The sequence below is a fragment of the Gilliamella sp. M0364 genome (assembly GCF_016100565.1).
GTDB classification, from domain to species: Bacteria; Pseudomonadota; Gammaproteobacteria; order Enterobacterales; family Orbaceae; genus Gilliamella; species Gilliamella apis.
In genome coordinates this window covers 1-57,671 of record NZ_JACFSF010000007.1, presented here as the reverse complement: position 1 = coordinate 57,671, position 57,671 = coordinate 1, and the positions used below count along the sequence as shown (strand labels likewise).

Annotated in this window: 52 protein-coding genes, 2 pseudogenes and 2 riboswitches (1 of these 56 running past the window's edge); of the genes and pseudogenes, 32 read left to right on the top strand and 22 right to left on the bottom strand. The window is 33.5% G+C overall.

Annotated features, from left to right (window positions below; translation table 11 throughout):
• Nucleotides 1–524, top strand: the final stretch of a protein-coding gene (uvrD, locus tag H3U96_RS08955; protein ID WP_086360840.1) for a DNA helicase II. It extends 1,696 nt beyond the left edge of the window; the window shows 524 of its 2,220 coding nt (coding positions 1,697–2,220); its start codon lies beyond the left edge, outside the window; its stop codon occupies nt 522–524.
• Nucleotides 525–584: 60 nt separating this feature from the next.
• Here the strand turns inward: uvrD and cyaY are convergent, their stop codons facing one another.
• The 6 genes from cyaY to H3U96_RS08925 all read right to left on the bottom strand — a co-directional run bounded on the left by cyaY (nt 585) and on the right by H3U96_RS08925 (nt 3,877).
• Complete coding sequence (cyaY, locus tag H3U96_RS08950; RefSeq protein ID WP_086360839.1) at nt 585–896, bottom strand: iron donor protein CyaY; 312 nt, start codon at nt 894–896, stop codon at nt 585–587.
• A gap of 102 nt (nt 897–998) precedes the next feature.
• Nucleotides 999–1,514 carry a surface-adhesin E family protein gene (locus tag H3U96_RS08945; protein WP_086357035.1) on the bottom strand — a complete coding sequence of 172 codons (516 nt, stop codon included), beginning with the start codon at nt 1,512–1,514 and terminating at the stop codon, nt 999–1,001.
• Nucleotides 1,515–2,312, bottom strand: a complete 798-nt coding sequence (locus tag H3U96_RS08940) for a hypothetical protein (protein WP_065614304.1) — start codon at nt 2,310–2,312, stop codon at nt 1,515–1,517.
• Between the two features lie 76 nt (nt 2,313–2,388).
• Nucleotides 2,389–3,018, bottom strand: coding sequence for a thiamine diphosphokinase (locus tag H3U96_RS08935; RefSeq protein ID WP_165755090.1), 630 nt, complete (start codon nt 3,016–3,018; stop codon nt 2,389–2,391).
• A 21-nt stretch (nt 3,019–3,039) separates the two neighbouring features.
• Nucleotides 3,040–3,501 (bottom strand): ribosomal protein S18-alanine N-acetyltransferase, encoded by a 462-nt coding sequence (gene rimI, locus H3U96_RS08930; RefSeq protein ID WP_065578006.1) that lies wholly within the window; start codon nt 3,499–3,501, stop codon nt 3,040–3,042.
• Nucleotides 3,476–3,877 (bottom strand): DNA polymerase III subunit psi, encoded by a 402-nt coding sequence (locus H3U96_RS08925; RefSeq protein WP_034901402.1) that lies wholly within the window; start codon nt 3,875–3,877, stop codon nt 3,476–3,478. Before H3U96_RS08925 ends, rimI begins: the two co-directional genes overlap by 26 nt.
• 86 nt (nt 3,878–3,963) lie before the next feature.
• On the opposite strand from H3U96_RS08925, the gene rsmC reads away from it, so the two are divergent.
• A complete protein-coding gene (rsmC, locus tag H3U96_RS08920; protein ID WP_065614300.1) occupies nt 3,964–5,004 on the top strand; it encodes a 16S rRNA (guanine(1207)-N(2))-methyltransferase RsmC in 1,041 nt (346 codons plus the stop codon).
• A gap of 45 nt (nt 5,005–5,049) precedes the next feature.
• On the opposite strand, the gene hemN is transcribed toward rsmC, so the two are convergent.
• Complete coding sequence (gene hemN, locus H3U96_RS08915; protein WP_086360837.1) at nt 5,050–6,447, bottom strand: oxygen-independent coproporphyrinogen III oxidase; 1,398 nt, start codon at nt 6,445–6,447, stop codon at nt 5,050–5,052.
• Between the two features lie 223 nt (nt 6,448–6,670).
• Entirely contained in the window at nt 6,671–7,171 is a 501-nt protein-coding gene (gene yihI / locus H3U96_RS08910; protein ID WP_086360836.1) for a Der GTPase-activating protein YihI, read from the bottom strand.
• A gap of 166 nt (nt 7,172–7,337) precedes the next feature.
• Here yihI and coaA point away from each other — a divergent pair, with 166 nt between their 5' ends.
• The 8 genes from coaA to ndk all read left to right on the top strand — a co-directional run bounded on the left by coaA (nt 7,338) and on the right by ndk (nt 19,032).
• Nucleotides 7,338–8,273: a type I pantothenate kinase gene (gene coaA / locus H3U96_RS08905; protein WP_034901396.1), complete on the top strand. Its 936-nt coding sequence runs from the start codon at nt 7,338–7,340 to the stop codon at nt 8,271–8,273.
• Nucleotides 8,274–8,290: 17 nt separating this feature from the next.
• Nucleotides 8,291–8,746: a DUF1090 domain-containing protein gene (locus H3U96_RS08900; protein WP_034901394.1), complete on the top strand. Its 456-nt coding sequence runs from the start codon at nt 8,291–8,293 to the stop codon at nt 8,744–8,746.
• 156 nt (nt 8,747–8,902) lie between these two features.
• A riboswitch (PreQ1 riboswitch) is annotated at nt 8,903–8,947 on the top strand.
• Nucleotides 8,948–8,949: 2 nt separating this feature from the next.
• Nucleotides 8,950–9,423 (top strand): preQ(1) synthase, encoded by a 474-nt coding sequence (gene queF, locus H3U96_RS08895; RefSeq protein WP_086361174.1) that lies wholly within the window; start codon nt 8,950–8,952, stop codon nt 9,421–9,423.
• Nucleotides 9,424–9,446: 23 nt separating this feature from the next.
• Nucleotides 9,447–10,103: a 7-cyano-7-deazaguanine synthase QueC gene (gene queC, locus H3U96_RS08890; protein ID WP_198196362.1), complete on the top strand. Its 657-nt coding sequence runs from the start codon at nt 9,447–9,449 to the stop codon at nt 10,101–10,103.
• Nucleotides 10,104–10,147: 44 nt separating this feature from the next.
• Nucleotides 10,148–10,819 (top strand): 7-cyano-7-deazaguanine/7-aminomethyl-7-deazaguanine transporter, encoded by a 672-nt coding sequence (locus tag H3U96_RS08885; protein ID WP_065578001.1) that lies wholly within the window; start codon nt 10,148–10,150, stop codon nt 10,817–10,819.
• A gap of 253 nt (nt 10,820–11,072) precedes the next feature.
• Nucleotides 11,073–16,199: an alpha-2-macroglobulin gene (locus tag H3U96_RS08880; protein WP_198196360.1), complete on the top strand. Its 5,127-nt coding sequence runs from the start codon at nt 11,073–11,075 to the stop codon at nt 16,197–16,199.
• A gap of 97 nt (nt 16,200–16,296) precedes the next feature.
• Nucleotides 16,297–18,594: a penicillin-binding protein 1C gene (gene pbpC, locus H3U96_RS08875; RefSeq protein WP_198196358.1), complete on the top strand. Its 2,298-nt coding sequence runs from the start codon at nt 16,297–16,299 to the stop codon at nt 18,592–18,594.
• Between the two features lie 15 nt (nt 18,595–18,609).
• Nucleotides 18,610–19,032, top strand: coding sequence for a nucleoside-diphosphate kinase (ndk, locus tag H3U96_RS08870; protein ID WP_198196356.1), 423 nt, complete (start codon nt 18,610–18,612; stop codon nt 19,030–19,032).
• Between the two features lie 67 nt (nt 19,033–19,099).
• Here the strand turns inward: ndk and H3U96_RS08865 are convergent, their stop codons facing one another.
• Together H3U96_RS08865 and pdxA are read right to left on the bottom strand one after the other, a co-directional pair.
• Complete coding sequence (locus H3U96_RS08865; RefSeq protein WP_086357046.1) at nt 19,100–19,861, bottom strand: DeoR/GlpR family DNA-binding transcription regulator; 762 nt, start codon at nt 19,859–19,861, stop codon at nt 19,100–19,102.
• Nucleotides 19,862–19,906: 45 nt separating this feature from the next.
• Complete coding sequence (gene pdxA, locus H3U96_RS08860) at nt 19,907–20,887, bottom strand: 4-hydroxythreonine-4-phosphate dehydrogenase PdxA (protein WP_065577998.1); 981 nt, start codon at nt 20,885–20,887, stop codon at nt 19,907–19,909.
• A 265-nt stretch (nt 20,888–21,152) separates the two neighbouring features.
• On the opposite strand from pdxA, the gene H3U96_RS08855 reads away from it, so the two are divergent.
• The 8 genes from H3U96_RS08855 (at nt 21,153) to pmrB (ending at nt 28,312) form a co-directional block, all read left to right on the top strand.
• Complete coding sequence (locus H3U96_RS08855) at nt 21,153–22,115, top strand: 2-keto-3-deoxygluconate permease (protein ID WP_065614291.1); 963 nt, start codon at nt 21,153–21,155, stop codon at nt 22,113–22,115.
• A gap of 11 nt (nt 22,116–22,126) precedes the next feature.
• Nucleotides 22,127–23,335: a four-carbon acid sugar kinase family protein gene (locus H3U96_RS08850; RefSeq protein WP_198196354.1), complete on the top strand. Its 1,209-nt coding sequence runs from the start codon at nt 22,127–22,129 to the stop codon at nt 23,333–23,335.
• Between the two features lie 184 nt (nt 23,336–23,519).
• A complete protein-coding gene (locus H3U96_RS08845; protein WP_065577995.1) occupies nt 23,520–24,347 on the top strand; it encodes an ABC transporter substrate-binding protein in 828 nt (275 codons plus the stop codon).
• A 5-nt stretch (nt 24,348–24,352) separates the two neighbouring features.
• Nucleotides 24,353–25,078: an amino acid ABC transporter permease gene (locus tag H3U96_RS08840; protein WP_034901374.1), complete on the top strand. Its 726-nt coding sequence runs from the start codon at nt 24,353–24,355 to the stop codon at nt 25,076–25,078.
• 6 nt (nt 25,079–25,084) lie between these two features.
• Complete coding sequence (locus tag H3U96_RS08835) at nt 25,085–25,771, top strand: amino acid ABC transporter permease (RefSeq protein WP_065577994.1); 687 nt, start codon at nt 25,085–25,087, stop codon at nt 25,769–25,771.
• Nucleotides 25,772–25,893: 122 nt separating this feature from the next.
• Complete coding sequence (locus H3U96_RS11455) at nt 25,894–26,430, top strand: phosphatase PAP2 family protein (protein ID WP_065650878.1); 537 nt, start codon at nt 25,894–25,896, stop codon at nt 26,428–26,430.
• 89 nt (nt 26,431–26,519) lie between these two features.
• Nucleotides 26,520–27,182 (top strand): two-component system response regulator PmrA, encoded by a 663-nt coding sequence (gene pmrA / locus H3U96_RS08825; RefSeq protein ID WP_034901372.1) that lies wholly within the window; start codon nt 26,520–26,522, stop codon nt 27,180–27,182.
• A gap of 32 nt (nt 27,183–27,214) precedes the next feature.
• Nucleotides 27,215–28,312 (top strand): two-component system sensor histidine kinase PmrB, encoded by a 1,098-nt coding sequence (pmrB, locus tag H3U96_RS08820; protein ID WP_086361235.1) that lies wholly within the window; start codon nt 27,215–27,217, stop codon nt 28,310–28,312.
• Here pmrB and H3U96_RS08815 read toward each other — a convergent pair.
• On the bottom strand, nt 28,284–28,904 hold the full coding sequence (locus tag H3U96_RS08815) for a YrbL family protein (protein WP_065614287.1): 621 nt from the start codon (nt 28,902–28,904) through the stop codon (nt 28,284–28,286). The genes pmrB and H3U96_RS08815 overlap by 29 nt on opposite strands.
• Nucleotides 28,905–29,179: 275 nt before the next feature.
• Here H3U96_RS08815 and rplM point away from each other — a divergent pair, with 275 nt between their 5' ends.
• The 8 genes from rplM (at nt 29,180) to glnE (ending at nt 40,260) form a co-directional block, all read left to right on the top strand.
• Nucleotides 29,180–29,608: a 50S ribosomal protein L13 gene (rplM, locus tag H3U96_RS08810; RefSeq protein ID WP_034901369.1), complete on the top strand. Its 429-nt coding sequence runs from the start codon at nt 29,180–29,182 to the stop codon at nt 29,606–29,608.
• A gap of 11 nt (nt 29,609–29,619) precedes the next feature.
• A complete protein-coding gene (rpsI, locus tag H3U96_RS08805; protein WP_034901366.1) occupies nt 29,620–30,012 on the top strand; it encodes a 30S ribosomal protein S9 in 393 nt (130 codons plus the stop codon).
• Nucleotides 30,013–30,314: 302 nt separating this feature from the next.
• Nucleotides 30,315–30,947: a glutathione S-transferase N-terminal domain-containing protein gene (locus H3U96_RS08800; RefSeq protein WP_198196352.1), complete on the top strand. Its 633-nt coding sequence runs from the start codon at nt 30,315–30,317 to the stop codon at nt 30,945–30,947.
• 51 nt (nt 30,948–30,998) lie between these two features.
• Complete coding sequence (locus H3U96_RS08795; RefSeq protein WP_065650875.1) at nt 30,999–31,409, top strand: ClpXP protease specificity-enhancing factor; 411 nt, start codon at nt 30,999–31,001, stop codon at nt 31,407–31,409.
• A gap of 204 nt (nt 31,410–31,613) precedes the next feature.
• Nucleotides 31,614–33,479 (top strand): ABC transporter ATP-binding protein, encoded by a 1,866-nt coding sequence (locus H3U96_RS08790; protein ID WP_110453599.1) that lies wholly within the window; start codon nt 31,614–31,616, stop codon nt 33,477–33,479.
• Entirely contained in the window at nt 33,466–35,202 is a 1,737-nt protein-coding gene (locus H3U96_RS08785) for an ABC transporter ATP-binding protein (RefSeq protein ID WP_175046748.1), read from the top strand. The genes H3U96_RS08790 and H3U96_RS08785 overlap by 14 nt, the downstream gene beginning before the upstream one ends.
• Nucleotides 35,203–35,269: 67 nt before the next feature.
• On the top strand, nt 35,270–36,187 hold the full coding sequence (locus H3U96_RS08780; RefSeq protein ID WP_086360779.1) for an inorganic triphosphatase: 918 nt from the start codon (nt 35,270–35,272) through the stop codon (nt 36,185–36,187).
• 1,229 nt (nt 36,188–37,416) lie between these two features.
• Nucleotides 37,417–40,260, top strand: coding sequence for a bifunctional [glutamate--ammonia ligase]-adenylyl-L-tyrosine phosphorylase/[glutamate--ammonia-ligase] adenylyltransferase (glnE, locus tag H3U96_RS08775; protein ID WP_198196348.1), 2,844 nt, complete (start codon nt 37,417–37,419; stop codon nt 40,258–40,260).
• A gap of 120 nt (nt 40,261–40,380) precedes the next feature.
• On the opposite strand, the gene ttcA is transcribed toward glnE, so the two are convergent.
• Entirely contained in the window at nt 40,381–41,277 is an 897-nt protein-coding gene (gene ttcA / locus H3U96_RS08770; protein ID WP_034901359.1) for a tRNA 2-thiocytidine(32) synthetase TtcA, read from the bottom strand.
• A 14-nt stretch (nt 41,278–41,291) separates the two neighbouring features.
• A complete protein-coding gene (yeiP, locus tag H3U96_RS08765; protein WP_034884126.1) occupies nt 41,292–41,864 on the bottom strand; it encodes an elongation factor P-like protein YeiP in 573 nt (190 codons plus the stop codon).
• A 12-nt stretch (nt 41,865–41,876) separates the two neighbouring features.
• Between yeiP and H3U96_RS08760 the strand changes: the two genes are divergently transcribed.
• On the top strand, nt 41,877–42,242 hold the full coding sequence (locus tag H3U96_RS08760; protein ID WP_217331958.1) for a YkgJ family cysteine cluster protein: 366 nt from the start codon (nt 41,877–41,879) through the stop codon (nt 42,240–42,242).
• 178 nt (nt 42,243–42,420) lie between these two features.
• Nucleotides 42,421–43,887: an amino acid permease gene (locus tag H3U96_RS08755; protein ID WP_255545831.1), complete on the top strand. Its 1,467-nt coding sequence runs from the start codon at nt 42,421–42,423 to the stop codon at nt 43,885–43,887.
• A 127-nt stretch (nt 43,888–44,014) separates the two neighbouring features.
• Here the strand turns inward: H3U96_RS08755 and infA are convergent, their stop codons facing one another.
• The 6 genes and pseudogenes from infA to bamD form a co-directional block, all read right to left on the bottom strand.
• A complete protein-coding gene (gene infA / locus H3U96_RS08750; protein ID WP_025315083.1) occupies nt 44,015–44,233 on the bottom strand; it encodes a translation initiation factor IF-1 in 219 nt (72 codons plus the stop codon).
• Between the two features lie 235 nt (nt 44,234–44,468).
• Nucleotides 44,469–45,125 carry a nicotinate-nucleotide adenylyltransferase gene (gene nadD / locus H3U96_RS08745; RefSeq protein WP_034903002.1) on the bottom strand — a complete coding sequence of 219 codons (657 nt, stop codon included), beginning with the start codon at nt 45,123–45,125 and terminating at the stop codon, nt 44,469–44,471.
• Nucleotides 45,119–46,123 (bottom strand): DNA polymerase III subunit delta, encoded by a 1,005-nt coding sequence (holA, locus tag H3U96_RS08740; RefSeq protein WP_086354334.1) that lies wholly within the window; start codon nt 46,121–46,123, stop codon nt 45,119–45,121. The genes nadD and holA overlap by 7 nt, the downstream gene beginning before the upstream one ends.
• Before the next feature lie 9 nt (nt 46,124–46,132).
• Nucleotides 46,133–46,624 carry an LPS assembly lipoprotein LptE gene (gene lptE, locus H3U96_RS08735; protein ID WP_198196346.1) on the bottom strand — a complete coding sequence of 164 codons (492 nt, stop codon included), beginning with the start codon at nt 46,622–46,624 and terminating at the stop codon, nt 46,133–46,135.
• A gap of 38 nt (nt 46,625–46,662) precedes the next feature.
• The gene (leuS, locus tag H3U96_RS08730) at nt 46,663–49,245 is read right to left on the bottom strand and encodes a leucine--tRNA ligase (RefSeq protein ID WP_198196344.1); all 2,583 of its coding nucleotides are present in this window, start codon (nt 49,243–49,245) and stop codon (nt 46,663–46,665) included.
• A 255-nt stretch (nt 49,246–49,500) separates the two neighbouring features.
• Nucleotides 49,501–50,223: pseudogene (bamD, locus tag H3U96_RS08725) on the bottom strand (outer membrane protein assembly factor BamD); the annotation flags it as partial.
• Nucleotides 50,224–50,316: 93 nt separating this feature from the next.
• On the opposite strand from bamD, the gene rluD reads away from it, so the two are divergent.
• Together rluD and pgeF are read left to right on the top strand one after the other, a co-directional pair.
• A complete protein-coding gene (gene rluD, locus H3U96_RS08720) occupies nt 50,317–51,291 on the top strand; it encodes a 23S rRNA pseudouridine(1911/1915/1917) synthase RluD (RefSeq protein WP_086357058.1) in 975 nt (324 codons plus the stop codon).
• Nucleotides 51,292–51,299: 8 nt separating this feature from the next.
• Nucleotides 51,300–52,067 carry a peptidoglycan editing factor PgeF gene (gene pgeF, locus H3U96_RS08715; protein WP_086357064.1) on the top strand — a complete coding sequence of 256 codons (768 nt, stop codon included), beginning with the start codon at nt 51,300–51,302 and terminating at the stop codon, nt 52,065–52,067.
• Between the two features lie 205 nt (nt 52,068–52,272).
• Here pgeF and H3U96_RS08710 read toward each other — a convergent pair whose 3' ends face one another.
• Both H3U96_RS08710 and queD read right to left on the bottom strand, forming a co-directional pair.
• Nucleotides 52,273–52,887 carry a 7-carboxy-7-deazaguanine synthase QueE gene (locus H3U96_RS08710; protein ID WP_198196340.1) on the bottom strand — a complete coding sequence of 205 codons (615 nt, stop codon included), beginning with the start codon at nt 52,885–52,887 and terminating at the stop codon, nt 52,273–52,275.
• On the bottom strand, nt 52,884–53,312 hold the full coding sequence (queD, locus tag H3U96_RS08705; protein WP_034903021.1) for a 6-carboxytetrahydropterin synthase QueD: 429 nt from the start codon (nt 53,310–53,312) through the stop codon (nt 52,884–52,886). The genes H3U96_RS08710 and queD overlap by 4 nt, the downstream gene beginning before the upstream one ends.
• 3 nt (nt 53,313–53,315) lie before the next feature.
• Nucleotides 53,316–53,361: riboswitch (PreQ1 riboswitch) on the bottom strand.
• A gap of 274 nt (nt 53,362–53,635) precedes the next feature.
• Here queD and clpB point away from each other — a divergent pair.
• Nucleotides 53,636–56,206 carry an ATP-dependent chaperone ClpB gene (gene clpB, locus H3U96_RS08700; RefSeq protein ID WP_086354331.1) on the top strand — a complete coding sequence of 857 codons (2,571 nt, stop codon included), beginning with the start codon at nt 53,636–53,638 and terminating at the stop codon, nt 56,204–56,206.
• Between the two features lie 283 nt (nt 56,207–56,489).
• Here the strand turns inward: clpB and H3U96_RS08695 are convergent, their stop codons facing one another.
• Nucleotides 56,490–57,095: a hypothetical protein gene (locus H3U96_RS08695; protein ID WP_198196338.1), complete on the bottom strand. Its 606-nt coding sequence runs from the start codon at nt 57,093–57,095 to the stop codon at nt 56,490–56,492.
• A 246-nt stretch (nt 57,096–57,341) separates the two neighbouring features.
• Between H3U96_RS08695 and H3U96_RS08690 the strand changes: the two are divergent.
• Nucleotides 57,342–57,458: pseudogene (locus tag H3U96_RS08690) on the top strand (HAD hydrolase family protein); the annotation flags it as partial.
• Nucleotides 57,459–57,671: the final 213 nt, after the last annotated feature.

Genomic DNA, 57,671 nt, shown 5'->3' with positions numbered 1-57,671 from the left:
CGTTACATTCAGCGAAAGGTTTAGAGTTTGACAATGTCTTTATTGTTGGTTTAGAGGAAGGTCTTTTTCCTGCACTACGCTCTCAAGAACGAGAAAAAATGGAAGAAGAAAGACGCTTAGCTTATGTTGGTATTACCCGAGCTCGTAAGTTTTTAACTCTCTCTTTGTCTGAATTAAGGCGACTTTATGGCCGTGAGGAGCGTAATTTGCCATCACGTTTTTTAGCTGAATTACCAACTGAAAATTTGCAAGAAATCAATTCTCGAGCTAATTTAACATCATATAATAATGATTCTTCCAATAAAAATGAGCAGTTCTACCAAGATCGTAAAAAGTCATATATTAAGAAGAAAAAAGAAAGCGATGGATACACATTAGGTAGGAAAGTTAAGCATAATCGTTTTGGTGAAGGTACCATTGTTAATTTAGATGGTGAAGGTGAGCATAGACGAGTGCAAATTGCTTTCATTCATGAAGGGGTTAAATGGCTAGTAGTGAAGCTGGCAAATCTTACCTTAATGTAAATGATAGATTCTAAATAATTAAAGGATGCTAAGTTTTAGCTTAGTATCCTTTTTGGATTATTATTGCTCTGATTGCTCTTGTACTGATAAAGCAAATATCTCTTCAAATGGTTTATCTGTTCGATTACATATCCATTTGTCATCAATCAAATCAAAATGATAACCTTGCTTTTGTGTTGCTAACCAAACTTGAAAAAGTGGTTCTTGAGTATTAACGATAATTTTACTATTGTTTGGAAAACTAATGGTAATAACGTTGCCGTTAGTTTCATAATCGAGGTCTATATCATGTTCGTCAGCGTATTTATCTAGATATAATTCAATTTGATAAAAAAGTTGATCCGTTAATGCATGGAATTGCGTGATATTCATATTGATGTGATTACAATTTTGTAGTTAATAAATTGATATTAGCATAAAAAAAAATACTCTGCCACCGCTAGGTGGCGAGTGTAAAAACGAATGAAAATGGAACTAACTGTTTAATGGTAAGGAACAAGCAATAACCATTAATTTATGCTTTTCATCGCCTTTTTCTGCTCTCATCCATCGACTAGGAATATCAATAGTGTTTATCAATTTACCTTCGGCAAAATAGTTCTCGATAAGTTCAATTTTACCTTTTGCAATTTCTTTTTTATCACAATTAGCATAATAATTAATAACTACAGTGTGATATGGTGTTTTTACATTATCAATATTTTGAACTAATGCTGGAACATAATTAGAAACTTCTTTAAAAATACGAATTTTATTGTTATAAGGATGTAACTTTATAGAATTTTTATCAAGATAAGAATAACCAATAGTGTTGTCCTCATCAGTTTTAGATAGAGGTGTAAATTGAGCACCAATTTTAGGATTACTTAGCATTACCTGTACCTCTTTAGCTTGAGAGGCTAATTCAGCTTCAGTAAGTGGTTTCTTTTCTTCTGCATGAGTGATAGCGGTAAAAGAAAAGAGCATTAAAAATAAACATAATTTTTTCATTTAAATTTTATCTCCCTCTTTTGAGCTATTTTCAATTGGTTTATTTTGTTGAGTTTGAGACTGTTTTTCTTGAGCTTCTTTTTGTTCTTTTTCTTGTTGTTTTTTCAATTTATAAGCTTTAATCTTTTCTTGACGCACTTTATCCATTTGTTCATCAAGTGGTTTCATATCAGGGCGATCTTTATAAAGAATGTCTTTCTTAATATCTCCTTGAATAGAACAGAGTATACGGTTTTGATTATCAGTAAAAGTTTCTAAATAAAGAGATTTTTCAATGGTACCAAGTTTGGGGACAACACCATCAATCGAGTAGGGATTATCTTGCCATACTGGTGATTTTGCATTTCGATCATAAATTTTGGCATTGGCAATATAAACATTGTTATTATATTGTAACCATTTTAAATTATTAAGTGTTTTAGTAATTTCCTCTTGGCTATTATCGAAGATAAAGCCCCAATAGTAATATTGTCCCGATAAATTGGTTGGAATATAGATATTTTGATAGCCAGTTATCGTTAATCCGTGGTATTTAAGAGGTTTTTTGAAATTAACTTTATCTTTATTTTGTTGATAAATTGATTCTACAGGAATATAAGTAACATTATCTGTTGTTGTTAAATCAACATATTCGCTGAATAATTGTTTATTTTCAGCCAATTGTTCAAAAAAATGGTTATCACAAGCGAGAAAACTATCTACTATCTTATCTGTAATGCTTACGGTATCGTTCTGCGCCAGAGCCATGCAAGAAACGAAAGAAGAACAAACAAGCACAGTAAGTTTTTTTATTATCATAAAGCGGTTCCTTTCACCAAAATCACGCTAATTGTTTGTAATAGTATTGTAAAGTAATGTAAATATTTGTGTCAATCTAATTCAAATTATTTTGAACTAAAATTAGTAAGTCACCGTTTTTAAAAGAGATTTTTACTTTATCATTAATGGCTTTGTTACGTAAACTAATGCAGCCGCCAAGAACTAATGTTTGATCTTTTAAGGGGTATTCAAAGCCAGTTATAGTCAAATTAGTTACCGTCGACAATGGCATTAACGAAATAATATGATTTTTTACGTGGTCAATAATCTGATGATGATCAGCGAAGAAAAAATAGCAATAATTGTCATAAAACAACATTTTGAACTGATGATAGTATTGCATAGCTATAGACAAGTTACCTAAGAAATGATCACTAGCTCCACCTGATGCACCATATATTGTAAATTTTGTAACACCTTTACTATTTAAAAATAGTAATGCTTTTTCGAAATCAGGCTTAGATTGATCTGGAGTATGAATAATTTGTGTTTTTGACGGAATTGCCCTAGTTGAGTCAATGCTATCTAAATCTCCGATAATAAAATCAGGTTCAACGGCTGATTTAACTAAATAGCTATGATATGCACCATCAGTACAGGCAATATAAGTATAATCTTTTATATTACTAGGAATATCTTTTGGAGGTTCACCATTGACAAATAGTAGTGCTGTTTTTTGGGGCATGATTATTCCCATTAAATTAATTTATAGTGTTAATGTATAAGCCATAATAATTGCATCTTCTTGATGGCCATCAACAGTTGGATAATAATTTTTTCTGACTGTTATTTGATTAAAGCCAATTGAATGATATAACTCAATTGCTGGCGTGTTAGATTCTCTAACTTCTAACCATAGAGTTGAAATAACCTGTGGTGAGCTTATGGCTGTTAAATTATCAATTAAATGATTTAATAATGCTTTAGCTAATCGCTGTTGTCTATAGGCAGGATGTATTGCAATATTAAATAAAGTTGCTTCATCGGCAACTTGTTGGCAAATACAAAAGCCGACCAGTTTATTATCAACGGTTATTTTAAGATTAATATAACGTTCACCTTGATTTGAAAAAAAAGTTTCTTTAGACCAAGGGATAGGGTGGCATATGAGCTCTAACTCATAAGCTGCCGTTAAATCATGTTCATTCAGGATGGAAATTGTTTTCATATTCACATAACTGCTGCCAAAGTTTACGTTTTTGTTGTGGATCTTTCGCTAGCGAATCTAAATCACTGGTATTTATGGTTAAATTATTTTGCCATGGTTCATTGCTAAGCACATCTATAAACCATGTCACTATTTTCACTTCATCCGCCGAAATAATTAATTGCGAAGGGGTAAGAAATAATACTTGTTCTTCTGTTAAACGGATGGCTTTTAAAATATCGTAATATATTTTTTGTGTTGGTTTTTGTTTAGCAACGACAATTAAACGAATTTTTTCGTCTATATGAGTCGCAAGTTCTCCCTGGAATACGGTCGAATTGCGTAAAACATATTGAGTAATATTACATTGCTTAAGATACCAATCAGTTTGTGTCATTGTCAGATTACGGTTTTACTAGGGATTAAAGAAAGTTAATTGTATAATCTTCGCTTCAATTTATAAAGGTTTTTCATTGAGGCATTATGGCAACATCTGTTTTTACTCCAGCTAGCCAAGTACTTGAACGTCATCAGTCATTTTTTGATGATAAAAATATTCTTATTGCTGGTGATATTCAAGACAATTATCCTGCGATTATTGCAGCAAATATCGTCAAGATTCATTGTTCCCAATATCATACTTTTTTAAGCTTTAAAAATAGTAAACGAGCTAATAACACTATATTTTCGCTCTATCCTGATACATCTTTTTATAGTGATATAAATACCCTCATTTATTATTGGCCTAAAACCAAGAGTGAAGCACAATTTCAGTTATCATATTTATTGAACAATATGCCTAAAGATAGTGATATTTTTATCATTGGTGAAAATCGTTCTGGGGTAAAAAGTGTGGAAGGGCTGTTAAGTGACTTTGGTTCTATCCAAAAAATAGATAGTGCAAGACGATGTGGTTTATATCATTTTCGAGCTGATAGTCGTTTGGCTTTTGAAGTAAAAGACTGGTGGTTGAGTTATCACTTAACGATTGAAAATCAGGATATCGAAATTAAAAGCTTACCAGGTGTCTTCAGCCAGAAAGCCTTAGATGCAGGAAGTGAGCTGTTATTAAATGCACTTATGGATCATAGTGATATTATCAAAGGAAATATCCTTGATGTCGGTTGCGGCTCGGGCATATTATCAACAGTAATAGGTAAACTAAATCAAGATATAAGCTTAACATTAACTGATGTAAGTAGTGCTGCATTAGAATCAAGTAAAGAAACTTTAGCTGCTAATAACATTGTTGCACGTGTTATTGCTAGTGACGTGTTTTCAGATATAAGCGATAAATATCATTTAATTATCTCTAATCCACCTTTTCACGATGGCAAAGAAACAAGTTATACCGCAGTTAATAAGTTGATTAAGGAAGCAAAAAAACACTTAAAACTAAATGGTTATCTTTGTATTGTGGCAAATTCATTTTTACCATATCAATCGATCTTGGATGAAACATTTAAAAGTGTTGAAATTATTGCTCAAACGACTAAATTTAAGGTTTATTTAGCCAGTCATTAACATTTAAATCAGTATCATTAAATAGTCATGCGTGAATTTATTTAATTAAATCACGCGTGAAAACTGTTGTTGTCGCACCAATCGACGCATATAAATATCAAAACACATGCAAATATTACGAATTAAAAGCTGGCCTTTAGATTGAACATTGATGCTATCTTGATTAACGACAACTAATCCATCTTGTTCTAGTGGTGCAAGTAGTTTTAAATCTTCAGCAAAATAGTCATCAAATTGGATATGGTAATGTTGTTCAATCTGTTTTTTATCAAGCTGAAAATGGCAAATAAGTTGTTTAATAACATCTCGACGTATTTTATCATCACGATTTAAGGTAAATCCTTTCCATAAACCATGTCCTTTTTGTTCGACTTGATCTTGGTAACTTCTTAAATCTTTTTGGTTTTGGGCATAACTGTCTCCCAACATACTTATTGCTGATACACCAAGACCAAGTAAATCGGCATCTCCCTTAGTGGTATAACCTTGAAAGTTGCGATGTAACTTGTTTTGTTGTTGTGCGATAGCTAACTCATCAGTTGGTTTTGCAAAATGATCCATACCTATAAATTGGTAACCAGCGAGAGTCAATTTTTCAATACTGGTTTGTAAAATTTTCAATTTCTGACTTGCATTAGGTAAATCATTATCTTTGATCTTACGTTGGGCAGCAAATCGACTAGGTAAATGTGCGTAATTAAAAACACTTAATCTATCAGGCGAAATATCAATCACTTTATTTAATGTTTCGGTGAAACTTTCAACAGTTTGCTTAGGCAATCCGTAAATTAAATCTAGACTAATAGAACGAAAGTTATTTTTTCTTGCTTGGGTAATTAGTGAACGGATCAAATTTTCATCTTGCTCGCGATTAATTAAATTTTGAATTTCATGATTGAAATCTTGGATCCCCATACTTAACCGATTAAAGCCAACATTAGCTAGATGATCAATCGTTTGTGGACTTATTTCTCTTGGATCTATTTCAATGGATAGTTCGGCATCTTGAGCAAAGTTAAAGTGTTTTTTGATCGATGAGAGCAAGCGGCTAATTTCAGCATCAGTTAAAAAAGTAGGGGTGCCGCCCCCCCAATGCATTTGTGTTACAGTCCGGTTTTTAAATAATGCGGACTGTTTAGTAATCTCGATATCTAATACATCAAGGTATTTAGTGACTTTGTGGGTTTGTCGTGTAATCAGTTTGTTACAACCACAAAAGTAACAAAGTTTATGGCAAAACGGAATATGTACATACAGCGATAATGGTCGTTCAGGATAAAGGTTGGTCGCTAAAATGAAATCTTGTTCAGTAAACTGTTCGTTAAATTCAAGTGCTGTTGGATAAGAGGTATATCTTGGACCTGAATAGTTATATTTTTCAATTAACGCTTGATCCCATAACTGGGTTTGAATCACATTTTTATTTAATCCTGCGTTTGACATTGTCATTTCCATAACGTTTTGCTGTATTACGTTGTTTTGCTCTTATTTGTGTTTTTAATTTAATGTAATTAGTTTTTTTTAAATATAATAATGTGCAAATAAATAATCCTAAATATAAACCTAGCATAATCAATAGTAGCATGGTGGTATATGACTCTTTATCGTGGTTATTTTGTATATAAGATTATTGATGGTTTATAATGCATATTTAACTAAAACTAACTTAATTACGTTTAAGTAAACTGACGATATCTTCTTTGGTTTCTTCTTGCTCATCCTCGAAATCTTCATCTTCATAACCTAATATTTGCATAAGTTTGTCTATACGGTTTAGTTTATTATCAAGATAAGTTTGTTGCTCGTCAGTTAAGATTTTACCTTGCTCTACTAAATCTAGTAATTGATCCAGTTTAGTATCATTTTCAAGTTGTTCTAATTCTTGTTGTGGTATTAACTTGGCTTTAGTTATTTTGGGTTGATTAATTTTATCTATATTTTTAATAGATGAATTATCATCTATTACCAATGAAATTGGTTTTTTACTGCCAACACGAGGATCTTTTATTGTTTTAGTTGCTTTGTTATTTTGATTGTTATCTTGACCATTAAAACGTGAACCACTCGGTAAACCTTTATGTTTACGTTTGCGCTTTAACTCACGAGATTCTTCATTAATCTCTTGGCGGGTTTTTTTAGGTTTTTGTTTTGATTTATTTTTTAACATACAATCTCAATTTAATATCTGATTATTAACTCACTAAACGTATTTTACCAGTAAGTCATCAATATAGCTATGAGCATGAGATAATACCAATTTATGATTGTAAAAAAATAGATTTAGTATAATCTGAGCCAAATTATTTATATCAGCTAGCAATAGAGAATAAAATATGACAAATCATTTGAGCCCTTACATGCAATTTACCCGACAAGAATGGGCGAGCTTGCGTAATGCGGTACCAATGACTTTAACGCCAGAAGAATTGACTTCATTACAAGGTATTAATGAAGATTTATCCATGGATGAGGTAAGTGAAATTTACTTGCCTTTATCTCGATTACTCAATTATTATATAAGCAACAGTTTTAGCCGCCAGGCAGTGTTATCAAAATTTTTAGGGAAAAGTCAAAAAATACCTTATATTATTGGTATTGCAGGTAGTGTAGCTGTTGGTAAAAGCACTACCGCCCGTGTCCTACAAGCATTGTTGACTCGTTGGCCAGAGCATCGGAAAGTTGCATTGGTGACAACCGATGGTTTTTTATATCCTAACCGTTATCTTGAAGAACGTGGTATCATGAATAAAAAAGGATTTCCACAATCCTATGATATCAAAAAATTACTTAATTTTGTTGCTGATGTAAAGTCAGGACAAGCAGAAGTTAAGGCGCCCGTTTATTCTCATTTAGTTTACGATATTGTTGAAGATGAACATATTGTTGTTGATAGTCCAGATATTTTAATTCTTGAAGGATTAAATGTTTTACAAGGCACCATAAACTATACTCAAGCTAATAATCGTGTATTTGTTTCTGATTATGTCGATTTTTCGATCTATGTCGATGCACAATTACCGCTATTACACGATTGGTATGTTAACCGATTTTTAAAATTTAGAGCTGGGGCATTTAGTGATCCTAACTCTTACTTTAACCATTATTCAAAGCTTCCAGAGGAAGAGGCCGTGAATATTGCTAACCGCCTTTGGCGAGATATCAATGAATTAAATTTGATTGAAAATATCCTACCAACACGGGAACGAGCAAGTTTAATTTTAACCAAAGGTAAAGATCATAAAGTAGATTGTGTTCAATTAAGAAAATAAACTTAAGGGGAATCAATATGAAATCAGCAATAAGGTTATTAAGTAAGTTAAGCATTATCACTTTAGTTACTGCATTTTCGGTAAATAGTTATGCATCAAGCAATGACGAAAACCAAGGCTTAAATTGCGATGCTAAAAAGCAAGCAATTGAAACGAAAATAGAACAAGCCAAAAAAGCGAATAATACCAATGAAGTGACAGGTCTTGAAAAAGCGTTGCAAGAAGTTAATACCAATTGTACTGATGAAACCTTAGAACAAAAATATAAAAGATTAGTAGTTGAAAAAACTAAAGATGTTACAGATAAAACCAAAGAATTAGCTGAAAAAACCAAAGAGTATGCAAAAGATAAAGTTAATGCTCATCAAGATACAATCGATGCATTAAAAGCGAAATTAAATGATGCCGAAAAAGAATTAGCTGATGCTAAAGATAAACTTGCTGATTATTACAAACAATTGACCAGCAAATAAGTTATATTTGACTTAAAAAAGTGCTTTCCTCACACTTTTTACCTAAGTTCTCAATAAATAAGCACCATTGATCTAGTATTAATGGTGCTTTTTGTTAAGACACGCAACGTTGCTTAAACTGGACTTTTTTATTTAAAAAGAGTATGGTGGGCGCCTAATTACGTGGTTCGTGAACCTCCCACGCTAAAAAACTAAGGAAAAAAATGAGTAATATAACACTACTTGGCGATCAATCCGTTCGCTATCCTACTGACTATTGTCCAGAAATTTTAGAAAAATTCGATAATAAACATCCAGAAAATGATTATTTTGTAAAATTTAATTGTCCTGAATTTACCAGTCTTTGTCCGATAACAGGACAACCTGATTTTGCCACTATTTATATTTCGTATGTGCCAAATATTAAAATGGTTGAAAGTAAATCGCTTAAGCTTTACCTATTCAGCTTCCGCAATCATGGTGATTATCATGAAGATTGCATTAATATCATCATGAAAGATCTAATTAAATTGATGGATCCGAAATATATAGAAGTGTGGGGTAAATTTACTCCCCGAGGTGGAATATCTATCGATCCTTATGTTAATTATGGAAAAGCAGGTACTGATTGGCAACAAATAGCGTTGAATCGCTTGGCTAATCATGACCTTTATCCTGAAAAAATCGATAATCGTTAATTTTTCTACTGGATTCGTTAAAAATGCAAAATCGTAAAGTTCTTGTTATCTTTTCAGGTGGCCAAGATTCTACAACTTGTTTATTGCAGGCCATTGCTGATTATGGTCGTGAAAATGTCGAAACCATTAGTTTTCAATATGGTCAACGTCATGCAATTGAACTGGAAAAAGCTAAATGGATTGCTGAAGATCTTGGCGTTAAACAAACGGTGATCGATACTTCGGTGATTAAACAGACCACTAATAATGCTTTGATTGATGACTCGCAAGAAATTAAAGCAGCCAAAGATGGGGATTACCCGAATACTTTTGTTGACGGTCGTAATATGCTGTTTTTACTTCTAGCTGGATGTTATGCCAAACAACAAGATATTTGCGACATTATTATTGGTGTTTGTGAAACTGATTTTAGTGGCTATCCTGATTGTCGTGATATTTTTATTAAATCAATGAATGTATCGATGAATCTGGCTATGGATTATAACTTTAATCTTATTACACCGCTAATGTATCTCACTAAAGCTCAAACATGGGAGATGGCCGATAAGCTTGGTTATTTGGATTATGTCCGAAAATACACCCATACTTGTTATTATGGCGTTGATGGTGGTTGTGGTAAATGTCCTAGCTGTATTCTTCGCGAAAAAGGTTTAAACGAATATCTTAATCATTCAAATTAATTGTAACACTGGGTTCACTTACCCCATTAAAAAAGGAAAAATTTATGTATCTGAACACTAATTCAGAACAAACTAGCCAATTTACTCACGCACAACAAATGAAAGCCCTTGGTTGGCTTTCGTTTTTTCATATTTTGGTTATTGCTTCAAGCAATTATCTGGTACAAATCCCTTTTGATATTTTTGGTTTCCATACCACTTGGGGAGCGTTTACCTTTCCATTTATCTTTTTGACTACCGATTTAACTATTCGGGTCTTTGGCGCGAGTTTAGCGAGGAAGATTATTTTTGTGGTGATGATTCCCGCTTTACTATTTTCTTATTCTATCTCAGTACTGTTTTTTGAAACCCATTGGATGGGATTTTCCGCGTTAGCCGAGTTTAATAGCTTTGTTTTCCGGATTGCTTTAGCGAGTTTTGCCGCTTACTTAGTAGGTCAATTGATGGATATTACCGTGTTTAATTATTTACGTAAAAATAGAGCATGGTGGGTAGCGCCTTCAGCATCAGCAATATTAGGTAATGGTATTGATACCATCGTCTTTTTTGCGATCGCCTTTTATAAAACAAATGATGAATTTATGGCTACGCATTGGGTTGAAATTGCTACTATCGATTATAGCTTTAAAATTATTATCTGTGGATTATTCTTTTTACCGTTATACGGAATTATTTTAAACTTTATCTTAAAAAAATTGCTTATCAAATCTCAGTAACTTGACTTTAAGTTTACCTACAAGTTATTACTTATTCGCTAGTTAGAGTTTATTGACAATATAGTAAATTCTAACTGCCTATTTTTCTTTCTCAAAAAGGCCGTTCCTCAAAATTTTTAACAAAATTCATAACTTAATTATAAAAAAATTATAAATCTGATTAAAGAAGTTTTGCTAAACTTTGTCTGAAAGTGCATAATATTGATAAAAAAAGCAGTACATTCATTGTAACAGTAAGGGATTAGGTGAAATAATGAGATTGATAAAACACTTAGCGGTGTTAAGTTTATTTTTGATGCTATGCGCTTGTGATAATCAGAAAGATAAAACAGTAAATTCACTACAGGCTGATAAAACTGAGGTAGCAACAGATGTCATTAACAATAAAACCAATACTGTTGCAACAGAAACTTTAACTGAAGCTGAGGCTGGATCTCATAATGCCTTTAATCCAACGCCAGAATTAATTGAAAAGTACAAAGGAAAACAATTAACTGTCATTGATAGTTCTGAAGTTATTATTGATGGTTCAAGTACTTTAGTAGTGACTTTTTCGGTACCTCTTAATCCTAAGTTGAATTTTTCTAATTTACTCAGATTAGTTGATAGAAAAACAGGTAATGTTGATGGAGCATGGGAATTATCTGATAATGGTTTAGAGCTAAGACATCGTTATCTTCAACCAGATCGACAACTGGTTTTAACCATTGATAAATTATTATCAGCTATCAACGACAGTCATTTAGAATCTGTTTACCAAAAAGAAATTACGACTCAAGACCGCCAACCTACAGTAGGTTTTGCAAGTTCGGGTATATTACTACCAAGTAAATCTATGAGCGGATTACCTGTCACAACGCTGAATGTAAATAAAATTGATATTAACTTTTTTAAAATTAAACCAGAAAAATTATCTAAATTAGTGGATGATTTTGGTTTTATTGATTTGCTTTCAATTTGGCGTTCAAAAGAATTGACTAAATATGCTGATTTAGTTTATTCATCAAGATTCGATCTTCATCCAAAACCTAATGCACAAGAAACAGTTTTAGTAAACCTTGCTAATATTGCTGAACTTAATCAAGAAGGTGTTTATATTGCTGTGATGAATGAAGCAGGTATTTATAATGAATCGAATCCAGCAACTTTATTTTCAATTAGTAATATTGGTGTGTCAGTTCATCGTTATAAAAATGCTAAGATAGCAGTAATGACTCATGGTTTAGATAATGGTAAACCATTAGCAAATATTGATTTATCATTAATGTGTCGTAAAGATGAAAATAGTAAAAAATGTCATACAATTTCAGCAGTAACAGATCAAGATGGTTATGCTGAATTTAACCTAGGTAATAATTATGACTATTCGTTATTAACAGCCAGTGATGGCCAGCAAACTTCTTTTGTTAATATTGATCGTAATGCGCTTAATTTGACTGATTTCAATTTGTCCGGTAGTCCTTTTTATCAAAAACAATTGTTTGTTTTCGGACCTCGTGATCTTTATCGTCCGGAAGAAACCGTCTATTTTAATGCATTATTACGTGATGCTGATGGGCAATCATTACCAGATCAACCTATCATTGTTGATATTCTTTCTCCTGATAGTCGAGTGATTAAAAATTACCAATTAAAAAGTAATGCTGATTTAAATGGTTTATATCAGCAAACGTTTGATATTCCTTATGATGCCGCAACAGGTAAATGGGCAATTCGTTTTAATTTAGGCGATGATGATTATCGTTACTGGAACTTTAAAGTTGAAGAGTTTTTGCCTGAACGTATGGCAATGGAAATAAAAAGCACTACAAGCGGGGCGGTTCTTAATAACGAAGATATTAACTTTAATGTTAAAGGTTGGTATTTATATGGTGAACCAGCAATAGGTAACAGTTTAGAAGCTAATCTCTATTTAAAGACCGTCGATTCAGTTACTGGCCTAGCTGACTTCAAAATTGGAAAAGTGACAGACGAAAGCCTATATCGTGAGCTTGATTCTCTTGAAGTTGAGTTGGATGATGATGGTTTAACTCAAATTGAGGTTAGCAAAGATAATTGGTCTGGATTACAGTCTCCTGCTAAATTGGTTTTACAAGCAAGTCTACTTGATTCAGGAGGTCGACCGGTTACACGTTATGCGACACAAACCATATGGCCTGCAGATAAATTACCTGCAATTCGAGCGCTATTTGAAGATTCACCATATTATGATTGGAATAAGGATGAATATTATGATCGTCCTACTGTTGACATTGACCATAATGCCGAATTTGAAATTGCTTATATTAATCTTGAAGGTGAAAAGTTAGCTACAAATTCACTAAAAGCTCGATTGATTCGCGAACGTCGTAATTATTATTGGACTTGGTCAGATGAGGATGGTTGGCGAGTAAACTATAATTCTAGTGAATATATGGTTTCAGAAAATCAATTATCTATTGATGCAGGTAGTACAACAAAAATAAGTTTCCAACCAACTGATTATGGCTCTTATCGCGTTGAAGTTGTTGATCCTCAAACTAATGTTGTGACAAGTTTCCGTTTTTGGGCTGGTTATGATTGGGAAGATAATACTCGTGGCACAAAATCTGTACGGCCAGATCAAGTTAAGTTAACTATTGATAAACCATCTTATAAAGTTGGCGATATAGCCAGAGTGAATGTGCAGGCACCAGTTGCTGGCTCCGGTTATATCTCTTTAGAAAGCAATGGTGGTACCATTTGGAAAAAATCAATAACTATTGATGAAAATGGTTTAGATGTTGATATACCAATCGAAAATTGGGGACGACATGACATTTATATTAGTACTATGATAGTTCGTCCATCGACAGATGCTGCTGTACAAACAGTTAAACGAGCAATTGGGTTATTATATTTACCAATTGACACAACAGACCGTCAGTTAAATGTTGCAATCAATGCACCAGTACAAGTTGAACCAGAAACTACTGTACCAATAAAAATCAAAATGGATAAAGAATTTATTCAAAAGGATAAAAAAGTCACAGTTTTGGTTTCTGCAGTTGATTCCGGTGTGTTAAATATAACTGATTTTGTTACACCCGATCCATATACAGGATTTTTAGGTCGTAAACGCTATGATACCAGTATTTACGATGTTTATGGTAAATTGATTGAAGCTTCAGGTCGTAATGTTAACATGAGCTTTGGTGGTGATGCGATGGGTGCTGGTGGTAAAAAACCATTAAATGACGTCCTAATTGTAGCACAACAACTTGAAACTATTCAGTTAAATGATGAAGGCGAAGGGATAATTAACTTACCATTGCCTGATTTTAATGGTGAACTACGAATTATGGCGCAAGCATGGGATACCAATCGTTTTGGCAGAGCTGAAAAAACGATGAAAGTTGCTGCTCCTGTTATTGCTGAATTAACAACACCTCGATTCTTATCTGGCGGTGATCAGGCGATTTTAGCGTTAGATTTGCATAATTTGACTGGTAGTACGCAAAACATGCAAGTTGAGGTATCAGCTAGTGGTTTGCTTCATCAAAATGAAACAAAATCGGTTACTGTAAAACTAGATAGTAAACAGAAAGATATTATTAAGATTCCTGTTGCTGCCGATTACGGTTATGGTAAAGGAACAATAAAGATAGATGTAAAAGGCATTTTGCTTGAAGATAATTCTGATTTCAATATAAGTCGTTCTTGGACAATTGGTATAAGACCTGCATATGCCGCAACTTCAAGATCTTATGTCTCAGCAGTAGATGCAAATGAAAGCTGGCAATTATCAGACCAAGCTTTAACTGGTTTAATCGAAAATACTGTTGAAGGACAGTTAGTGGTCTCTAATCAACCTCCGTTAAATATTGCACAATATATTAAAAGATTATTTGCTTACCCATATGGCTGTTTAGAGCAAACTACGAGTGGCTTATTCCCATCTTTATATGCTAACAGTGAACAACTGGCGCAGTTAGGCATTAAAACTGATTCTGATGAAAAGCGCCGAGAAAAAGTTCAAACAGGTATTTCACGCATTTTATCAATGCAACGTAGTAATGGCAGCTTTGGTTTATGGAGTAACTATAGTGAAGAAGAACATTGGCTAACAGTCTATGCCACAGACTTTTTATTGCAAGCTAAAGAGCGCGGATATCAGGTTAATGATAAAGCGCTTGATGCTGCAATGACGCGTATTGGTCAATATATTTATGATGCCTCTGCATTTAGTAATCTTAGCTATTACGGTGATTTAGACGTGCTTGAGTTTAATAAATTATCTATTAAAGCCTATGCGTTGATGATACTTTCTAAACAAGAGAAAATCACTGCAGCAATGCGTAATGAAATTAATTATTTAACCGATAAAATAATGAGCAGTGATACATCATTTATCTACTCACCATTACCATTAGCTCATTTAGCGGTAACAGCAAAATTAAATGGTTATCAGGCAACCTATGACAAATTATTGCCGTTAGTTTTTACTACTCCATATACATATAATGATAGGTGGTTAGGTAATTATGGTAGTACAGTTCGTGATCAGTCATTAATTCTTTCTTTATTGATAGAAAATAATATGGCGCAGAATAATCAAGCAAATTATCTATATAATTTGTCAGATTTATTAAATGATCAACGTTATTTCTCAACACAGGAATTAAATGCGTTATTTATTGCTGGTTGGACATTAGAACAACATAAAAGTGGTAATCAATTCAAAGTTTCAATAAATGGCAAAATTGATGATGTTGATTCAGTTGTTTCTCACTCCTATGATTTTGATGGATTAGCACAAGGATTATCTATTAATAATTCTGCTCATGATGAGCCGCTTTATATTAAATTTTCTGTTACAGGCTATGAAAAAACACCTCCAGCACCAACATCGCAAGATGGTTTTTTAACTATTAAGCGTACCTATTATGATTTACAAGGTAAAGAGATAATACCATCGAATATAGAAGTAGGTTCAATGATGGTTGTCGTTTTAGATGTAACAGCTCAAAAAGCTGTGCATGATGCCTTAATTGTTGATTTCTTACCTGCAGGTTTGGAGCTAGAAAATCAAAATCTTGCTAATAGCAGTGTAAATTTATCAACAATTCCATGGGTTGCTGATTTATTAAAAAATGAGGATATTAACGAGATTAAATATCAGGAATTTAGAGATGATAGATATGTTGCTGCGGTGAATATCAATACCTATGTCAATGAAAATAAATATCGTAAACGCGTTGCTTATTTAGTTAGAGCAGTGACTACAGGTGATTACATGATTCCTTATCCTTATGTTGAGTCTATGTATCGACCAGATCGGTTTGCTATAGGACAATCACTTGATTTGATGACAATATCCAGTCCTAGTAAAAAGGATAACAATGAAGAAGGTGATAAGTAATTTCACCATTACATTTTATAAAATGATTATTCCGCCAATATAGTTGGCGGAATTTTTTATTTCTAAATAAATTTAGCTGTATAATATAATAACGATAATGAAAAAGTGCTTTTGTAAACTATTTAAATTCTTATTGATATTACTAGTTTTATTCGTTGGCAGCTTTTTTGTTGCTGATTATCTTTTTCCATTATCTGTTTCACAAAATAAAACTACGCAGACTGTTATCGCTGAAGATGAAACGCCATTATGGCGATTTGCTGATAAAAATGGTATTTGGCGTTATTCAGTTAGTCTTGATGAAGTTCCTAATTATTATCTAGACGTTTTATTAAATTATGAAGATCGTTATTTTTACGATCATATTGGTATTAACCCAATTTCTTTACTACGTGCTGCTTGGCAAAATATAACAAATGATAAAATTATTTCTGGTGGCAGCACTATTTCAATGCAAGTGGCTCGGTTATTATATCCTCATGATCGAACACTGCTTGGTAAGTTAAAACAGATTTTTCGTACTTTTCAATTAGAATTACATTATAGTAAAAAAGAAATTCTAACTTTATATATTAATCATGCACCTTATGGTGGCACGATCGAAGGCATAGGGGCTGCAAGCTGGTCTTATTTTGGTAAACAACCCAAAGCATTAACCCGTAGTGAAGCTGTTTTATTAGCCGTTTTACCTCAAGCTCCTAGTCGATTACGACCTGATCGGTTTCCTGAAAGAGCTAAGCAAGCGCGTAACAAAGTCCTAGATAGATTGGCTGAATATCAAGTATGGTCAAATGATTTGATTGAACAAGTCCGACGAGATGAGGTTTGGGTTTATCCACGAAAGACTCCGCAGTTGGCTCCATTATTAGCTTATCGACTAAAACAGCAATATCCTAATGAGGATATTATACATTCAACCATTGATGTGTCTATCCAGTATAATTTAGAAGATTTAGCGATTAACCGTAAAAAACAGTTACCTCCTAAAACATCACTGGCTATTTTAGTTGTTGACCATACGGATATGACTGTAAAAGGCTATGTAGGTTCTGCTGATTTTAATGATAAAGAACGTTTTGGCCAGATTGATATGATTAGTTCATTACGTTCTCCTGGTTCTACATTAAAACCATTTATTTATGCCTTTGCTATTGATGAGGGTATGATTCATTCTGAATCTTTATTGCAAGATGTTCCTCGTATAACGTCAGATTATCGACCAACTAATTTTGATGAAGGTTTTTATGGCCCTGTTAGCGCATCAGAGGCATTAAGTAAATCACTGAATCTACCAGCAGTTCAGTTAATTGAATTATATGGTCCAAAGCGATTTACCGCCAAACTGGCTGGTATTGGTTTACCCTTATCCTCTATTGCTAATGAACCAAATATTTCTTATATATTAGGTGGCGCTTCGTTAAAAATGGATAATCTTGTTAGTGCTTACAGTGCCTTTGCTCGGCATGGTGAGGTGAGTCCGTTACGATTTACTCAAAAAGAACCTTTAATAAATAAACCACTTATTTCTGATGGTAGCGCTTGGATAACAAGACAAATGCTAATTAATAGTAATTTATTAGCATATAAAACTGGTACCAGTTATGGTTATCGGGATGCTTGGGCAATTGGAATCAATCCAAGGTACTTAATCGGTGTTTGGGTAGGGCGACCAGACGGTACTCCTGTTCCTGGACAATATGGTTCAATGTCAGCAATGCCAATTTTACAGCAAGTGAATTCAATATTATTAAACAGAGAAACTCGTTTGAATCGACCTATTATTGATAATGAAATGCCTAAATCAGTTTCTTCTATGAAAATCTGCTGGCCATTAGGACAACCTCTTCCAGAATCGGATGCGAATTGTCATCGGCAAAAAACAGCATGGGTATTGGATAAAATGGTACCACCAACATTAAGTACTTATAGCGAATTGAAAAACAACATTTACCGTTCTGGTTGGATAAATATTTGGGTAAATGAACGAAGTGAACGTGTCGCAGCTGATTGTTTAGGTGCACAAAAAAAACAGGTAGCATTATGGCCTGTTTCATTAGAAAATTGGTTACTAACTAAAGAACGAAGGAAATCAATATTACCTCCAATAGATAAAACATGTCCTGTAATGGGTAAGGATATCTTTTCTTCTCTCAATATTGTTGGGCTACGTGATAAACAACTGATTAGAGCTTTACCAGGATTTAATCAAGTGACTGTTGATCTAATTCCAGAAGGTGGTTATGGTGAAAAATGGTGGTTTTTAGATGGGGATTTAGTAGCTAATTCCCATAATAATGAAAAAATTGCTTTAACAGTGACCAAAAAGGGGATACATCGTTTATTATTATTAGATGAAAGTGGTCAAATTGTTCGATTAACTTTTATATCAGATTAATAAAGGAATTCTCATATGGCTATACAACGAACATTATCAATCATTAAGCCCAATGCCGTTAACAAACAAGTCATAGGTGAGATTGAAACTCGAATATCAAAAGCAAAACTCAAAATCATTGCTATGAAAATGATTAAGCTGACAAAGTCTCAAGCTGAAGGCTTTTATGCTGAACATCAAAATAAGCCTTTTTTTGATAAATTAGTTAATTTAATGATTTCAGGTCCAATAGTTGTACAAGTGCTTGAAGGTGAAGATGCCATCTACCAATATCGCCAATTAATGGGACCTACCGATTTAAGTAACGCTGAGCAAGGAACATTAAGAGCTGATTTTGCCGATAACACCACAGAAAATGCAGTACATGGTTCAGACTCTATTTCATCCGCCGAAAGAGAAATTGCCTATTTTTTTGTAGATAGTGAAATAGTTGGATAATTGTAGAATAAGGCAAATATCACAGATAAATGAATTTTATTTTTTATTGATTTATCTGTGAAATATATTAACTGGCAATATGTAACTTAAATGGTTGGCTTTGAAGATTTTGTACTGTTTCAGTATCTAAATGGTTATCGGTAATAATATCGGTAAAACGATTGAGTGGTATAGAGGTAAATAAAGAATAAGAATTGTATTTACTGCTATCTGCGACAAGTACTACTTTATCCGCCTTTTGAGCAAATCCTGCTTTAATTAATGCTTTGTCTTCAGTTGGTGCAGTTACACCTTTACTTAAACTCCATGAATTACAACTTACAAATGCAATATCAGGATTAATTTGTAGTAGCAATGAACGTCCATGTTCACCGATGCATGATTGACTACTATCATCAATTTTACCGCCAATGATGGTCACTTCAATCTGTTTAAACTCAGATAAAAAAAGAGCAATATGCAAATCTGATGTAATAACTCTGACAGGCATTTGGGTAATTCTTTTAGCAATTTCCAAAGTTGTTGTCCCGGCATCAAGCGCTATTGAGTCTCCAGCTTTTATTAGTTCGGCTGCAACATCTGCAATAAGCTGTTTTTCATTAAAATTTTTATGAATTTTTTCAGATGTAGTTGGTTGACTAGGAATAAAACGATTTAGAGTAACCCCTCCATGAGTTCGACTAATTACTCCTTGTTGATCTAATTTAATTAAATCACGACGAATTGTGGCAGGAGAGGCTTCAGTAGCTATAACTAACTCTTCGACTGTGACTAAGTTATGAATCTTAAGATAATCCATGATTTGATCAAGTCGATTGTATTTACCCACTGAAAATTCTCCTTTTTGTTTTGCTATGTTTATTAATATTGTTCACTATGATAACAGTTCCGCTAATCGGATTGATTCTATCATACTATCGGCTTTTGCAATACCTTGCCATGCAATATCAAATGCGGTGCCATGATCGGCTGATGTTCTAATAAATGGTAGTCCGGCTGCGATATTTACCCCATCATAAAAGCCTAATAATTTAAGTGGGATATGACCTTGGTCATGGTACATTGCGACAACCATATCAAATTTACCTTGATGGGCTTGTAAAAATACTGTATCAGGTGCACATGGACCAATAGCATCAATGCCACAAAGCCGCATTTTTTCAATAGCAGGTGTAACAAATTTTATTTCTTCATCACCAAATAGGCCATGTTCTCCTGCATGGGGGTTAACACCAGCTACAGCAATTTTGGGATCAGAAATTCCTACTTTTTTAAGAAAGTCATCAGCAATTTTAATTACTTTTTCAATTCTATCACTACTTAATTTATCCAAAAAGTTTCGTAGTGAAACGTGTGTGGTAACATGAATCACTTTTAGTGAATCAGTATAAAGTACCATTGCGACATCTTTACTATTAGTGAGTTTAGCTAATAACTCAGTATGTCCTGGATACATGTGTCCTGCCGAGTGTAGTGCCTCTTTGTTTAGTGGTGCTGTTGCAATTGCCGTAACTTCGCCCGCAAGAGCTAATTCTGTTGCTTTTTTTACACATCGATAAGCTAGATCTCCCGCTTGTGGTTGAATTTTTCCTGGTTGCAATGAATCGATATCTTCCAATTTTATATCAATTATATTAATCACATTTTTTGAGAAATCTGCTTCGCTAACGCTATTGATTATATTAAGATTAATGTTCTTAAATAATCCCATTTTTAATTGTTTTTTTAATAAATCAGCCGAACCAATTACAACCGAATTTATATTTTTTACAATATCTGATTGTAGTGCTTTGACAATAATTTCCGGCCCAATTCCTGCTGGATCTCCCATAGTTATCGCTATGATTTTTGACACAATTTATCTCCTTATATGAAATTTTAAATTCAAATATTAATCTTTCTAAACTATATATTTTTTAATTTGAAAAATCCACTTAATTTGATTAAATTTAATCATAAATAATATTTGTGTGATCTTGGTCATAAAACTAATCATTTTAAATATAATTAAATGCTGTTATTGATAATATATGATTCAAATAAATCAAAATGATTTATTTGAATCATATTTAGTGGGTGATTTGTAAAGAAGTACCAATTATTATTTCAAAGGAATTAATATGAATATTTTAAATACGGTAAAAAAAATACCTGGCGGATTGATGGTTGTTCCGTTGGTTCTTGGAGCTATTACTAATACTTTTGCTCCACAAGTTTTTTCAATTGGAGGATTCACTGAAGCATTATTAAAAACAGGAGCTCCAGCTTTATTAGCTGCGTTTTTATTATGTAATGGCGCACAAATACAGATAAAACAGGCAGGTTTACCTGTCCTAAAAGGAGTTATCTTATTATTAGTTAAAGTTCTAATTGGTGCAATATTAGGTATCATCGTAAATTATTTTTGGGGTATATATGGTGTGTTAGGAATTACACCTTTAGCAATAATTGCTTCATTAACCAATAAAAATGGTGGGTTGTATGCAGCACTTGCTGGAGAGTATGGAGATTCAACTGATGTTGGGGCTGTATCAGTCATCGCGTTATCTGATGGTCCTTTTTTTACTATGTTGGCTTTTGGAGCAACAGGTCTAGCTCAAATTTCATTTACCGTCTTATTAGCAGCCTTAGTTCCTATTCTACTGGGATTAATTCTTGGAAATTTAGATGATAATATTAGGAAATTTTTAGCTCCAGGTACAAGTATTTTGATTCCTCTTTTTGCTTTTCCTTTAGGTGCTGCTCTCAATTTTAATCAACTTATTAATGCTGGTATGTCAGGTATTTTACTAGGTATTAGCTGTGTTTTTATTACAGGTTTTGCAGGATATTTTGCTTTTAAACTATTTCGTTTTAAATTTCCGCAAGTAGGGGCTGCTGTAGGTGCAACCGCAGGAAATGCAGTTGCTACTCCAGCAGCTGTAGCAGCTGTTGATCCTACTTTCGCTGAAATAATGCCTCAGGCAACTGCACAGGTAGCTGCTGCTGTTATTGTTACTGCAGTTTTATGTCCAATCTTAGTTAGCTTTTTAAATAAGTTAGAAAATAAGAAAAAAGCAAAACTAGAAATGAAAGCTAAATAGGAGTAAATATAATGACAACCCAATATTTGATTGTTGCAGATGATTTTACAGGGGCAAATGATACAGGAATACAGATGAAAAAAAGAGGGATAAATGTAGATGTATTATTGTCTCCAGCATTTCATTCAAGTTCAATAGTGCTTGATACTGAATCAAGAAACCTTAATGCTAACGATTCATATTATAAAGTATTTAAAATGGTATCAGAAGTTTGTGCATTAAGTAAATTTGATATTATTTATAAAAAAGTAGATTCAACTTTAAGAGGAAATATAGCTCATGAAATCAGAGCTATTGCAGATGTTTATCACCCTGATTTAATTGTATTTGCTCCCGCATTTCCCAAAATGAATCGTATTACTAAAAATGGAAAACAGCATTTAAATGATGAACCATTAATGAATACTGAATTGACAAAAGATCCTTTAAGTCCTATTAAAACTGATAATTTAGCAGAAATTCTTAATCAAGCATTTAAAGAATCAGTCAGATATCATGAGGTATCTGAGTTAGATAATAATTGTTTCAATATTTCTGATGAGTATTTACATGTTATAGATATAGTATCAGATAAACAGATATCAGATTTATCAAAAATCCTATTGAAGCTTAATAAAAAAATTCTATATGTTGGAAGCGCTGGATTAGCTGAAGGCCTTTTCAACTCATTATATCCCACAGATCCTGTTCTAGGTGTTGTTGCAAGTATTAGTCAAGTATCAATTGAACAAATAAATTATGCTGAGTCAGAAGGAATTAATATTGTAAAAATTGAACCTGCTGATATATTTAACAATGAAACATATAATAAATATGCTGAAGAAATTTGCTTAAAATTGTCTCAAAAAAAGGATGTAATCTTAACAACCTGTAAGAGTAAATCTGATTATGAACAGACTTTAGCATTTTCAGAAGAAAATGGTATTCTTTTTCATGATGCAATAACTAAAGTTAAAGAATGTTTAGGATCTATTGTAGATATTGTATTAAAAAATGTCTCTATTTCTGGATTGTTTTTAACCGGTGGTGATACTGCCGTTAATATTGTTAATAAAATTCAAGCTGCAGGATGTTGTATTAAGCAAGAAATATCCCCCGGAATTGTGATGTCAACATTAATTCATGAACGTTATGGTAATATTAAAATTGTAACAAAAGCGGGAGCATTTGGGACCAAAAAAGATATCGTTACAAGTATAAATAAGTTAAAAGAAAAATGATTTTTTAAAATTCAATATTGAAATAATAAAAACGTCAATTTTGGGCGTTTTTATTATTTTTAATATAATTTAACTTTAAACATATAACCAATAGTTATATAGATGTAAATATTTGTTATTTATCCTAAAGACTATTTATTGTTAGACTTTTTATGTAAATACCTCTCTTATTAAGGATGTTGTCATGAAATTTCTAACTAAATCATTAACAGCTGTAGCTTTGATTAGCACACTATTAGGCGTGAACACTGCTTATGCAGATCGTTTAGACGATATTGAAAAACGAGGTGAGATTAAGATTGCTGTATTTGATAGTAATCCTCCGTTTGGATTTATTGATGAAAAAACCAATAAAATTGCCGGGCTAGATGTTGATTATGCTAATGAAATAGCTAAAGCATTAAATGTAAAAGTGGAACTTGTTCCAACTAATCCAGCTAATCGTATTCCATTACTTACCTCGCAAAAAGCGGATTTGATCGTTGCCAACTTTACGGTTACTGATGAGCGAGCTAAAACAGTTGATTTTAGTTTGCCTTATTTTGCCACTGGTCAGAAGTTTGTGGCTAAAAAAGGATTGTTAAAAACAGCTGATGATCTTAAAAATCTTCGTATAGGGGCTGATAAAGGGACTGTAATGGAAATTACGTTACGTGAAAAGTTCCCAACCGCTAAAGTGATTTCTTATGATGATACGCCTTTTGCTTTTGCAGCATTACGTAATGGAGTGGTACAAGCTATTACTCAAGATGATGCTAAGTTAATTGGTTTACTCGCAAATGTCCCAGAAGAACAACGTGCTGTTTTTGAAATTTCACCATTTAGTATTACTGAAGAATATCAAGCTGTTGGTGTTCCAAAAGGTGAAACTCGTTTAAAAGAAAAAGTTAATCAAATATTGTTAAAACTTGAAAATGATGGTGAAGCATTGACTATTTATAACCGCTGGTTTGGTCCAGATACAAATTCTGCGATGCCTCGTGGTGATTTCAAAATAGGTAAAGGTCAATAAATTATATGTATGAGCAATTACTAGAGCCACGTTATTTGTGGTGGTTGTGGGATGGTTTTTTAGTCACTATGGCTATCTCTTTTTTAACAATTATCTTTTCTACCACATTAGGATTTTTATTAGTTATTGCTCAGCAAAGTCATATTAAAATTATCAAAGGCGTTGTTATTGGATATAACGCCATTTTTCGTTATTCGCCATTACTACCGCAACTTTTTTTCTGGTATTTTGGTATTGGTAATTTGTTACCGATTGAGTTTAAATTATGGTTATTTGATGAACCAGAAATTCAACTGTTTTTGTTCACTCTAAAAATGCCATCTTTTGAATTTATTATTGGTTTAATTGGTTTAACATGTTATTCCAGTGCTTTTATTGCTGAAGAATTCCGGGCTGGTATTATGGGGGTGAGTAATGGACAAGAACAAGCCTCATTAGCGTTAGGTCTCACTCGTTGGCAGAGTATGCGATTTATTATTTTACCGCAAAGCTTTCGTATCGCTTTTCCTCCATTGATCGGTCAATATATGAATATTATCAAAAACTCATCGCTAACCATGGCAATAGGTGTGTTAGAACTATCTTATGTTTCTCGTCAAGTAGAAACCGAATCGTTAAAAACATTTCAGGATTTTGCAGTAGCAACTTTTTTATATATTTTCGCTATTGTTATTGTGGGTACCCTAGGCAATATTTATCAATCAAAATATTTACAAATAGGCAAGGTCTAATACGTTATGGATTTTAAGGGTTTTGAAATTATTTGGCATAATCTCGATTATCTTATTTTTGGTAATTTCCCTGGTGGCGTAGTATTAACATTGTTAATGAGTTTTGCTGCTATTGTTTTTTCGACCATTTTGGGTATTTTCGCGGGAGTCGGTTTAACGGTTTGTGACGGATTTTTACGTAAACTTTTAGTTATTGTATTAGGTTTTTTAAGAGCGATTCCCGTTATTATGCTCATATTTTGGACTTATTTTTTATTGCCAGTTTTATTAAATATTGATGTGCCAGCTATCACTACTGTGATTTTTGCTTTATCATTAATTGGTGGTGCATACATTGGTCATTCTGTTCATGCAGGAATGGTAGCTATTGGCAAAGAACAATGGCAAGCAGCTTTTTCATTAGGTTTCACGAAAACCCAAGTCATTATTTTTATTATCTTGCCACAAGCATTAAAAATGATGTTACCTTCCTTTGTTAATCAGTGGGTATCATTAATTAAAGATACCTCTCTAGCTTATATCGTTGGTGTTGCAGAGTTTACCTTTATTGCTACCCAAATTAATAATCGTAGTATGGTTTATCCTACAGAGATTTTTTTGTTTGTTATTATGGTTTATTTTATTATTTGTGCCACACTTGATTTTACAGTATCAGTATTACCAAAATATCATTTATTTTCTCGCAAAAAATAGCTAGATGGTTTGTTTTAATAGTATTGAGCAAAACATCTCTAAAAAAGTCAAAAAGGTTATTAAGGTTCTTTTAAGCTTTGTTTGCTAAATTATAAGTAAGTATTATCAATATTGGTTTTGATATGTTACTTAATATGAACACTCATCTTTTTTTATTAATTAATGCTCAAGAACACGCTTCGAAGTTGTTTATTCTTTTTGCTGTGTTTTGTGCTAATTACTTAATATTGCTACCTATTGGCTTATTAGCAATATACTGTATATACAAACCAGTATATAGAACATTGGTGATAAAAATTTTAATAAGTTTAGCATTGGTGCTAACTGTTACTTTTATTATGAGGCATCTATTTTATTCGCCACGGCCATTTGTACTTAATGTGGGTACTAATTTTTTAACTCATGATAAAACCAGTTCGTTACCGAGTCAGCATGCTGTTTTTATTTGGACTATCTGTTTTTCTATTTATTTAAATTATAAAAAGCAATTTAAATCGTTTGCTTATTTATCTACTGTAGTTGCTTTGCTTGTTTGTTGGAGTCGTATCTACTTAGGGGTTCATTGGCCACTAGATATTCTAGTTGGTATGTTATTAAGTTTTATATCAGTTTATTTAATTAAAAAATTTTGGTTTCTATATTACAAAATTTATAAATGATTAAAAATTTAAGTTGTTCAAGGTTAGGCATATACTAGTTAACTATGCTAGTTAGGGTATTTTTCAAATCTACTTAAGGTTGAACTATAATGAAAATACTTATAGTCGAAGACGATAGTTTATTACAAAAAGGGTTATACGATGGTATAACGTCTGATGGCTATGTTTGTGAAGTGGCATCTAATGGTAAGCAAGCGGAAGAACATATAGAGTTTTCGCAATTCAGTTTAATTATTCTTGATTTGGGACTGCCAGATTGCGATGGTTTAGATTTACTCACTCGTTGGCGTAAAAAACAAATTGAGGTTCCTGTTCTTATTTTAACTGCCCGCGATACTATTGAAGATAGAGTAGAAGGTTTAGATCTTGGTGCTGATGATTATTTAATTAAGCCTTTTGCTTTAACTGAATTACTAGCAAGAGTCAGGGCATTGATTCGTCGAAATCAAGGAACAGCTGATAATGTTATTAATTATGGCCCGATTAGCATTGATATTAAACGACAAACAGCGACATTAAATGGACAAGAAGTTATATTAACACCTAAAGAGTTTATTTTATTGTCTAGATTAATGTTAAAAGCTGGAGAAAAAGTACATCGTAATTTATTGCAAAATGATTTATATGATTGGCAAAGTGATCCTAGTTCAAATGTGCTTGAGGTTTATATTCATGCGTTACGAAATAAATTAGGTAAACATTTAATCAAAACTGTACGTGGATATGGTTATCAACTCAATATTGATAATTAGCTATTATTCTAAATTTAGTGAATGATAAATTTATGATTGAAAAATCCTTGACCAAGATCCGTCATAGTATTCGTTGGAATCTTTTTTTTACTTTAGGCGCTATTATGTTAATTTGCCAAATTATTACGGTATTTTGGTTATGGCATGAAAGTAAAGAGCAAATTGATGTTCTAGTTAATTTAACATTAAGTAAAAATAAAATCGACGAAGTAGTTGAGCACGAGGAGTTAGAGGCTATTTTTGCTCTGTTTTGTTCAGCTTTTTCTATGATGGCTGTGACATTATTTTTAGCTTATAAAGCTATTAAATGGATTACTAAACCTTTAGAGATTCTGGAAAAGGATCTAAATCAAAGAACCGCGGATAATCTTAAGCCGATAAAGCCAATTAGTAATATGCGTGAAATCAAATCGATTACGTTGGTATTAAATAATTTATTTGAGAGACTCAATAATACTCTTTCGCAAGAACGTCTATTCACTGCCGATGTTGCTCATGAAATGCGAACACCATTGGCTGGTATTCGTCTGCATTTAGAATTACTTGAAGCAAAAAATAAAATTGATTGTCGTGAATTAATTGAACGTATAGATCGTTTAGTCAATACCGTAGAACAACTTTTAATGCTTGCTAGGGCTAGTCAAAAATTTACGTTAGGTCAGTATCAAAAAATTAATTTTTATGATGATATTCAAATGTCACTTTTTGATGAGTTAACTGAATTAACAGAACAGAAACAACAAACGATTGAATGGCAAATTACTAATAAGATTACTTTTAGTGGCGATGCTACTCTGATTCGTTTACTGATTCGCAATCTTGTTGAAAACAGTTATCGATATAGTCCGAATAAAAGTAAAATTACGATATGCTTTTATAAAGACATTCAAGATATTATTATTACTGTTCAAGATGAAGGTTGTGGTATTGATGAATCAAAGACTGAAAATTTAACCCAAGCCTTCTTCCGAATGGATCGTAAACATAATGGAATAGGGCTTGGCTTAAGTATCGTTAATCGAATTACTAAATTACATCATGGGCAATTTACATTAAGAAATCGGCAGGACCGTCAAATAGGTACTATTGCCGAAGTTAGACTTAATGATTCACTTCATCAATTAACTTAGTTATTAAATTGTTATATTGATTTTCTTTAATAAGTGATGACAAAAAACGTTGCCAAGTGCGTTCTATTTTTGCTTTGGCAAAAAATCCGACATAATTAGCAATCGGAATAAAGGTTGAATTACCTATATTATCAATAATGATTAAGCGATTGTTTTCAGATGACAAATGCTGAAATAAAATATTTTTACTCTTGATTGTCATGGTAATAATTCGATCTTTTAATAACGCTGTTTTTAATGCTTTAAGTGATACAACTAACTCACTATAATATTGTTGAGTTAATTGTTCGTGAAAGAGATATTTTTCTAACGGTGTAGCAATTTTCCCATCATAGTCCCTAATTAATTCAAAAACATGTCCTTGTCCAAAATTAGTTGTTACTGGGCCATAATATTTTGCTAAAACATCCCACGATATTTTGCGTTTTATAAGATGTTTATAATAAGCAATTTCACGGTTTGTTTCCTCTTCGGCACCATCATTATAATTCACTTTGATACATTTATTCGGATCATCTGGATGGTGGTAGCACTTTCTATGTAGTCCTTTGCTTATATAATCTTTTTCAGTAAGTTGAATTAATTTTTTCATCAATTGATATCGTGTAATTAAAGGTTAACTAAAAGTGTAGCAGTTACTGTTTTTTATCGCTATGGTTTTTTTATTATAAGTTCTAGCGCTTTTATAATATTTCTGTATAATATTGCCACCCACGTTACAACAGTGTTCTTCCCAACACTGTTTTCGATTGTCAAAATTAGTATAGCAACTCGAAGGGGTTAGTTAGTTAATAGTAGCAATCAAAAAGTGTAAATAAATCAAATGATTTATTAACGTGAGATTAATTAAAATTTGGATAAATACGAATGAGTACTTTTTCAGCTAAACCAGAAACAGTTAAACGCGACTGGTATGTTGTTGATGCAGCAGGTAAAACGTTAGGTCGTTTAGCTACTGAAATCGCAAGCCGTTTGCGTGGTAAACACAAAGCAGAATATACACCACATGTTGATACAGGTGACTATATTATCGTTATCAATGCAGAAAAAGTTGCTGTAACAGGCAAAAAACGCACTGATAAGATCTATTATCGTCATACTGGTTACATCGGTGGACTTAAAGAAGCGACTTTTAAAGAAATGATTGAACGTCATCCTGAACAAGTCATCGAAATTGCTGTAAAAGGCATGTTACCGAAAGGTCCTCTTGGTCGTGCAATGTACCGTAAACTAAAAGTTTATGCAGGTAGTGAGCACAATCATGCGGCACAACAACCGCAAGTATTAGATATTTAAGGGGATAGAAGATGGCTGATAATCAATATTACGGTACAGGTCGCCGCAAAAGTTCCGCTGCTCGAGTGTTTATCAAACCAGGTAGTGGAAATATCGTTATTAATAAACGTTCATTAGAGCAATACTTCGGTCGTGATACAGCTCGTATGGTTGTTATGCAACCGCTTGAGTTAGTTGAAATGACTGACAAACTTGATCTTTATATCACTGTTAAAGGTGGTGGTATTTCAGGTCAAGCTGGTGCAATTCGTCACGGTATTACTCGTGCATTAATGGAATATGATGAAACTTTACGTTCTTCATTACGTCAAGCGGGCTTTGTTACTCGTGATGCGCGTCAAGTTGAACGTAAAAAAGTGGGTCTACGCAAAGCTCGTCGTCGTCCACAATTCAGCAAACGTTAATTGCTACGTTACAAATTTGTTTCAAAAACCCAGCGCAAGCTGGGTTTTTTTTCTGTTTTATTTATTACTATATAAATTTAGATAACAACCACCTAAATAAAAATAATTTATTATTATTCAATATGATATATCATAAATATTTTATTCTCATCTAAAAATATAATCTTTTTCTAAGACGAAAAAAATACAAATCTGAGAAAAAACAAAAAGAAAATTCATTTTTTTTAACAAATTTGTTATCCAATTTGCTAGAATAGCAATCATATAATAACTTATTTTAAATTTGCATATTTGGAGTGAACATGGTTGTTGCTGTTAATAAACGTTCTGTAATGACATTATTTTGTGATACAACAGATATTTATGGCCATCAGATTCGTTTTGTGTTGGCAGAAAAAGGGGTAACAGCTGAGCTCGAGTTTGTTACAGCAGATAATCTACCTCAAGAATTATTGGATTTAAATCCCTACGGTTCAATTCCAACACTAATTGATCGTGACCTTACCTTATATGAACCACATATTGCATTAGAATATTTAGATGAACGTTTTCCTCATCCACCGCTAATGCCTGTTTACCCAATTGTAAGAGCGAATTCTCGATTAACCATGTATCGCATTAAAAAAGAATGGTATAGCGCTTATGAAACAATTTTAGCTAATCCGGACAGTGAAGCTGCTAAACAAGCACGTAAAAATTTACTTGATGATCTAGTATCAATCTCCATAATGTTTAAAGAAAAAGATTACTTTATGAGTGATGATTTTACATTATGTGATTGTTATTTTGCTCCTCTACTTTGGCGTTTACCTATGATTGGTATTGAGTTGCCAAAAATAGCCGAGAAGAATTATCTTGCTTATATGGCTCGCATTTTTGAACGTCCAGCTTTTATAAGCTCTTTAACTGAAGATGAAAAGAAAATTAGAGCGTAATAGTTTATTTTTTATCTAACAACAGATTAGCAATTAAACAAGGTAGCCGTTATGGAAATTGATAACATGACTCCTCGTCGCCCTTATATCTTTCGGGCTTTTTATGACTGGATATTAGATAACGAATTAACTCCGTATATTGTGGTTGATACATCTGTATATGGTGTATTAGTACCGCAAGAGTTTATAAAAGATAATCAAATCGTACTTAATATTGCCCCGCAATCGGTCGGCCAATATTTAGCTAATAATGAACAAATCGAATTTAATGCTAGGTTTTCTGGTATACCTCAACATATTGTTGTACCCATGGCGGCTATTGAAGCTATTTATGCTCGTGAAAATGGTGTTGGTATGGGATTTGAGGATGAACCATATTATAAAGCTCTCAGAGAAGGTGCGAATAAACCAGCAGAAAATGTTAAACCGAAGCCAGTTAATCCTTTCCGAGTTGTCAAATAATTATTCTTAATTACAAGAATAATCAAATTTTTCACTATTTTATTTACAATATTATTATTTAGTCATAAATAGGATAGTCTTTTTTTGTCTGTAATATCTATAATAGTAATAGCTAAGATAAATCAAAGTAGGGGCAAAAGTAATTGTTATTTTAAAATTTATAACTGATAATGATTATTATTACCACAATGGAGTGTTCATTTTATGAAAACGTGTAATAACAATCCTACTTCTCGTCTTTGGCAACTTGCTTTTCGATATAAAATACTTATCATTTTATCTTGTTTATTTTCAATCTTAAGCGTCGCTACTGCTTTTATTCCTTTTATTTCAGTATATTACATTGTTTATGAAATTATTATCAGTCTAACCAACAACACTACATTAAATAATGAACTTATTATCGAATATGGGTGGGTAGCTTTTATTGCTGCGGCATCATCTATATTTTTAAATTTTGTTGCACTTTGTCTCTCGCATATTGCTGCGTTTAAAACGCTTTATCATTTAAAATACAATTTTATTCGATACTTATCATGTTTGCCTCTTGGATTTTACACTAAACATTCAAGTGGTGAATTACGAAAAATTGTTGATGATGATATTGAAAAAATAGAGATTTTTATTGCACACCAGCTGCCTGATATGATTGGCTCATTTGCTACTCCAATTATTATTTTTATTATTTTAGCCATTTTCGACTGGCGTTTAGGCTTGGCAACATTGGTACCAATCATTTTAGCTTATATTGTTTTGAAAAGCGGTTATCGTCGTAAAGAAATTAAAAACAATATGCAAGAGTTCCAAACCCGATTAATTGATATGAGTAATGCATCAGTTGAATATATTCGTGGTATAACAGTGGTTAAAGCTTTTAATCAAACTTTCTTTTCTTTTAAACGCTTTTATGAATCGATCAAAGCTTATCAACAATATTGCCTTAAGTTTATAGATTGTTTTAAATATCATATGGCACTATTTTTGCTCATATTAAATAATATCTATCTTTTTATTATTCCAGTAATGATTTTATTACTAGGTACAACAGAAAATTATGCCAATTTTATTTTGTCATCTATTTTCTATTTAATTTTCTCATTAGCTTTACCTGCGCCTTTTTTCAAACTTTTATATGTATCACAAGGTTTTCAAAGAGCAGTTAAAAGTGTTGAAAATATGGATAATGTCCTCAATATAAAATCATTGGCTGAACCTGAATCAGGTCTTGAAGTTGATAATTATGACATTTGTTTTAATGATGTTACATTCTCTTATAATGAGAATAAAGATAATGATTCTTTAGAAAGTAATGCCCTCAATCACATCTCTTTTACTGCCAAACAGGGAACAACGACCGCATTAGTTGGGCTTTCTGGTAGTGGCAAAAGTACCATTTCATTACTTATTCCGCGCTTTTTTGATCCTGGAGAAGGATCAATAACCATTGGTGGTGTAGATATCAAACAAATGAGTAGTGAATATTTATTGTCATTAGTTAGCTTTGTGTTTCAAGATGTTTTTCTCTTTAAACAAACAATTTTAGATAATATTAAAATCGGCAAACCAGATGCCGATCTAGACGAAGTTATTGCCGCGTCTAAAGCTGCTCAGTGTCATGATTTTATTGAAAAATTACCAGATGGCTATCAGTCTGTAATAGGCTCTAAAGGATTGCATTTGTCTGGTGGAGAAATGCAACGATTAGCAATTGCTCGAGCATTACTAAAAAACTCACCTATATTGATTCTTGATGAGGCTACATCTTTTGCTGATCCTGAAAATGAATACAAAATTCAACTTGCCTTAAAAGTATTAATGGAAGGTAAAACCGTTATTATGATTGCTCATCGTCTATCAACAATAAAAGATGCCGATCAAATTGTGGTATTAGATAAAGGAAGTATTGTTGAAAAAGGAACCCACCAACAACTTATTGATAAACAAAATACCTATTACAAAATGTGGCAATATTACAGACAAACATTAGATTGGCAAATGGATCAGTCAAATTCAGCTAAAAATTGTCATTCAGATCACTCTTGTCATAATGATGGAGTTGCACATGTTTAAAAAAATATTGATGTTGTCAGATATAGAAAGTAAAAATCTTAATCAAGCTATCATTGCTTGTACCTTATCCAATTTGACATTAATGTTGCCCTTTGTAATTTTATTACAGGTAATCATGTTGTTAATTGAGCCTTTAACTAATCAAATACCAGTGAATGTTTATTATCTTTGGATAATGGCGGGCTTAGGCGTGTTATCGGCAATTTTGTTCTTAATCTGTTATAAAAGAGAATATAAAAAGACTTACGCTAATGCTTTTGGTCAAGCGGCCAATACTAGAATTGCGGTTGCTGAAAAACTTCGCAAATTACCACTAAGCTTTTTTAATCGAAAAGATCTTTCTGAACTTACTGCAAATATTATGGGTGATTGTGCGGTTATTGAAAATATGCTTAGTCACGTTATACCGCAATTAATAGGATATTCCGTTAGTAGTCTAATAACTTGTTGCTTATTAGCATTCTATGATTGGCGGATGTCTGCAGCTATTTTTTGTACTCTGCCGATTGCTATTATTATTGTTGTTGCCGGTAAAAGACTTGAACAAAAATTGGGTGAAAAACATGTTCAAGCTAAATTAGCTGTTTCCGATGAGGTTCAAGAATATCTCGATGGTATAAAAATCATAAAAGGTTTTGGGTTAAGTGGTAAAAAATTCCAGCGCTTAGATAAAGCTTTGAAAAATATGATGTGGGCATCAATTAAGTTTGAAGGAATAGGTGGAATTATTGTTACTTTGTCTACTATGACATTACAAGTGGGGCTAGGTATTGTTGTTTTACTCGGAGTAACTTTAATGGTTTCTGGAAGTTTGGATCCAATTACTTTTATTGCCTTTGTAATTATTAGCTCGCGAATTTATAGTCCTTTAATTTCAGTTTTAACATTATTACCTGAACTGTTCTATATGCTGGTTTCTATCGATAGAATGAAGAGTCTGCAAAATGAACCTATTATGGAAGGTAAAGATGATGTGACTTTTACTAATTATAATATCAATATTGATCAGATTAATTTTTCCTATAACCAGACAAGTGTTATTAATAATGTAAGTTGCACTATACCTGAAGGAAAAATGACAGCACTAGTTGGACCATCTGGTAGTGGTAAAAGTACTTTATTACAGTTGATTGCACGTTTCTGGGATGTAACTTCAGGAAAAATTACTATAGATAATCAAGATATTAAGCAAATAGATCCGGAAACATTAATGCATTCAATGGCTTTTGTTTTTCAGCAGGTGGTATTGTTTGATGATACTATCATGAATAATATTCGAATTGGTAGGCATAATGCTACTGATGAAGAGGTAAAACTAGCGGCTAAAATTGCTAGATGTGACGAACTAGTAGCTCGATTACCAGATGGTTGGAATACATTAATTGGTGAAAACGGTAGTAAACTTTCTGGTGGTGAACGACAACGTATCTCAATTGCGAGGGCATTATTAAAAAATGCACCTATTATTTTGCTTGATGAAGCTACCGCTTCTTTGGATCCAGAAAATGAAGTTTATATTCAAGAAGCCATTGCTAATCTAGTAAAAGATAGAACTGTCATTGTTATTGCTCATCGCTTAAAAACCATCATTGGCGCTGATAATATTATTGTCTTAGATAAAGGTTCAATTGTAGAACAAGGCAATTATCAGCAATTAATGGCTAAAAATGGCTTATTTACTAAGCTTTATAGCCTACAAAAACAGACATTGTCTATTAATTAGTGATTGGCTATATTTCTGGAAATAATCAGTATATCATATAACAAAATAACTGATAAAAAACAGACAAATGAGTAACGAAATTGAATTAAAGTTTCAAATCAATCAAAGTGATATAGAGCAGTTACAAAATTACTTAAATCAATGGGTTTGTTGTGATGAAGCTGAGTTTTCATCGCAACAACATTTGGTTAGTCAATTAAATCTGATTAACACTTATTACGATACTGAAGATCATTTTTTACGACTTAATGGTTGTGGTCTTCGAATTCGAACTACAGAAACTGAGCAAAGTAAGTGTTTTGAAATTACCTTAAAATCAAAAGGTAATTCTGTAGGTGGGTTACATGAACGCATTGAAATTAATCAACCTTTACCTAATGATAAGCTCGATTTAAGTGTCCTACCGAAAGAGGCATTACCTAATGGATTAACGCAGTTAAGGCCTCTTTTTACCACCAATTTTAAACGGCAAACTTGGCTGATTTCATTTGCCAATAGCGAAATTGAAGTTGCTTTAGATTTGGGGCAAATTACCTCAAATGGTCAATCTATGCCAATACAAGAGGTAGAATTAGAAATCAAACAAGGCAATAAGCAAGATTTGCTCAACTTTGCGATCGAATTAAGTCGCTTTAACTTACATCTATTTTCTCAGAGTAAGGCTTCTCGGGGCTATCGTTTATTAGATAACTTAACCTTAACTCCTACTGTTCTTTGTTCACAAATTGAGCAAAGTTTAGCCGGTCTACTAAACTTTTGGCAACAAAATGAAGAATATGCTTTAGCAAATAATGATTTAATTTTTTATAAACAGCTACTTATTCAAATAAACGAGATACTTATTAACCAAAATCTGCAAATTGAGCCTGAATTTAAACAGTGGCAAATGGCGATACCATTTATTGACTCGATTAAACAGTTTGCTTATTGCGAGGTGAATACCAAGTTCAAGTTGATGTTAATGGCTGAAATAAATAAAAAATAGGTATACGAATTAAAATGAAAACAACCCTCTTCAAATTACCACTATTATTAGTGGTATTTTATTGGTTACTATATAGTGTTTTTACCGTTATTTATCTTACTAGATTTGATAACGATTTTATATCGTTATATGTTGGGACTGATCAAATTGCCTTGAAAATTGTTAAGCAAGTTTTAATCAGTTTTTTTCTTCAAATACCTAATTCAGTAGTTCTTTTTACTATTTCCACAATAGCATTTAATCAGTATTCCATTTCCATAATTAATCGGAAAAACATTATTAATACCTTCTTAGTTGCCATATTTATTGTATTAAGCGATATGGTTTTTCGCTTGAGTTACTACTCTTATAGTTATGATTGGATTGTGTCTAAACTAAGATTTTTAAATATTAATGATGGAGATAATTTTTCGGCATATATATTTCATCTCGCAGAGTATCTCATTTTCTATTTTTTTATAACACTTGGTACTTGTCTTAGTATTAAATTATTCAAAGAAAATTATATCTGTAACGAAATCATATTAACCGAAACAGAAAGTCAGAACTTACATATGGTGTTATTCATCTGTTTTTATAACTGTTTCTTTATAACCATGTCATATTTGTTGCTTTTCGATGGTATGTATTACAGTTTAAGTAACCTGATTTTCTCTATAGTCTTATTGGCGATATTTTTATCAATAGTAAATTTAATTGGTTATTTCTTGCTAAGAAAATGCTTTACAGCAGTAACAGAAATTTTGGCTTTAAAAAAGGTAATTTTTAGTTCGCTTATTACCTTTATATTAAACTGCCTTTTATTAATACTTATTCTATACATTTACAACTATATCTATAATTTCCTACCATTCGATATTATCTCTAATACTTTTAAATTGTTCTACTTATGGATGTTTTTAATTACTTTGTTGATTTCAAGTTGTTTATTGGTAAGAAAGATGACAAAGCTGTTTTTTGATAAACATTAACCCGCTATTCGAATCAAAGAATATAACATTGTTATTGACCGTTACGTTATAACCAATAACAATGATAAGGTAAACAAGCAATATAAGACCTAACGATAGTCAGCAGCTATAGTTTTATCGGTAAACAGATTGCGAAAAAGTATCAATACTGTTTTTAGCGATTTGTTTAATAAAAAGATAGGTGAACTTAAAAAGTCATTTATAATATTTAATTAGGTGATTTTATGTATATATAAATATTTTAAGTGAGTGCTAATTATGTCCCAGCCAAGCTCGTTAGTTTCACCATTAATTGTTGAGCAAAAACAAAAGATTATATCCCAATTGTCACAATGTGATGCAAAAGAGGTGCTCGATAACCTTGATATTTTGCTGCAAAGTGATTTTCTGGTTGATGCTTTTTATCGATTTCCCGAGTGGCTGACAGATATTATTACTTACCCCCCTCAAGCTGATGAAAGATGTTTCTATCAACAATGGTTAAATGAAAGACTAGTATCAGTATTTGATGAATTAGCTCTAATGAAAGTATTAAGATTATTTAGGCGTTATATTCTGATAAGGCTTGAATGGTCACAATTAACCCGCACAAGTAGTGATGAGCAGATTTTATTACAACTCTCGCAGTTAGCTGAAGTGATTATTATCACTGCACGTGATTGGCTTTATGAGCTTAGTTGTAAAGAATGGGGAACGCCATGTAATTTACAAGGACAAGCACAACCTTTACTTATCTTAGGTATGGGAAAATTAGGTGGTGGCGAACTGAATTTTTCCTCCGATATTGATCTTATTTTTACCTACCCTGAACATGGTCAAACCCAAGGTGGCAGGCGAGAATTAGATAATGCGGTGTTTTTTACCCGTTTAGGGCAACTCTTAATTAAAACACTAGACCAAATTACCGAAGATGGTTTTGTTTACCGAGTTGACATGCGTTTACGTCCACTTGGCGATGGCGGTCCGCTGGTTTTAAGTTTTTCTGCTATGGAAGATTATTATCAAGAGCAGGGGAGAGACTGGGAACGTTATGCCATGGTAAAAGCTAAAATACTTGGTGATCAGCAAGATCCTTACACCAAAGAGCTTTACCAAATGTTAAAACCATTTGTTTACCGCCGTTACATTGATTTCAGTGTATTGCAGTCATTACGAAATATGAAAAGTATGATAGAGCGTGAAGTTCGGCGTCGAGGTTTGACTAACAATATCAAACTTGGTGCAGGTGGTATTCGTGAAATTGAATTTATTGTACAAGTTTTTCAACTTATACGAGGTGGACGTGTTGTAGGTCTACAAACTCGCTCATTATTAAATGCCTTACAAGTAATAGAACAAGAATCGTTACTTAGTGTTAATGAAGTAGATACTTTACGAGAAAACTACTTCTTTTTACGCCGTTGTGAAAATTTACTCCAAGCGATACATGACGAGCAAACTCAGACATTGCCTGAAGATGAACTGGATCGAATGCGTATAGCCACTAGTATGAACTTTAATGATTGGCATGAATTTGAAGCAGATCTTACTAAAAGAATGCATTTTAATAGGCAAGTATTTAACCAACTTATCGGTGAAGATACATCTGAATCCGCATCTAATTCTAAACAATACAACTACCAATTTGATGATCTTTGGGTCCCAGATTTACAATTAGGTGATGTTACCTCTGTACTAACTTCTTACTCAGATGATGATGCTGAAAAATTATATCAAATGCTTTGTCAGTTTCGTGATGATATTGGTAAACGGACAATTGGGGTACGAGGTCGTGAAATACTTGACCAATTAATGCCACGATTATTGGAGTTGGTTTGTAATGATAAAAACACATTAGTACTATTATCACGAATTTTACCCTTATTAGTTAATATTGTTAGTCGAACAACGTATTTAGAATTACTGCTTGAATACCCAACCGCATTGAAGCAACTAATTCGATTATGTAGTGCCTCGCCAATGATTAGTGAGCAACTTGCTCATTATCCAATCTTATTAGATGAACTAATAGATATTAATTCTCTTTATCAAACTGTTGCACCTAATGAATACAAAAGTGAACTTTATCAATACTTACTTCGTATTGAGGTTGATGATGAAGAACAACAACTTGAAGCTTTAAGACAATTTAAGCAAATGCAATTACTGCATATAGCTGCTGCTGATGTTGAACAAGTATTAAATACTATGAAAGTAAGCGATCATTTGACCTATGTTGCAGAATCACTAATTGATTTTGTTGTGCAAATGGCATGGAATCAAATGGTTGCTCGTTATGGAAAACCCACACATTTAACTGATAATCAAAAAGGATTGGTTATTATCGCTTATGGCAAATTAGGTGGTTGGGAATTGGGTTATGGTTCAGATTTAGATCTGGTATTTCTTCATGATTGTCCTGTAGATAGCATGACTAATGGAGATAAGCAAATTGATAGTCGTCAATTTTATTTACGATTAGTACAACGGATCATTCATCTATTTAATGTTCGCACAAGCTTTGGAATTCTCTATGAAGTTGATGTTCGTTTACGTCCACAAGGTGATGCTGGTTTATTAGCTTGTAGTTTAAATGCATTTTATGACTATCAAATGCATGAAGCTTGGACATGGGAGCATCAAGCACTGGTTCGAGCAAGAGCTGTTTATGGTGAAATAGATCTTATTAAACGCTTTAACCAAATCAGACATGATGTTCTATGTAAAAAACGTGAGGAAAATATATTAAAAACCGAAGTCCGAGAGATGCGTGAAAAGATGCGAGCCCATTTAGGTACTACTGAATCTCATCGGTTTAATTTGAAAATTGATGAAGGCGGTATTGGTGATATTGAATTCTTATCTCAATATCTGGTACTTAATTATGCTCATCAATATCCTAAAATGACAACATGGAGTGATAACGTACGGATTTTAGAATTAGCGGCAAATTATCAAATTATGGATAGCCAAGAAGCTGAACAATTAACTAAAGCATATATTGATATGCGTAATGAAATTCATCAATTATCATTACAACTTTTACCGAGTACCGTTGATGATTCCTGTTTTAAATCAGAAAAACAGATTGTTAATCAAAGCTGGTTAAAATGGCTTAAATAATAATTAGCCTGAATATAATTATGATTAATTAAGATCGTTAATAAATATAAATTTTAGGTGATTTATCGGCGATATAGATTATCACCGATAAAAAGATAATTTATAGAGAAGAGCTAATTGCTAGTTAGCCTCTTTCCACAGAATTAGATCTTGATCGTCGAGTTCTGACGCATCAAATCCGACCATGGCTGGCAATTCTTCACGGTCAAAGGCTAAATCGCCACCATTGATATCAATATCACCTTTCTTAATCCCTTTGAAATCGTAAAGATTGGTATCACATAAATGCGAAAGGGTGATATTTTGTGTAGCACGAAACATGGTTTCGATACGGCCAGGATATTTCTTATCCCAATCATTTAACATCTCTTTGATCACTTGCCGTTGTAAATTAGGCTGTGAACCACAAAGATTACAAGGAATGATAGGAAACTGTTTTATTTCAGCATATTTTGCAATATCTTTCTCTTTGCAATATGCAAGAGGTCGAATAATAATATGCTCACCTGAATCATTCATCAATTTAGGTGGCATAGCCTTAAGTTTGCCGCCATAAAACATATTTAAAAACAAGGTTTCCAAAATGTCATCACGATGATGTCCAAGCGCTATTTTGGTTGCACCTAGTTCAGTTGCAGTGCGATATAAAATACCACGTCGAAGCCGAGAACAGAGTGAACATGTAGTTTTGCCTTCAGGGATTTTTTCTTTAACAATACCATAAGTATTTTCTTGAACAATTTTATATTCAATACCTAAGGATTCTAGGTATTGAGGTAAAACATGCTCTGGAAATCCTGGCTGTTTCTGATCTAAATTAACGGCAACTAATTCAAATTGCACTGGAGCACTGATTTTTAAATTAATAAGAATGTCTAGCAATGTATAACTATCTTTACCGCCTGATAAACAGACCATTATACGATCGCCTTCTTCAATCATATTAAAATCAGCGATTGCTTCGCCAGTAAGACGGCGTAAGCGTTTATGTAATTTATTTTGATTGTATGTATTCATCACGATTTAATTGATTATTCCGCTCGGCTCATATATCGGCGTTCAGCAATATGAATTTTAACTTTTTCGTGGTTATCAATATATTCAGGTACTTGAATAACAAGACCAGTAGAGAGTGTAGCCGGTTTAGTGCGTGCACTTGCCGACGCACCTTTAATACTTGGCGACGTTTCAATGATTTCAAGTTCAACAGTTTGTGGTAATTCTAAAGCCACAACTTCACTTTCAGCCATTAAAACTTGAATGCCATCCATACCACCTTCAGGGATAAATAGCAGTTCTTCTTCAATTTGATCTTTCTTAAAAATAAACGGCGTATAGTCTTCATTATCCATAAACACATATTCATCACCGTCAATATAAGAAAAGCTAACAGGGCGTCGAAATAATTCGATAGTATCTAAAATATCATCACCTTTAAAACGTTCTTCAACTTTACCACCAGATTTCACATCGGTAAAACGCATTTTATAAAGGGTACTAGCACCACGTGCACTAGGACTTTGAACATCAATCTCTTTCACCAATAATAGTTTGCCATTATAGGTGACTGCATCACCACGTTTTATTTCATTTGCTTTAGCCATAATACTTTCTTCATGTTTAATAGAGTTAAAAATTTAGCTCGCTATTTTACCCTTAACTTGCTATTGTCACCATTAAAATTTATAAAACAACCACAAATTCCTCTAATTCTCATGACTGATTCATGCCAATGTCGTAAAAATTGTGGTGCCTGTTGTATTGCACCGTCGATCTCATCAGCTATGCCAGGTATGCCAAACGGCAAACCGGCGGGAGTCGCCTGTTATAATTTGGATGAAAATTTTCAATGTAAATTATTTGGTAATGCTAGTAGACCTCTAGTCTGTAGTCGTTTAAAACCTTGTTTTGAAATGTGTGGAACAAATCGCGATCAAGCGATGGATTATTTAACTCAATTAGAACAGTTAACTAGCAACTAAGTATTGCGAATATTTAACATATCAGTTGTATTATTAGAATTATTTATCTCGCAAAGAAATTTTTTTGATACACTTCAACGCAATTTATCAGCTAATGATAAATATCGGAATAAATTATTTTAAATCAGTTATTAACCTAGATATAAAGCATAAGGTAGTAACTAAGTATATTTAGAATCTGTTTAACAAGAAGAAAATTGATATGAATAATAAATTAAAGCGTGATTTAAAAGCCCGTCATTTAGCGATGATAGCCATTGGTGGCTCCATCGGTACCGGGTTATTTGTCGCTTCAGGCGCTACTGTTGCACAAGCAGGTCCTGGTGGTGCACTACTTTCTTATGCCATTATCGGCATAATGGTTTATTTTTTAATGACTAGTTTGGGTGAGCTTGCTGCTTATCTTCCGGTTTCTGGGACATTTGCGACCTATGGATCACGCTATGTAGATGAAGCTTTTGGTTTCGCTATTGGTTGGAACTACTGGTATAACTGGGCAATAACAGTTGCTGTTGACCTAGTTGCTGCACAATTGGTGATCTCCTATTGGTTTGATGCCGGTGCTTATAGTTGGTTGTGGAGTCTATTATTCCTAACTATTATCTTTTGCTTAAACTATGTTTCTGTAAAAGGTTTTGGTGAAGCAGAATTTTGGTTTTCATTAATTAAAGTCGTCACTGTGATTTTATTTATTGTAGTTGGTTTATTAATGATTATTGGCATTTTAAAAGGTGCTGAAACTGCTGGTTGGCAAAACTGGCAAGTTGGTGATGCACCATTTGTTGGTGGATTTTCCTCAATGATTGGTGTTGCGATGGTTGTTGGTTTCTCATTCCAAGGTACTGAACTAATTGGTATAGCTGCAGGAGAATCAAAAGATCCAGAAAAAAACATTCCAAAAGCAATGAAACAAGTGTTTTGGCGAATACTATTATTTTATATTTTGGCAATTTTAGTTATTAGTTTAATCATCCCATATACTGATCCTAACTTATTACGTAATGATGAAACTGATATCAGCGTTAGTCCATTTACTTTAGTTTTTCAGCATGCTGGATTATTATCTGCAGCAGCTATTATGAATGCGGTGATTTTAACTTCAGTACTTTCTGCCGGTAACTCCGGTTTATACGCTTCAACCCGTATGCTATATGCTTTAGCTAAAGAAGGTAAAGCACCGAAGATCTTCGGAAGATTATCTTCATCAGGTGTACCTGATATGGCATTATTTGCGACAACATTAGTGGCTATGCTTTGCTTCTTAACCTCGCTATACAAAGATCAGGAAGTTTATTTATGGCTACTTAATATGTCAGGTATGACAGGGTTTATTGCTTGGCTTGGTATTGCTATTAGCCATTATCGTTTTAGAAAAGGCTACATAGCACAAGGACATGATCTAAATAAATTACCATATCGTTCGAGTTGTTTCCCATTTGGCCCTATTTTTGCCTTTATACTTTGTTTGACGATAACATTAGGTCAAAATTATGAAGCATTTTTACAAGAGACCATTGATTGGAACGGTGTCATTGCCACTTACATTGGTATTCCATTATTTCTTTCGATTTATTTTGGTTATAAAATCGTTAAAAAGACTAAATGGATAAAGTATGAGCAAATGGATTTTTCTCAAATGGATTAATTAGATAGTAACCTAAATTATGACTTGCACTTCCGTCGACTTTAGTCGACGGAATTGTATTAAAAAAGAGAAAATAACTAATCAACTTATTAGTTAATAATGTAAAACAACAAGCGTGATAACGATATTAACGACTACGGAATATGATACGTGCTTTTGAAAGATCGTAAGGTGTCATTTCTACCGTTACTTTATCGCCAGTTAGAATTCGAATATAGTTCTTTCTCATCTTTCCAGAAATGTGTGCAGTAACAACATGACCGTTTTCAAGTTCAACACGAAACATCGTGTTCGGAAGAGTATCAAGAATAGTACCTTGCATTTCAATGTTATCTTCTTTTGCCATTGGGGCCTCTTAATATTAAATACAAATTAAATACACTCAAATTAAAAAACATCATTCTCATTTTCTTTACGATTAACTAGAAAAGCGAATTAATCAAACTCAACTAAATTACCAAAATGTTTTTTGATCTAGATAAAGTGATTGATTTGAGTATAAACACAGAACTGCTACATTCAAATTATCTAAATATAGCGGCGAAATAATGCCGAAAAAACTCTCAGATGTAAAGTCATTTCTAACATTTCTTTGCATTATAGAGCCTATTTTCATGTATATATTGCCAAACTTTAGGCGATAATAACTTTTCACAGCTTTGTTGATTATCAATATTTTGTCGGATTTCTGTTGCTGAAATTGCTTCAAGCGGAGTATTAGCAAAGTAAATATAGCCATTAGGACATTGATGTAATGTTTGACTAACTTGGGTTTGGTGTTGATAAATCCATTGTTGTAACTTGGTATCACAAGAGGTTTGAGCATAACCAGGCCGCTTACATATTAGCAAATGACAATAATCAAGTAATTTTTGCCATTCTTTCCATGTTGGTAAACTAAGCAAAGAATCTTGCCCCATTATAAAAGCTAAACTTTGCTGAGTACCATTTTGCTGACGCCATGATTTGAGAGTATCAATGGTAAAAGAGGGCTGATTGATTAGCGTTGGTTCTAATTCTCGAGTATCAATTGAAAATAGAGAATAATCAGCTATAGCCAGCTCCAACATAGCTAAACGTTGCTCAGTATTGGCCTCAGGTTGTGGTTTATGAGGTGGAATACGGTTAGGTAACAGATTAATTTTAGTTAATCCTACCTCTTTGGCTAAGGCTAAAGCTGGGCGTATATGTCCATAATGGATTGGATCAAAGGTTCCACCAAATAACGCAGTTAGCACTTATTTAGCCCCATAAACTGCATAGTTAAACTCAACAGCGCATCCCAGATAGGTAAATCATTATTATGTTTTAGACTAATTTCAATGTCGGTTAAAGTCGCTAGTAGGGCGAATAATGCTTTGATATCAAAACGATTCAAATAATAGCTATACATGGTTCTTCTATTTTGCCAGACTCTGTATTCGTCAAAAACTTGACGAGGTGATTTTTCGGCCAAAGCTAATTTTAAATTAATCAACAAAATCAATTCACGTTGAATAATCCGCATCAATATTAATGGCTCAAAGTCATTCATTTTTAGCTGTTGTAAAACATGCGTTGCACGTTTTGCTTTATGGGAAAGCATTGCATCAATCCAATGAAAAGGCGTAAATATTGCTGAATCATTAATATTTGATTCAACTTGCTCATAAGAAATAGTTTGATTGGGATAGAGTAAATTTAATTGTTCAATAAGCTGTGTCAACGCCAACAAATTACCTTCATAATAATAGCTAAGTAACTCAATCGCAGGAGATTCAATAACTATTTGCATTTGTTGCAAATAGCTTTTGATCCATTGTGGTAATTGTGCTGCTTCAGGTGTTGAACAATTCACTACCACTAATTTGTCAGATAAAGCCTTATACCATGATGCATTTTCTTGGTTCTTAGTGATCTTAACTAGACTAATTATCAAGCCAATATCAGGCGTCAACATTTCACATAATGTATTTAATCTTGCCGCGACCGAAACATTTAACACACCTTCTCCAATATCTATACAGAGTAAAGTCTTGCTTGAAAATAGATTCATTGCTTGGCAACTATCATACATTGCCGACCAATCTGTTTGGCTATTTATGGTAAAAGAAAGTTGCTCGTCATATTGAGCTTGCTTAAAAGCATAACGTAATTGAGTTTGTACATAATGTTGCAGATAAGGATCGCTACCTAAAATTAAATAATAAGGCGATCCTAATTGCTGGTTTATTTTTTCAGCACTAATTTTTATCATAACAAGTCGTTAGTTTGCTGCATCAACTACTTTCAATTTACGGATGATGTCTTTAGCTGCTTGCTTATACATTTCATCTTCAATCAAATTTTGTTCTACAGTCTTAGCCAATGCAGCTGCTGGATTATCGAAGAAGGTACGGAATATACGAACAGTAATTGGATGAATTTGTTCGCCAGCGATGACTACTTGAGCTTGAATAGCCAATACTAACTGATATTCCGCAGCTTTACCATCTTGATAGATTGATATAGTGCTTCTATCCAATGAATCACTGACTATGCGTAATGATGGATATTTAGCTTTATTATTGGCATCAGCTAATGTAACCCCATTATCGCGTAGCAACTCTTTAATATCCCTTGACAATCGGCCGTATGGATCACCACTCTCATAAGACAGAGTCTTAAAGCGAGCAGGAACTTCGGGTTCATATTGCAAATGAAAACCGCATCCAGACAACAATATTGTCAATAATATCAAAGCCAAATATTTTTTCATTGGTATCATCACCTATATCTTAGTTATATCCAACATTATTAACTTACAACCAAATTCAATAATTTGCCTGGCACATAAATAACCTTACGAATAGTTGTATCAGCTAAATATTTTTGAATGTTTGGTTCTTGCTTCGCTTGCTCTACTACAAAATCTTGTTCGGCATCCGCAGGAACGGTAAATTTACCACGCACTTTACCATTGATTTGTACCACAATTAATTTTTCATCTTCGACCATTGCCGATTCATCAGCAGTAGGCCATGACGCATTATCAATGGTTTCACTATTACCTAATGTTTGCCACATAATAAAACAAGCGTGAGGCATCATAGGATAAAGTAATCTAACAACTGCATTTAATGATTCATCCATTAACGCACGGTCTTGATCTGTATCTTGTGGCGCTTTTTGTAGGCGATTCATAAATTCCATTACTGCTGCGATTGCGGTATTGAAGGTTTGGCGGCGACCAATATCATCGCTGACTTTAGCAATCGTTTTATGTAGTTCACGACGTAACGCTTTTTGATCGGCAGTCAAATTAGATAGATCAAGAGTTGTTGTTTTACCTAGTTGAGCATGTTCATATACTAAACGCCATACACGTTTAATAAATCGATTAGCACCTTCTACACCAGATTCTTGCCATTCAAGCGTCATATCGGCTGGAGACGCAAACATCATAAATAATCTAACGGTATCTGCACCATATTTTTCAACCATCTCTTGCGGGTCAATACCATTATTTTTCGATTTAGACATCTTTGTCATACCAGCATGAACAAGTTCATTACCTTTGCTATCTGTGGCTTTAGCAATACGACCTTTGTCATCACGTTCAATAGTGACTTCAGTTGGTGAAACCCAAATTCGTTCATTGGTAGGGCTGGTGTAATAGAACGCATCAGCTAAAACCATACCTTGGCATAACAAGCGTTTAGCTGGTTCGTCTGATTTTACTAAACCAAAATCACGCATTAATTTATGGAAGAATCTAAAATAGAGTAAATGCATAATTGCATGTTCAATACCACCAACATATTGATCAACAGGCAACCAATAATTTGCTGCATTTTCATCTAACATACCTTTATCATAATGAGGGCAGGTATAGCGTGCATAGTACCAAGACGACTCCATAAAGGTATCAAAAGTATCCGTTTCACGTAGTGCAGGTTGACCATTAACTGTAGTTTTTGCCCAATTCGGATCTGCTTTAATTGGACTAGTAATACCATTCATTTCAACATTTTCAGGTAAAATGACTGGCAGTTGATCTTCTGGAGTTGGGATTGTTGTGCCATCTTCAAGTGTCACCATAGGAATAGGTGCACCCCAATAACGTTGACGAGAGACTCCCCAATCACGTAAACGATAATTCACTTTACGATTACCAATACCTAATGCGATAAGTTTATCTGCGATGGCATTAAAGGCTTGTTCAAAATTAAGACCGTCAAACTCACCAGAATTAAATAATTTACCATGTTCAGTATAAGCTTGTTGTGATAGATCGGGCACTTGATCATCTTGTGTTAAAATAACAGGTTTAATTGGTAGATTATATTTTGATGCAAACTCATAATCACGTTCATCGTGACCAGGCACCGCCATTACGGCACCTGTGCCGTATTCAATTAAAACAAAGTTTGCAATCCAAACTGGAACTTTATCACCGGTTAATGGATGGATAGCAAAAAATCCTGTTGCCATACCTTTCTTTTCCATTGTTGCCATGTCGGCTTCAGCGGTTTTAGTCGTCTTGCATTCAGCAATAAATTCAGCAATTTTTGGATTATTTTGTGCAGCTAACTGAGCGAGTGGATGTTCCGCAGCTACCGAAACAAAACTCACACCCATTAGCGTGTCAGGACGAGTAGTATAAACACGCAACTTGTCGCTATAGTTTTCAACGGCAAAATCAAACTCTACCCCTTCAGAACGACCAATCCAATTTCGTTGCATTGTTTTGACTTGTTCTGGCCAGCTTTCAAGAGTATCTAAGTCATTCAATAATTCATCAGCATATTCAGTGATTTTGATAAACCATTGAGGAATTTCTTTACGCTCAACTGGAGTATTACAACGCCAACAACAACCTTCAACTACTTGCTCGTTAGCTAATACAGTCTGGTCGTTTGGACACCAGTTAACAGCTGAAGTTTTTTTATAAACTAAACCTTTTTCAAATAGTTTAGTAAAGAACCATTGTTCCCATTTGTAATACTCAGGACGGCAAGTTGTCACTTCACGATCCCAATCATAACCAAAACCAAGTAGCTGTAATTGCTTCTTCATGTAAGCAATATTTTCATAAGTCCATTTGGCTGGCGCTGTATTATTTTTAACTGCTGCACCTTCGGCGGGTAAACCAAATGCATCCCAACCGATAGGTTGTAATACATTCTTACCATTTAAACGTTGGTAGCGCGAAATAGTGTCACCAATTGTATAATTTCGAACATGACCAAGATGTAAACGACCTGAAGGGTATGGAAGCATTGACAAACAGTAATACTTCTCTTTCGATGGATCTTCAGTAACGTGGAATGTTTTGTCTTCTTGCCAATGTTTTTGTACTTTGGCTTCAATTTCATCTGGGCGATATTGTTCTTGCATGACGAATTAATGTCCTATCTATTATTGCTAATAAAAATAATTTGCTAATTGTATTGGTTATTGAGGTGTTTTACAAACGTTATGTGAATTGTAAGATTGATTTATTAGGAATTAAAAGATGTAATTTGGATATTGTGCATTAATAAAAGCGTAAAAAGCGGGCTATGCCCGCTTAGTAAATAATTAGCCACCATTGAATACACTAGTAAACTTGGAGAAGAATGATTTTTGTTCTTCTTTTGGTATGTTTTCCAAATTGGCCTGAATAAGTTGATCAACTTTTTGGCTTTCATCAACTAAACCTAATTCATTGTAAGCATTACGCATCAATAACAGTGCGCTCTTAGTTGAATCAGTATCAGGAAATAAAGCTAACATTTGGGTAACCCGATTAATCACTGCAACATATGCACCACGTTTAGTGTAATATTGCGATACTTTTAATTCATGACGAGCAATACGGTTTTTCAAAAATACTAAACGCTTTTTGGCATCTGCGGCATAACTACTATTTGGAAAACTAGTTACCAAATAAGTAAAATCTTTAAATGCAGCCATAGCAAACTCAGGATCTCGGTCTGAACGATCGACATTAAACCAACCCTGAATTGTATTGTCGTTTTGCGCCATATTTGAAATTCCGCGCATGTAAATTACCCAATCAATATTAGGGTGTGTTGGGTTTAATTTTAAAAAGCGGTCAATTGATGCAATGGCCAGTGGATAATCCGCTGTTTTATAGTAGGCATAAATCAAATCTAATTGAACTTGTTGTGAATAAGGTCCAAATGGATAATTTTTGTCTATAGCCTCTAAAACACTAATACTGGATTTGATATTTCCACTCTCAAGCTCTGTTTTAGCTTTATTGTGGAGCTCAATCTCTGGCACATTTTCAACATCATGCTTTGTACTTGTACAGCCAATTAGCATGCTACTTAAAGCGATAGCTAACAAAGTTTGTAAACGCAATTTCATTCAGTTTTCAATCCAAAATATAATTAAACATTAAAGGCGATGATTAGTATATAATACTCTAAAACATAACAGCTTAAAATAGATAAATTACACATGCATAAGTTAAAACTGTCATCTGAAATCGAACAAACCCAGCTTGGAATGCGTTTGGATCAGGCTTTGTCCGAGCTTTTCCCTGATTACTCAAGGTCAAGAATTAAAGAATGGATCGTAAATAATAAAGTACTAGTTAACAATAATATTGTAAATAAACCCAAAGATAAAGTACTTGGTGGCGAAAAAATAATTATTGAAGTTGAAATTGAAGAAGAAACTTATCACCAACCAGAAGATATAAAACTTAATATCGTTTATGAAGATGATCATATTTTGGTTATTAATAAACCTCGAGATTTAGTTGTTCATCCTGGTGCAGGGAATCCAAATGGTACCGTATTAAATGCATTACTTTATCACTATCCAGATATCTCACGGGTACCAAGAGCAGGCATCGTCCACCGTCTAGATAAAGATACCACAGGATTAATGGTGGTTGCTAAAACCATTGAAGCACAAACTCATTTAGTAGAATCATTACAATTACGAGAAATAACTCGTGAGTATGAAGCGGTTGCTATGGGGATCATTACCGCTGGAGGTAGCGTAGATCAACCAATTACTCGCCATCCAACTAAACGGACCCATATGGCGGTTTTTCCAACCGGAAAACCAGCAGTAACCCATTATCGTGTTATGGAAAAATATCGGTTACATACCCGATTACGTTTAAGACTTGAAACAGGGCGTACCCATCAAATTCGTGTACATATGGCACATATTGCCCATCCATTAGTCGGTGATCCTCTTTATGGTGGTCGACCAAGACCACCGAAAGGTGCTAGCGAATCATTTATCCAAACTTTACGTGATTTTGATCGTCAAGCTTTACATGCCGCTATGTTACGTTTATATCATCCAATTACTGGCGAGCTAATGGAATGGCATGCACCAATACCTGATGATATGCAAAAATTAATTCAAGAATTACAATTAGATACCGAACTCCACAAAGATGAACTTGATTGGTAATAGTTATGATTAAATCAATTTATCCCTATTGGCCTGCACCGACAAATATTCGTGCTTTTACTACAACTCGCATCGGGGGCGTGAGTTCTGCGCCGTTTGATAGCCTAAATTTAGGTAGCCGTACTGGTGATGATTTAAATGATGTCGTTGAAAATCGTCGTCTTATCATTAGTGCTGAAAAAATCCCTAGCGAACCTTATTGGTTAAATCAAACCCATAGCACAACTGTACTTGATATTTCAGAAATTCAACTACAACCAGCACATGGATTGATTGGTAATAGTGAACGTTTTGAAGCTGATGGCTCATATACCCGGCAAGCAAAACAAGTTAGTGTCGTGTTAACGGCTGATTGTATGCCAGTACTATTTTGTTCAGTCGACGGTAATCAAGTTGCCGCTGCCCATGCAGGTTGGCGTGGACTTTGTCATGGTATTTTAGAAGAAACGGCTAAGAAATTTTACTGTAAGGCCTCTGATATCATAGTTTGGCTTGGTCCAGCAATTGGCGCTACAAAATTTGAAGTAGGTGGCGAAGTGAAAAAACAGTTTGAAGCTTACGATGCAAACGCGCATCATGCATTTAAACTAATAGATGCTAAACAACAAAAATATTTAGCGGATCTTTATATGATTGCCAAACAGCGATTAAATTCAATCGGTATAAGCCAGATTTATGGTGGTAACTATTGCACCTATACCGAGCGAGACTTGTTTTACTCCTACCGTCGAGAAAATAAGACAGGAAGGATGGCGACAATGATTTGGTTTGAATAAAACCACTGAACAAGGCTTCGAATATTCTATTAATCATGATAAAAACAGATCTAGATGATCTGTTTTTATCATATCTGTCATACTGATAACTAGATAGAAATTCTTATTCCCTTAATAATGATTCATCATAACTGAAGGTATTTTATCGTATAGGATAATAGTCTATTTTATTTTTATAACCTATAGTGAAAGTTTGCCAATCTAACTATTCTATATTGGCAAACTTATGTGTTTGTAGACTTAGCATCCATTTATTATCAATACGATTGTGATTAATCTTACCCAACAACTCAATGGTATCAAACATATTCATCTCACCATTGACTTCGCAAGGTGACAAATAATAACGCTTAGCTTGAATATGCTGCTCAATATAGTAACAAAAATCGATAAATCCCGTTTGTTTCTCTGCGACAATTCTTACTTCACTGGCTGTTGATTGCAAAATTTTTTGATAACGATGGTGATAACAAAATTTAGGACTCAGTGCAATATAATCAATCAGCGGATCGACTTTACCTAGTCCATTACTCTCAATTGCAATATAGTAACCAGCTTGTTTTAGATGTGTTAATAATAAAGATAACTCTTTAACCATTGTGGGCTCACCACCGGTAATTATAATATTGTTACTTTTATATTGTTTAACTTTTGTCAGTATTTGTTCTAATGTAAAACGTTGAAATTTACGGAAATCAGTATCACACCAACTACAATTTAAATTACAACCAGCAAAACGAATAAAAATAGCTGGCATACCAGTGTTATAACCTTCGCCTTGTAAAGATTCGAAGATTTCAACAATACGATATTCAATCATTTTTCGCTCCGATGATACTCACAATAAGAAGTAGGGGTTTCCCAAAGCTTAATCATCGACACAGGTAGAAATTGTGATAAGCGGTCAAAAATAAATTTGCTCATTCCTTCTGCAGTAGTGCGACAAGGAAAAGCAAAAATTTTACGTTGCATTTGCTGTAAAAGCTCTGCTATTTGGCTTTCATTAGCATTATTTTGATTATAAAGATAAGCATGATCGAGTTGGTCGATAATTTGCTGTTTTACAACTGATTTTATGTCAGCATAATCCATTACCATATCAGCACTTGAACCGCTGGTAATAAGTTCATTGCTGATCTCGACTAACAAACGGTAGGTATGACCATGTAGGTTATGACATTTTCCATTGTGCCCATCTAACATATGACAAGCATCAAACTGGAACTCTTTAGCAATTTTAAACATATTTCTTTCCTAGTTTTTTTTCGTGGGATGGATTACGAACCACGGTTAGCTAACCTAACAAAATAAAGCGGCTAATATAAAGGATAACAGCTTGAGTGTCATCCAAATTTACTAAACATTTTTGCTTAAGTGCTGGTTTTTCAAACTACTTTATCTTTTATAAATACGCGAGTAAAATATAAACGATTTTATTGCAAAAATTCGTCAAAAATATTGTTAATCAGCTCTTGAAATTTATTCTTCCACACTCATTTAGTGATTATGCAAATGGATTGAATGTGTTACACATTTAAACCAAATTTATTGCTTAGGAGATAAATAATATGAGGTTAGATAAACTCACTAACAAATTTCAACAAGCTTTAGCTGATGCGCAATCAATCGCATTAGGTAAAGACAATCAATATATAGAGCCCATCCATGTATTATCTGCCATGCTCAATCAAGAAGGCAGTGGGATTAATCCATTACTGGTGGCGTCAGGCGCAAATATTGCAACATTACAACAAGAATTAAATCAAGCAATTGAACGTTTACCCCAAGTTCAAGGCATTGGTGGTGAAGTTATTCCATCACAAGAATTAGTAAGAATTTTGAATCTATGTGACAAACTAGCGCAAAAAAATGGCGATAGCTATATTTCATCTGAACTATTCATACTAGCTGCGTTAGATGAAAAAGGTAATTTAACTGATATTTTAAAAAGAGCTGGTGTCAGCAAAGACAAATTTAGCCAAGCAGTTAACCAAGTAAGAGGGAGTGATAACGTGAACGATCCTAATGCTGAAGATCAACGTGGTGCATTGAAAAAATACACCATTGATTTAACCGAAAGAGCCGAACAAGGCAAGCTTGACCCAGTCATTGGTCGTGATGAAGAGATTCGTCGTACAATACAAGTATTACAACGTCGAACCAAAAACAACCCCGTGCTTATTGGTGAACCAGGCGTAGGTAAAACAGCTATCGTTGAAGGATTAGCACAACGTATTGTTAATCGTGAAGTGCCAGAGGGTTTACGTAACAAACGAGTTTTATCATTAGATATGGGGGCATTAATTGCCGGTGCTAAATATCGTGGTGAATTTGAAGAACGCTTAAAAGCGGTACTTAAAGACATCGCCAAAGCCGAAGGTAGTATTATTCTCTTTATTGATGAAATACATACTATGGTCGGTGCCGGTAAAAGTGATGGTGCAATGGATGCTGGTAATATGTTAAAACCAGCATTAGCTCGAGGTGAGTTACACTGTGTTGGTGCCACCACACTTGATGAATATCGTCAATATATCGAAAAAGATCCGGCATTAGAACGTCGTTTCCAAAAAGTTTATGTAGCAGAACCGTCAGTTGAAGATACCATCGCAATATTGCGCGGTTTAAAAGAACGTTATGAACTGCATCATCATGTGCAAATTACCGATCCAGCAATTGTTGCAGCAGCAACTTTATCGCATCGTTATATCTCTGATCGTATGTTACCAGACAAAGCGATCGACTTAATTGATGAAGCAGCATCAAGTATCCGTATGCAAATGGACTCAAAACCAGAGTCATTGGATCGGCTTGAACGACGTATTATTCAACTCAAACTTGAACAACAAGCACTCAAGAAAGAGTCTGATGATGCAAGTAAAAAACGACTTGAGATGTTAAATGATGAACTTGCTGAAAAAGAAAAGGCTTATGCATCACTTGAAGAAGAGTGGAAATCAGAGAAGGCTGCACTTTCGGGTACTCAAAATATCAAGGCCGAGTTGGAAAAAGCACGTACTGAAATAGAACAGGCACGCCGAATGGGTGACTTAAACAAGATGTCCGAACTACAGTATGGCAAAATCCCCGAATTAGAGAAGAAACTAGCTACAGCCACACAGCTAGAAGGTAAAACCATGAAGTTATTGCGTAACAAAGTCACCGATAACGAAATTGCTGAAGTTTTATCGAAAGCAACAGGTATTCCTGTATCGAGAATGCTAGAGAGTGAAAAAGAAAAACTTTTACATATGGAAGATGCCTTACATAAACGCGTTATTGGTCAAAATGAAGCGGTGGTTGCTGTGGCCAATGCTATTCGTCGTAGTCGAGCAGGGCTTTCTGATCCGAATAAACCGATTGGTTCATTCTTATTCTTAGGACCAACAGGTGTTGGTAAAACTGAACTTTGCAAAACATTGGCTAACTTTATGTTTGACAGTGAAGATGCTATGGTGCGTATCGACATGTCTGAGTTTATGGAAAAACATTCTGTGGCTCGATTAATCGGTGCACCTCCTGGTTATGTTGGTTATGAAGAAGGTGGTTATTTAACTGAAGCTGTGAGACGACGACCATACTCTGTCATCTTACTCGATGAAGTCGAAAAAGCTCATCCAGATGTCTTTAATATCTTATTACAAGTATTGGATGATGGACGATTAACTGATGGACAAGGTCGAACTGTCGATTTTCGCAATACAGTAATCATCATGACATCTAACTTAGGTTCTGATCTGATTCAAGGTCAAGTCGAACTAAGTTACGACGAGATGAAAGCGTTAGTCATGACAGTAGTAACTAAACACTTTAGACCGGAGTTTATTAATCGTATTGATGAAACAGTGGTATTCCATCCATTAGGACAAGAAAACATCAAAGCAATTGCGAAAATTCAATTAGCTCATGTTGAAAAACGTCTTGATGAGCGTGGATATGAAATGGATATCTCTGATGCTGCACTAGAACAACTAGCTAAAGTTGGCTTTGACCCAATTTATGGTGCAAGACCATTAAAACGTGCAATACAACAAGAGATTGAAAACCCATTAGCACAACAGATTCTATCTGGAAAATTAGTTCCTGGTAAAACGATTCATCTAGATTTGGATGAAGGTAATATTGTTGCCAAACAGTAAAACTACTTATTGATTGGTTGTCGAAAATACAACAATATTAAAAAAGCCAAAAAGCCTGAAAATTAATTTTCAGGCTTTTTTTTATCTATAGCATTAGTATTCTTGATTATAAAAAAATCAAATTTATCTAGTTTGACAAAAAAATTGAGGAAAGGGGTTTTTGACGGTTTATTAAAATTAAGTTGATAGATTTGGAAAGGTTAACTCATTTGACAATCAGAATATGAAAAGCCTGAAAATTGCTTTTCAGGCTTATTTTTATTTATCTAAAAAAGGCTTTACTTTACAATGGATTTACATCGGAAAATCTAAAAATATACTCAGGTTCTGTTAACTTACCATCCAAACTTAAACTTGACTCATAGATGCAGGTCTCGTTATCTTTAAAAAAGTTACCTGAAAACTTCACTTTTTGACCTTTTTTCATATTAGCAATTTTATCGAATAAAGGAGTATCAGGTTTAAGTAATGTTTTATGGAACGTGTCTGATATTGCATTATTCCAAGTTTTAACATATATTTTTCTGGCAATTTCAATTTCTAATACGCCGTAACCATCAGAATTTGAATCAATCTTCTTAATAGTTCCTACCCAATCTTTAACTGACAAATTAGTGATACCGTTACAAATTGCCTTGCTTCTCTCTCTAAGAGCACTGCCTTTTTGCATATCGTTATCAGCTTTTATAGCTTTATCCATAGCAGTTTTACTTGCTTCAATTAATGTAGTTTGATCTTGAGGGTATTGGATTTCAGGCGTTGCTTCTTTCTTAGTTTCATCATTCTTACTATTCCCAAAAATAGCTACAATGACTACTAAAATAATAACGGCAATCAAAATTTTCTTAATTATAGAACTTTTCTTTTTTGGGGTGGTTTCATTAGTCATAAGTCATCCTTTTAATAATGCAAAAAAACCATTCTAATTAAAAATGATTAAATTTCAAATAAATATTTATATTAATCTCGACCTGATATTTCAAATACACTATATTGTGTGTCTAAAAATAATTAAGCACAATAAACATCAAGATGATCAAATCCCCCCAAAGGAAGCAAACTTGATAAAGTTAATTATCACTGATTTAGATGGAACATTTTTAAATGATCAAGGCGATTAAGATCGGGATTCAACTATAGCTTTGCTATGCGAAACGCCTTTGATGAAACCAAAGCAGTAGCTAAATTTATTACTGGATCAAATAACGAAAGTGCTGTGATGAAAACTATCCAATTGATGTTAGCACTTTAGATGTATGTTTAATAATTATGTAAAAAATTACTGTCAGTAAAAGGTAATAGGCTAGGTATCAAATTTTTGTATAAAAGATAAGTAATTTATTATCCTATAGTTGCTTTGGTAGTTTAGAAACATAAATCTTATTTTGGCAAATAAGTTTGGTGTATTTAATTTAGCGACATTCGCAATGTGCTGACAACTGAGTGAGGTTAGCATGGCAAACAG

Excerpts from the sequence above, each read along its gene's own strand:
- cyaY (WP_086360839.1), bottom strand. The coding sequence starts at position 896 with ATGAATATCACGCAATTCCATGCATTAACGGATCAACTTTTTTATCAA.
- H3U96_RS08945 (WP_086357035.1), bottom strand. The coding sequence starts at position 1,514 with ATGAAAAAATTATGTTTATTTTTAATGCTCTTTTCTTTTACCGCTATC.
- H3U96_RS08940 (WP_065614304.1), bottom strand. The coding sequence starts at position 2,312 with ATGATAATAAAAAAACTTACTGTGCTTGTTTGTTCTTCTTTCGTTTCT.
- H3U96_RS08935 (WP_165755090.1), bottom strand. The coding sequence starts at position 3,018 with ATGCCCCAAAAAACAGCACTACTATTTGTCAATGGTGAACCTCCAAAA.
- rimI (WP_065578006.1), bottom strand. The coding sequence starts at position 3,501 with ATGAAAACAATTTCCATCCTGAATGAACATGATTTAACGGCAGCTTAT.
- H3U96_RS08925 (WP_034901402.1), bottom strand. The coding sequence starts at position 3,877 with ATGACACAAACTGATTGGTATCTTAAGCAATGTAATATTACTCAATAT.
- rsmC (WP_065614300.1), top strand. The coding sequence starts at position 3,964 with ATGGCAACATCTGTTTTTACTCCAGCTAGCCAAGTACTTGAACGTCAT.
- hemN (WP_086360837.1), bottom strand. The coding sequence starts at position 6,447 with ATGTCAAACGCAGGATTAAATAAAAATGTGATTCAAACCCAGTTATGG.
- yihI (WP_086360836.1), bottom strand. The coding sequence starts at position 7,171 with ATGTTAAAAAATAAATCAAAACAAAAACCTAAAAAAACCCGCCAAGAG.
- coaA (WP_034901396.1), top strand. The coding sequence starts at position 7,338 with ATGACAAATCATTTGAGCCCTTACATGCAATTTACCCGACAAGAATGG.
- H3U96_RS08900 (WP_034901394.1), top strand. The coding sequence starts at position 8,291 with ATGAAATCAGCAATAAGGTTATTAAGTAAGTTAAGCATTATCACTTTA.
- queF (WP_086361174.1), top strand. The coding sequence starts at position 8,950 with ATGAGTAATATAACACTACTTGGCGATCAATCCGTTCGCTATCCTACT.
- queC (WP_198196362.1), top strand. The coding sequence starts at position 9,447 with ATGCAAAATCGTAAAGTTCTTGTTATCTTTTCAGGTGGCCAAGATTCT.
- H3U96_RS08885 (WP_065578001.1), top strand. The coding sequence starts at position 10,148 with ATGTATCTGAACACTAATTCAGAACAAACTAGCCAATTTACTCACGCA.
- H3U96_RS08880 (WP_198196360.1), top strand. The coding sequence starts at position 11,073 with ATGAGATTGATAAAACACTTAGCGGTGTTAAGTTTATTTTTGATGCTA.
- pbpC (WP_198196358.1), top strand. The coding sequence starts at position 16,297 with ATGAAAAAGTGCTTTTGTAAACTATTTAAATTCTTATTGATATTACTA.
- ndk (WP_198196356.1), top strand. The coding sequence starts at position 18,610 with ATGGCTATACAACGAACATTATCAATCATTAAGCCCAATGCCGTTAAC.
- H3U96_RS08855 (WP_065614291.1), top strand. The coding sequence starts at position 21,153 with ATGAATATTTTAAATACGGTAAAAAAAATACCTGGCGGATTGATGGTT.
- H3U96_RS08850 (WP_198196354.1), top strand. The coding sequence starts at position 22,127 with ATGACAACCCAATATTTGATTGTTGCAGATGATTTTACAGGGGCAAAT.
- H3U96_RS08845 (WP_065577995.1), top strand. The coding sequence starts at position 23,520 with ATGAAATTTCTAACTAAATCATTAACAGCTGTAGCTTTGATTAGCACA.
- H3U96_RS08840 (WP_034901374.1), top strand. The coding sequence starts at position 24,353 with ATGTATGAGCAATTACTAGAGCCACGTTATTTGTGGTGGTTGTGGGAT.
- H3U96_RS08835 (WP_065577994.1), top strand. The coding sequence starts at position 25,085 with ATGGATTTTAAGGGTTTTGAAATTATTTGGCATAATCTCGATTATCTT.
- H3U96_RS11455 (WP_065650878.1), top strand. The coding sequence starts at position 25,894 with ATGTTACTTAATATGAACACTCATCTTTTTTTATTAATTAATGCTCAA.
- pmrA (WP_034901372.1), top strand. The coding sequence starts at position 26,520 with ATGAAAATACTTATAGTCGAAGACGATAGTTTATTACAAAAAGGGTTA.
- pmrB (WP_086361235.1), top strand. The coding sequence starts at position 27,215 with ATGATTGAAAAATCCTTGACCAAGATCCGTCATAGTATTCGTTGGAAT.
- H3U96_RS08815 (WP_065614287.1), bottom strand. The coding sequence starts at position 28,904 with ATGAAAAAATTAATTCAACTTACTGAAAAAGATTATATAAGCAAAGGA.
- rplM (WP_034901369.1), top strand. The coding sequence starts at position 29,180 with ATGAGTACTTTTTCAGCTAAACCAGAAACAGTTAAACGCGACTGGTAT.
- rpsI (WP_034901366.1), top strand. The coding sequence starts at position 29,620 with ATGGCTGATAATCAATATTACGGTACAGGTCGCCGCAAAAGTTCCGCT.
- H3U96_RS08800 (WP_198196352.1), top strand. The coding sequence starts at position 30,315 with ATGGTTGTTGCTGTTAATAAACGTTCTGTAATGACATTATTTTGTGAT.
- H3U96_RS08795 (WP_065650875.1), top strand. The coding sequence starts at position 30,999 with ATGGAAATTGATAACATGACTCCTCGTCGCCCTTATATCTTTCGGGCT.
- H3U96_RS08790 (WP_110453599.1), top strand. The coding sequence starts at position 31,614 with ATGAAAACGTGTAATAACAATCCTACTTCTCGTCTTTGGCAACTTGCT.
- H3U96_RS08780 (WP_086360779.1), top strand. The coding sequence starts at position 35,270 with ATGAGTAACGAAATTGAATTAAAGTTTCAAATCAATCAAAGTGATATA.
- glnE (WP_198196348.1), top strand. The coding sequence starts at position 37,417 with ATGTCCCAGCCAAGCTCGTTAGTTTCACCATTAATTGTTGAGCAAAAA.
- ttcA (WP_034901359.1), bottom strand. The coding sequence starts at position 41,277 with ATGAATACATACAATCAAAATAAATTACATAAACGCTTACGCCGTCTT.
- yeiP (WP_034884126.1), bottom strand. The coding sequence starts at position 41,864 with ATGGCTAAAGCAAATGAAATAAAACGTGGTGATGCAGTCACCTATAAT.
- H3U96_RS08760 (WP_217331958.1), top strand. The coding sequence starts at position 41,877 with ATGTTTAATAGAGTTAAAAATTTAGCTCGCTATTTTACCCTTAACTTG.
- infA (WP_025315083.1), bottom strand. The coding sequence starts at position 44,233 with ATGGCAAAAGAAGATAACATTGAAATGCAAGGTACTATTCTTGATACT.
- holA (WP_086354334.1), bottom strand. The coding sequence starts at position 46,123 with ATGATAAAAATTAGTGCTGAAAAAATAAACCAGCAATTAGGATCGCCT.
- lptE (WP_198196346.1), bottom strand. The coding sequence starts at position 46,624 with ATGAAAAAATATTTGGCTTTGATATTATTGACAATATTGTTGTCTGGA.
- leuS (WP_198196344.1), bottom strand. The coding sequence starts at position 49,245 with ATGCAAGAACAATATCGCCCAGATGAAATTGAAGCCAAAGTACAAAAA.
- rluD (WP_086357058.1), top strand. The coding sequence starts at position 50,317 with ATGCATAAGTTAAAACTGTCATCTGAAATCGAACAAACCCAGCTTGGA.
- H3U96_RS08710 (WP_198196340.1), bottom strand. The coding sequence starts at position 52,887 with ATGATTGAATATCGTATTGTTGAAATCTTCGAATCTTTACAAGGCGAA.
- queD (WP_034903021.1), bottom strand. The coding sequence starts at position 53,312 with ATGTTTAAAATTGCTAAAGAGTTCCAGTTTGATGCTTGTCATATGTTA.
- clpB (WP_086354331.1), top strand. The coding sequence starts at position 53,636 with ATGAGGTTAGATAAACTCACTAACAAATTTCAACAAGCTTTAGCTGAT.
- H3U96_RS08695 (WP_198196338.1), bottom strand. The coding sequence starts at position 57,095 with ATGACTAATGAAACCACCCCAAAAAAGAAAAGTTCTATAATTAAGAAA.